This window comes from Mogibacterium kristiansenii, assembly GCF_029224645.1.
Classification (GTDB): Bacteria; Bacillota; Clostridia; order Peptostreptococcales; family Anaerovoracaceae; genus Mogibacterium_A; species Mogibacterium_A kristiansenii.
Map to the genome: position 1 here is coordinate 57672 of NZ_JAQXUZ010000004.1, position 57671 is coordinate 115342.

Annotated in this window: 55 protein-coding genes (2 of these 55 cut by a window edge); 42 read left to right on the plus strand and 13 right to left on the minus strand. The window is 50.9% G+C overall.

Going from position 1 to position 57671, the window contains the following annotated elements:
* The 4 genes in view from PUE40_RS01585 to dinB are tightly spaced (at most 26 nt apart) and all read left to right on the plus strand, a layout consistent with a single transcriptional unit that may run on beyond the window.
* Nucleotides 1–2668: the 3' portion of a DNA polymerase III subunit alpha gene (locus PUE40_RS01585; RefSeq protein WP_418888094.1), read on the plus strand. The gene continues 953 nt to the left of window position 1, outside the view; the window shows 2668 of its 3621 coding nt (coding positions 954–3621); its start codon lies off the left edge, out of view; it ends in the stop codon at nucleotides 2666–2668.
* Nucleotides 2669–2688: 20 nt separating this feature from the next.
* A complete protein-coding gene (pfkA, locus tag PUE40_RS01590; RefSeq protein WP_154553408.1) occupies nucleotides 2689–3651 on the plus strand; it encodes a 6-phosphofructokinase in 963 nt (320 codons plus the stop codon).
* 26 nt (nucleotides 3652–3677) lie between these two features.
* Nucleotides 3678–4223 carry a flavodoxin domain-containing protein gene (locus tag PUE40_RS01595; protein WP_154553409.1) on the plus strand — a complete coding sequence of 182 codons (546 nt, stop codon included), beginning with the start codon at nucleotides 3678–3680 and terminating at the stop codon, nucleotides 4221–4223.
* A 6-nt stretch (nucleotides 4224–4229) separates the two neighbouring features.
* Nucleotides 4230–5498: a DNA polymerase IV gene (gene dinB / locus PUE40_RS01600; protein ID WP_277671686.1), complete on the plus strand. Its 1269-nt coding sequence runs from the start codon at nucleotides 4230–4232 to the stop codon at nucleotides 5496–5498.
* 71 nt (nucleotides 5499–5569) lie between these two features.
* Here the strand turns inward: dinB and nadE are convergent, their stop codons facing one another.
* Nucleotides 5570–6307 (minus strand): NAD(+) synthase, encoded by a 738-nt coding sequence (gene nadE, locus PUE40_RS01605; RefSeq protein ID WP_277671687.1) that lies wholly within the window; start codon nucleotides 6305–6307, stop codon nucleotides 5570–5572.
* Between the two features lie 135 nt (nucleotides 6308–6442).
* On the opposite strand from nadE, the gene PUE40_RS01610 reads away from it, so the two are divergent.
* The 3 genes from PUE40_RS01610 (at nucleotide 6443) to PUE40_RS01620 (ending at nucleotide 10483) form a co-directional block, all read left to right on the plus strand.
* Nucleotides 6443–7402, plus strand: coding sequence for a 3'-5' exoribonuclease YhaM family protein (locus tag PUE40_RS01610; RefSeq protein WP_277671688.1), 960 nt, complete (start codon nucleotides 6443–6445; stop codon nucleotides 7400–7402).
* Between the two features lie 37 nt (nucleotides 7403–7439).
* The gene (gene recD2, locus PUE40_RS01615; RefSeq protein WP_277671689.1) at nucleotides 7440–9662 is read left to right on the plus strand and encodes an SF1B family DNA helicase RecD2; all 2223 of its coding nucleotides are present in this window, start codon (nucleotides 7440–7442) and stop codon (nucleotides 9660–9662) included.
* Nucleotides 9663–9739: 77 nt separating this feature from the next.
* The gene (locus PUE40_RS01620; RefSeq protein WP_277671690.1) at nucleotides 9740–10483 is read left to right on the plus strand and encodes a ComF family protein; all 744 of its coding nucleotides are present in this window, start codon (nucleotides 9740–9742) and stop codon (nucleotides 10481–10483) included.
* Between the two features lie 110 nt (nucleotides 10484–10593).
* Here the strand turns inward: PUE40_RS01620 and PUE40_RS01625 are convergent, their stop codons facing one another.
* From PUE40_RS01625 to PUE40_RS01635, 3 genes are read right to left on the minus strand one after another with little or no spacing between them, the layout of a single operon-like run.
* A complete protein-coding gene (locus PUE40_RS01625) occupies nucleotides 10594–11079 on the minus strand; it encodes a hypothetical protein (protein WP_277671691.1) in 486 nt (161 codons plus the stop codon).
* Between the two features lie 39 nt (nucleotides 11080–11118).
* On the minus strand, nucleotides 11119–11508 hold the full coding sequence (locus tag PUE40_RS01630) for a DUF6120 family protein (RefSeq protein WP_277671692.1): 390 nt from the start codon (nucleotides 11506–11508) through the stop codon (nucleotides 11119–11121).
* A 2-nt stretch (nucleotides 11509–11510) separates the two neighbouring features.
* Nucleotides 11511–11864 (minus strand): PadR family transcriptional regulator, encoded by a 354-nt coding sequence (locus PUE40_RS01635; RefSeq protein ID WP_154553415.1) that lies wholly within the window; start codon nucleotides 11862–11864, stop codon nucleotides 11511–11513.
* 146 nt (nucleotides 11865–12010) lie between these two features.
* On the opposite strand from PUE40_RS01635, the gene PUE40_RS01640 reads away from it, so the two are divergent.
* From PUE40_RS01640 to PUE40_RS01735, 20 genes are all read left to right on the plus strand, one after another.
* Nucleotides 12011–12298, plus strand: a complete 288-nt coding sequence (locus PUE40_RS01640; RefSeq protein ID WP_277671693.1) for a hypothetical protein — start codon at nucleotides 12011–12013, stop codon at nucleotides 12296–12298.
* A 323-nt stretch (nucleotides 12299–12621) separates the two neighbouring features.
* Nucleotides 12622–13803: an NAD(P)-dependent malic enzyme gene (locus PUE40_RS01645; protein WP_277671694.1), complete on the plus strand. Its 1182-nt coding sequence runs from the start codon at nucleotides 12622–12624 to the stop codon at nucleotides 13801–13803.
* A gap of 37 nt (nucleotides 13804–13840) precedes the next feature.
* Complete coding sequence (gene fumC, locus PUE40_RS01650) at nucleotides 13841–15214, plus strand: class II fumarate hydratase (RefSeq protein ID WP_277671695.1); 1374 nt, start codon at nucleotides 13841–13843, stop codon at nucleotides 15212–15214.
* A 10-nt stretch (nucleotides 15215–15224) separates the two neighbouring features.
* Nucleotides 15225–15866 (plus strand): hypothetical protein, encoded by a 642-nt coding sequence (locus PUE40_RS01655; protein ID WP_277671696.1) that lies wholly within the window; start codon nucleotides 15225–15227, stop codon nucleotides 15864–15866.
* A 174-nt stretch (nucleotides 15867–16040) separates the two neighbouring features.
* On the plus strand, nucleotides 16041–16334 hold the full coding sequence (locus PUE40_RS01660) for a YerC/YecD family TrpR-related protein (protein ID WP_154553420.1): 294 nt from the start codon (nucleotides 16041–16043) through the stop codon (nucleotides 16332–16334).
* Nucleotides 16327–17457, plus strand: coding sequence for an ATP phosphoribosyltransferase regulatory subunit (locus PUE40_RS01665; RefSeq protein ID WP_277671697.1), 1131 nt, complete (start codon nucleotides 16327–16329; stop codon nucleotides 17455–17457). Before PUE40_RS01660 ends, PUE40_RS01665 begins: the two co-directional genes overlap by 8 nt.
* Complete coding sequence (hisG, locus tag PUE40_RS01670) at nucleotides 17441–18076, plus strand: ATP phosphoribosyltransferase (protein ID WP_277671698.1); 636 nt, start codon at nucleotides 17441–17443, stop codon at nucleotides 18074–18076. Before PUE40_RS01665 ends, hisG begins: the two co-directional genes overlap by 17 nt.
* Nucleotides 18077–18110: 34 nt before the next feature.
* Nucleotides 18111–19388: a histidinol dehydrogenase gene (gene hisD / locus PUE40_RS01675; protein WP_277671699.1), complete on the plus strand. Its 1278-nt coding sequence runs from the start codon at nucleotides 18111–18113 to the stop codon at nucleotides 19386–19388.
* Nucleotides 19389–19391: 3 nt separating this feature from the next.
* Entirely contained in the window at nucleotides 19392–20456 is a 1065-nt protein-coding gene (gene hisC, locus PUE40_RS01680; RefSeq protein ID WP_277671700.1) for a histidinol-phosphate transaminase, read from the plus strand.
* A gap of 3 nt (nucleotides 20457–20459) precedes the next feature.
* Nucleotides 20460–21245: an imidazoleglycerol-phosphate dehydratase HisB gene (hisB, locus tag PUE40_RS01685; protein WP_330681517.1), complete on the plus strand. Its 786-nt coding sequence runs from the start codon at nucleotides 20460–20462 to the stop codon at nucleotides 21243–21245.
* The gene (gene hisH / locus PUE40_RS01690; protein ID WP_277671701.1) at nucleotides 21245–21853 is read left to right on the plus strand and encodes an imidazole glycerol phosphate synthase subunit HisH; all 609 of its coding nucleotides are present in this window, start codon (nucleotides 21245–21247) and stop codon (nucleotides 21851–21853) included. The genes hisB and hisH overlap by 1 nt, the downstream gene beginning before the upstream one ends.
* Before the next feature lie 11 nt (nucleotides 21854–21864).
* Complete coding sequence (hisA, locus tag PUE40_RS01695) at nucleotides 21865–22578, plus strand: 1-(5-phosphoribosyl)-5-[(5-phosphoribosylamino)methylideneamino]imidazole-4-carboxamide isomerase (RefSeq protein ID WP_277671702.1); 714 nt, start codon at nucleotides 21865–21867, stop codon at nucleotides 22576–22578.
* Entirely contained in the window at nucleotides 22575–23333 is a 759-nt protein-coding gene (gene hisF, locus PUE40_RS01700; RefSeq protein WP_277671703.1) for an imidazole glycerol phosphate synthase subunit HisF, read from the plus strand. The genes hisA and hisF overlap by 4 nt, the downstream gene beginning before the upstream one ends.
* A 27-nt stretch (nucleotides 23334–23360) precedes the next feature.
* Entirely contained in the window at nucleotides 23361–24014 is a 654-nt protein-coding gene (hisIE, locus tag PUE40_RS01705) for a bifunctional phosphoribosyl-AMP cyclohydrolase/phosphoribosyl-ATP diphosphatase HisIE (protein ID WP_154553429.1), read from the plus strand.
* A 3-nt stretch (nucleotides 24015–24017) separates the two neighbouring features.
* Nucleotides 24018–24839 (plus strand): histidinol-phosphatase, encoded by an 822-nt coding sequence (locus PUE40_RS01710; protein WP_277671704.1) that lies wholly within the window; start codon nucleotides 24018–24020, stop codon nucleotides 24837–24839.
* 170 nt (nucleotides 24840–25009) lie between these two features.
* The gene (locus PUE40_RS01715; RefSeq protein WP_277671705.1) at nucleotides 25010–25771 is read left to right on the plus strand and encodes an ABC transporter ATP-binding protein; all 762 of its coding nucleotides are present in this window, start codon (nucleotides 25010–25012) and stop codon (nucleotides 25769–25771) included.
* A complete protein-coding gene (locus tag PUE40_RS01720) occupies nucleotides 25771–27792 on the plus strand; it encodes an FtsX-like permease family protein (protein ID WP_277671706.1) in 2022 nt (673 codons plus the stop codon). Before PUE40_RS01715 ends, PUE40_RS01720 begins: the two co-directional genes overlap by 1 nt.
* 17 nt (nucleotides 27793–27809) lie before the next feature.
* On the plus strand, nucleotides 27810–28481 hold the full coding sequence (locus PUE40_RS01725; RefSeq protein WP_277671707.1) for a response regulator transcription factor: 672 nt from the start codon (nucleotides 27810–27812) through the stop codon (nucleotides 28479–28481).
* A gap of 37 nt (nucleotides 28482–28518) precedes the next feature.
* Entirely contained in the window at nucleotides 28519–29526 is a 1008-nt protein-coding gene (locus tag PUE40_RS01730; RefSeq protein WP_277671708.1) for a sensor histidine kinase, read from the plus strand.
* Between the two features lie 58 nt (nucleotides 29527–29584).
* Entirely contained in the window at nucleotides 29585–30952 is a 1368-nt protein-coding gene (locus tag PUE40_RS01735; protein WP_277671709.1) for an MATE family efflux transporter, read from the plus strand.
* 483 nt (nucleotides 30953–31435) lie between these two features.
* Here PUE40_RS01735 and PUE40_RS01740 read toward each other — a convergent pair whose 3' ends face one another.
* Nucleotides 31436–32839: a sodium-dependent transporter gene (locus PUE40_RS01740; RefSeq protein ID WP_277671710.1), complete on the minus strand. Its 1404-nt coding sequence runs from the start codon at nucleotides 32837–32839 to the stop codon at nucleotides 31436–31438.
* A gap of 245 nt (nucleotides 32840–33084) precedes the next feature.
* Here PUE40_RS01740 and PUE40_RS01745 point away from each other — a divergent pair, with 245 nt between their 5' ends.
* Nucleotides 33085–33399: a hypothetical protein gene (locus PUE40_RS01745; RefSeq protein WP_277671711.1), complete on the plus strand. Its 315-nt coding sequence runs from the start codon at nucleotides 33085–33087 to the stop codon at nucleotides 33397–33399.
* 139 nt (nucleotides 33400–33538) lie between these two features.
* Here PUE40_RS01745 and PUE40_RS01750 read toward each other — a convergent pair whose 3' ends face one another.
* Nucleotides 33539–34435, minus strand: coding sequence for a hypothetical protein (locus tag PUE40_RS01750; protein ID WP_277671712.1), 897 nt, complete (start codon nucleotides 34433–34435; stop codon nucleotides 33539–33541).
* 403 nt (nucleotides 34436–34838) lie between these two features.
* On the opposite strand from PUE40_RS01750, the gene PUE40_RS01755 reads away from it, so the two are divergent.
* Together PUE40_RS01755 and PUE40_RS01760 are read left to right on the plus strand one after the other, a co-directional pair.
* Nucleotides 34839–35807 carry a DMT family transporter gene (locus tag PUE40_RS01755; RefSeq protein WP_277671713.1) on the plus strand — a complete coding sequence of 323 codons (969 nt, stop codon included), beginning with the start codon at nucleotides 34839–34841 and terminating at the stop codon, nucleotides 35805–35807.
* Between the two features lie 113 nt (nucleotides 35808–35920).
* On the plus strand, nucleotides 35921–36688 hold the full coding sequence (locus PUE40_RS01760; protein WP_154553439.1) for a zinc ribbon domain-containing protein: 768 nt from the start codon (nucleotides 35921–35923) through the stop codon (nucleotides 36686–36688).
* 51 nt (nucleotides 36689–36739) lie between these two features.
* On the opposite strand, the gene PUE40_RS01765 is transcribed toward PUE40_RS01760, so the two are convergent.
* Nucleotides 36740–38302, minus strand: a complete 1563-nt coding sequence (locus tag PUE40_RS01765) for an ABC-F family ATP-binding cassette domain-containing protein (RefSeq protein ID WP_154553440.1) — start codon at nucleotides 38300–38302, stop codon at nucleotides 36740–36742.
* Nucleotides 38303–38571: 269 nt separating this feature from the next.
* Here PUE40_RS01765 and PUE40_RS01770 point away from each other — a divergent pair, with 269 nt between their 5' ends.
* A complete protein-coding gene (locus tag PUE40_RS01770) occupies nucleotides 38572–39465 on the plus strand; it encodes a patatin-like phospholipase family protein (RefSeq protein WP_277671714.1) in 894 nt (297 codons plus the stop codon).
* A 99-nt stretch (nucleotides 39466–39564) separates the two neighbouring features.
* Here PUE40_RS01770 and PUE40_RS01775 read toward each other — a convergent pair whose 3' ends face one another.
* Nucleotides 39565–41364 carry a hypothetical protein gene (locus PUE40_RS01775; protein ID WP_277671715.1) on the minus strand — a complete coding sequence of 600 codons (1800 nt, stop codon included), beginning with the start codon at nucleotides 41362–41364 and terminating at the stop codon, nucleotides 39565–39567.
* Nucleotides 41365–41525: 161 nt separating this feature from the next.
* A complete protein-coding gene (locus PUE40_RS01780) occupies nucleotides 41526–42410 on the minus strand; it encodes a YitT family protein (RefSeq protein WP_277671716.1) in 885 nt (294 codons plus the stop codon).
* 327 nt (nucleotides 42411–42737) lie between these two features.
* Here PUE40_RS01780 and PUE40_RS01785 point away from each other — a divergent pair, with 327 nt between their 5' ends.
* On the plus strand, nucleotides 42738–43466 hold the full coding sequence (locus PUE40_RS01785; protein ID WP_277671717.1) for a ZIP family metal transporter: 729 nt from the start codon (nucleotides 42738–42740) through the stop codon (nucleotides 43464–43466).
* 19 nt (nucleotides 43467–43485) lie between these two features.
* Here PUE40_RS01785 and PUE40_RS01790 read toward each other — a convergent pair whose 3' ends face one another.
* Nucleotides 43486–44124 (minus strand): trimeric intracellular cation channel family protein, encoded by a 639-nt coding sequence (locus PUE40_RS01790; protein ID WP_277671718.1) that lies wholly within the window; start codon nucleotides 44122–44124, stop codon nucleotides 43486–43488.
* A 183-nt stretch (nucleotides 44125–44307) separates the two neighbouring features.
* Between PUE40_RS01790 and rarD the strand changes: the two genes are divergently transcribed.
* Nucleotides 44308–45204 (plus strand): EamA family transporter RarD, encoded by an 897-nt coding sequence (rarD, locus tag PUE40_RS01795; RefSeq protein ID WP_277671719.1) that lies wholly within the window; start codon nucleotides 44308–44310, stop codon nucleotides 45202–45204.
* Nucleotides 45205–45272: 68 nt separating this feature from the next.
* On the opposite strand, the gene purF is transcribed toward rarD, so the two are convergent.
* A complete protein-coding gene (gene purF, locus PUE40_RS01800) occupies nucleotides 45273–46754 on the minus strand; it encodes an amidophosphoribosyltransferase (RefSeq protein WP_277671720.1) in 1482 nt (493 codons plus the stop codon).
* 265 nt (nucleotides 46755–47019) lie between these two features.
* Here purF and PUE40_RS01805 point away from each other — a divergent pair, with 265 nt between their 5' ends.
* A complete protein-coding gene (locus tag PUE40_RS01805; protein ID WP_154553447.1) occupies nucleotides 47020–47775 on the plus strand; it encodes an alpha/beta hydrolase family protein in 756 nt (251 codons plus the stop codon).
* Nucleotides 47776–47778: 3 nt separating this feature from the next.
* On the opposite strand, the gene PUE40_RS01810 is transcribed toward PUE40_RS01805, so the two are convergent.
* Complete coding sequence (locus tag PUE40_RS01810) at nucleotides 47779–48132, minus strand: helix-turn-helix domain-containing protein (RefSeq protein WP_277671721.1); 354 nt, start codon at nucleotides 48130–48132, stop codon at nucleotides 47779–47781.
* 332 nt (nucleotides 48133–48464) lie between these two features.
* Here PUE40_RS01810 and PUE40_RS01815 point away from each other — a divergent pair, with 332 nt between their 5' ends.
* The 8 genes from PUE40_RS01815 (at nucleotide 48465) to PUE40_RS01850 (ending at nucleotide 57564) form a co-directional block, all read left to right on the plus strand.
* The gene (locus PUE40_RS01815; protein ID WP_330636947.1) at nucleotides 48465–49439 is read left to right on the plus strand and encodes a PhoH family protein; all 975 of its coding nucleotides are present in this window, start codon (nucleotides 48465–48467) and stop codon (nucleotides 49437–49439) included.
* On the plus strand, nucleotides 49436–49927 hold the full coding sequence (ybeY, locus tag PUE40_RS01820) for an rRNA maturation RNase YbeY (protein ID WP_277671722.1): 492 nt from the start codon (nucleotides 49436–49438) through the stop codon (nucleotides 49925–49927). Before PUE40_RS01815 ends, ybeY begins: the two co-directional genes overlap by 4 nt.
* A 13-nt stretch (nucleotides 49928–49940) precedes the next feature.
* Nucleotides 49941–50840: a GTPase Era gene (era, locus tag PUE40_RS01825; RefSeq protein WP_154553450.1), complete on the plus strand. Its 900-nt coding sequence runs from the start codon at nucleotides 49941–49943 to the stop codon at nucleotides 50838–50840.
* A 3-nt stretch (nucleotides 50841–50843) separates the two neighbouring features.
* Complete coding sequence (gene recO, locus PUE40_RS01830; protein WP_154553451.1) at nucleotides 50844–51599, plus strand: DNA repair protein RecO; 756 nt, start codon at nucleotides 50844–50846, stop codon at nucleotides 51597–51599.
* A gap of 25 nt (nucleotides 51600–51624) precedes the next feature.
* Entirely contained in the window at nucleotides 51625–52509 is an 885-nt protein-coding gene (locus PUE40_RS01835) for a DUF4342 domain-containing protein (RefSeq protein ID WP_277671723.1), read from the plus strand.
* A gap of 32 nt (nucleotides 52510–52541) precedes the next feature.
* A complete protein-coding gene (locus tag PUE40_RS01840) occupies nucleotides 52542–53948 on the plus strand; it encodes a glycine--tRNA ligase (RefSeq protein WP_277671724.1) in 1407 nt (468 codons plus the stop codon).
* Nucleotides 53949–53976: 28 nt separating this feature from the next.
* The gene (gene ppdK / locus PUE40_RS01845; RefSeq protein WP_154553454.1) at nucleotides 53977–56598 is read left to right on the plus strand and encodes a pyruvate, phosphate dikinase; all 2622 of its coding nucleotides are present in this window, start codon (nucleotides 53977–53979) and stop codon (nucleotides 56596–56598) included.
* A gap of 72 nt (nucleotides 56599–56670) precedes the next feature.
* Nucleotides 56671–57564 carry a YitT family protein gene (locus PUE40_RS01850; protein ID WP_154553455.1) on the plus strand — a complete coding sequence of 298 codons (894 nt, stop codon included), beginning with the start codon at nucleotides 56671–56673 and terminating at the stop codon, nucleotides 57562–57564.
* A 38-nt stretch (nucleotides 57565–57602) separates the two neighbouring features.
* Here PUE40_RS01850 and PUE40_RS01855 read toward each other — a convergent pair whose 3' ends face one another.
* Nucleotides 57603–57671, minus strand: the final stretch of a protein-coding gene (locus PUE40_RS01855; RefSeq protein WP_277671725.1) for a S66 family peptidase. It continues 921 nt past the right edge of the window; 69 of the gene's 990 nt are visible here — the last part of the coding sequence; its start codon lies beyond the right edge, outside the window; the stop codon is at nucleotides 57603–57605.

Below are 57671 nucleotides of genomic sequence, written 5' to 3' on the forward strand. Positions count from 1 at the left end.
GGAGGACAACAGCTACCGGATCCGTCTGGAGAGTGAGCTGAATGTCATCGAGACCATGGGGTATGTGGAGTACTTCCTGATTGTGTGGGATTTCATTCACTACGCAAAGACTCACGACATTGCCGTGGGTCCGGGAAGAGGATCCGCCGCCGGAAGTATCGTGGCGTATACTTTGCACATCACGGAAATCGATCCGATTAAATATAATTTGATTTTTGAGCGGTTCCTGAACCCGGAGCGGGTGAGCATGCCGGATATTGACGTGGATTTCTGTATTGAACACCGTCAGGACGTCATCGATTATGTGGTGCGAAAGTACGGGAAGGATAAGGTTTCACAGATTATCACCTTCGGTACGCTAAAAGCAAAAGCGGCGGTGCGGGACGTGGCCAGGGTGCTGGACGCTTCCTATGCCGATGGAGATGCCATCGCCAAGGCCATTCCGAATGAGCTGGGAATGACCATCTCCAAGGCGTTGGAAATCAACCACAGCCTTCGGGAGAGGTACGATACGGAGCCTTTGGTTCGGGATATCTTGGACATGTCCATGGCGGTGGAAGGTCTGCCGAGACATGCGTCCACCCATGCGGCGGGCGTGGTAATCAGTAAGCTTCCACTGGATGAATACGTTCCGCTGTATTCCTCGGATAAGGGACCGGCGACGCAGTTCAACATGACCACGATTGAGGAACTGGGATTGTTAAAAATGGACTTTTTGGGGCTGCGAAATCTTACGCTGCTTCGAAATGCCTTGGACTTGATTCGGGAGAATCAGGGAATCGAAATTGATTTTTCCACGATGGATTACAACGATGCGGCCACCTACGAGATGATTGCAGAAGGCAATACGGAGGGGGTTTTCCAGTTGGAGAGCGGCGGCATGACGGATTTTATGAAGAACCTGAAGCCCACCTGCTTTGAAGATATCGTCGCGGGAATCTCCCTGTATCGGCCGGGTCCGATGGATTCCATCCCGAAATACATTGAGAATAAGAAACATCCGGAGAAGATTCAGTATGTGGATCCGCATTTGGAGCCGATTCTGGGGGTTACCTACGGCTGTCTGGTGTATCAGGAACAGGTAATGCAGATTGTGCGGGACCTGGGCGGGTACTCCTACGGGCGGTCGGACCTGGTGCGCCGTGCCATGAGCAAAAAGAAAATGGCGGTGATGCTGGAAGAGAAGGAATACTTTATCAACGGAAAGAAGGCGGAGGACGGTTCCGTGGAGATTGCCGGCTGTGTGGCCAACGGAATTTCCAAGGAGGCGGCGGAAACCATCTTCGAAGATATGGTCAGCTTCGCCCAGTACGCCTTCAACAAATCCCATGCGGCGGCATATGCCGTGGTTTCTTACGAGACGGCATATCTGAAATGCCACTATCCGAAGGAATTTATGGCGGCGCTGATGTCCAGCGTGATGGGACAGCCGGGACACATTTCCGCATACATTCGAAACTGCAGCGAAATGGGAATTGAGGTGCTTCCGCCATCGGTTCTCCGAAGCGAAGAGAAATTCTCCGTGGAAGGAGATCGGATTCGGTACGGCCTGGCAGGAATAAAGAACGTGGGCACGGGAATCGTAGGGGCGATTATCGATGCTCGAAAGGACAATCCGGAGCCGACGGATATTTACGATTTCGTAGACGGTCTGGATGCCAAGGAGCTGAATCGGAAAGCCGTAGAATCCCTGATTAAAGCCGGTGCCTTGGATGAAATCAATCCGAACCGGGCGGTGATGATTGCGGTGTGCGACGATGCGGTTTCTCGGGCGCAGAAGCGGGCTCGGAATTCCGGGCAGAACCAGATTTCTTTTTTCCAGCTGGACGAAAGCTTAATCGAGGAGGTTCGCACTACGCCGGAGCTGCCGAAAATCGCCAATTTCGAGAAGGACCAGCTGTTGTCCATGGAAAAAGAAATGCTGGGGGTCTACCTTTCCGGCCATCCGTTGGATGATTACCGAGAGCTGATCGAGACGAACACCACCGCTTCCGTGTCGGAGATTCTGGAAGTGTCTTCGATGGATACGGATGGCATGTCCGAGAACATGCCGGGCATGGAGTCCGCCTACGGACGGTATCGGGACGGGGACCGAGTGGTAATGGCGGGAATGTTGGTATCGGTGAAAACCATGATTACGCGGAAAGCCCAGGAGATGGCCAGAATTCAGTTCGAGGATTTCAGCGGCATTATGGATGGAATTATTTTTCCGTCCGCCTACGAAAAATTCCGACATCTGGTGCAGACCGATCAGATTGTGGCGATTTCCGGCAAGCTGTCCATTAAAGAGGATTCCGCACCGGAGGTTCTGGTGGACAACCTGGCGGATATCCATCAAATTCAGGAGTTCCGCCGGCGGGGAAATTTCCGGTCCGGCAGACCGAATCCGGCGGGGAGACAGAATTCGGCGGGGCGACCGACGGAGGATATCGCCAACCTGGTGAAGCTGCGGGTTCCGCCGGAATATGTGGAACGGCTGGGAAGCCGAAATCTGGTGCTGGAAGAAATCATGGGCGTTCTGAAAGAATATCCGGGGAATAGAGACGTAATGGTATTCCTTCCGGGAGGAAGGAATGTGAAAACCAGCAGTCAGTATCGGGTGGATTTTAGCGAGAAGCTGGAGCGCCGTCTGAAGGATCTGCTGGGAAACGATAATGTAAAGGGTTAAAAAACGAAAGGGGACAAAAGATGATGAAAATTGGAGTATTGACCAGCGGCGGAGATTCACCGGGAATGAATGCAGCGGTTCGGGCGGTGGTGCGTTTCGGCATCGCCCGCGGAATGAAGGTCTACGGAATCTATCGAGGGTATGAGGGCCTGATTGACGGCGAACTGGAAGAGCTGGACCGCCGTGCGGTGGGGGACATCCTTCAGCGGGGCGGCACCATGCTGAAAACCGCCCGCAGTGAGCGTTTTATGACGGAGGCGGGACGTCGGAAAGCCGTGACCACCATTGAAACCTTTGGGCTGGACGCCATCGTTGTGATTGGCGGAAACGGTTCTTTTGCCGGCGCCTTGGAGCTGTCACGTCTGGGCGTGAACGTGATGTGCATTCCGGGAACCATCGACAACGATCTGGGATATACGGAAAGCACCATCGGCTTTGACACCGCGGTGAACACGGTGCTGGATGCGATTACCCGAATTCGGGACACTTCTTCGTCCCACGAACGAACCACCGTGGTGGAGGTTATGGGCCGTCACTGCGGCGATATCGCACTGTATGCCGGAATCGCCGGCGGTGCGGAAGCGGTGCTCCTTCCGGAGGTGGATCGGGATGTGAATTCCGTCTGCCGGAAGATCATTGAAGGCTGCAATCAGGGGAAGCAGCACAGCATTATCATCAAGGCAGAGGGATATCCGATGGATTCGCAGGAGCTGGTAAAAGAAATTTCCGAACGTACGGGGCGTTCCGTCCGTCTGGTGGTGCTGTCGTATCTCCAGCGAGGCGGATCGCCGACCCTTCAGGATCGGATGCTGGCCACCCGCTGCGGAGACAAGGCCATCGAGCTTCTGGATGCGGGATTGACGAATAAGGCCATCGGTCTGGTGGACGGAAAAGTGCTGGGCTTTAATTTGAAAGAAGCGTTGGCGGAAACTCAGGAGTTCGACCGTCACCTGTACGAATGCGTGGATGTACTCAGCCGGTAGGTGACATCCGATAGGAGAATACGAGAATGAACAAAAAAGCAATTGTACTATATACCTCCAAGCGGGGAGCGACTCAGCAGTATGCGGAATGGATTGCACAGTCCTTGGAATGCGAATGTGCGGCATTGAAGGATTTCGATAAAGAGACCATTCCGGAATACGATTTGATCATCTACGGTTCCTGGCTGCGGGGCAGCGGCATCGTGGATTTCGATAAGATTGAGCCCTATTTGGAAGGCTCGAAGGATCACACGATTCTATTCGTGACCGGGGTTTCGGAATACAATCCACAGAATTACCTTCAGATCTGTGAAATCAATTTCGACGGTCGGGAGAATATGGACCGGATGCAGCTGTTTTTCTGCCCGGGACGGTACGATCCGGCGCAGGTAAAGGGCTTGGATCGGATGCTGATGGCGGTTGCCAAGAAAGTGTTGAAGTCCGGACAGACGGCAGAGGATGGCGGCGCTGCCATGAAGATGATTCGAAATATCGAAGAAGGGGTGGACCTGGTGGACCGAAAATATATCGACCCGATTCTGAATGCGGCCCATCGGATTCAAAACCGGTAGAGCACAATGGACCGAAAGATTCTCCACTGCGATATGAATAGTTTCTACGCTTCCGTAGAGCTTCTGGAACATCCGGAGCTGCGGGACGTACCGGTGGCGGTAGCGGGAAATCCGGAGAATCGTCACGGTATTGTGCTGGCCAAAAATGAGGCGGCCAAAAAATTCGGCGTCACCACGGCGGAGACGATTCAGCAGGCGCTGCGGAAATGCCCGGAGCTGACCTTTCTGCCGCCGCACCACGAGAAGTATTCTTTTTACAGCAAGAAAATCAATGAGATCTATCGGTCTTATACGGATCTGGTGGAACCTTACAGCATCGACGAATCCTGGCTGGACGTCACCGGCAGCGAGCGGCTGTTCGGACCGGCAGAGGAGATTGCGGATCAGATTCGGAACCGGGTTCGGGAGACGTACGGCCTCACCCTCTCGGTGGGCGTGTCCTATAACAAGATTTTTGCGAAGATGGGATCGGAATACCGAAAGCCGGATGCCACCACGGTGATTTCACGGGAGAACTACCGGGAGATTCTGTGGCCACAGCCGGTAGGTAATTTTTTCTATGTGGGAAGAGCCACCGCAGAGAAGTTGAAGAAGCTTCATATCTACACCATTGGAGAGCTGGCCCGGGCGGATGTGGGTTTTCTGAAGCGAAGTTTCGGCGTGCACGGAGAGGATCTTCACCGTTCGGCCAACGGCGAGGATACATCGCCGGTTCGTCGCTGGGGCGATTGGGATGATGTGAAATCTGTGGGTCACGGAGTGACCTTTCGGCGTAATATTCGAGGCGAGGATGATGTGTCTTTGGCGGTAACGGAGCTTGCCGATTGGGTGAGCACGCGCCTTCGACTGTATGAGATGAAGGCGTACGGGGTGAAAGTGGAAATTACCACGCCGGAGTTTCGGCGAATCTCCCGGCAGCGGCGGGTGGAGCGGTCTTTCGTCACGGCGCAGACCATTCGCCGAATTGCTCTGAAGCTGATTCAGGAAGCGGGGTTCATGGACCGGGAAATCCGGCTTCTGACGGTGACCGCAATTTATTTGGCAAAGGAAGATGCCCCGGAGCAAGTGTCGATTTTCGACATGGCGGAGATGTTTTCGCCGGAGCCGAAGAACAATTCAAATTCGGTGAATTCGAATTCGGTGCAGGAAGAGAAGATTGAACGCACTATGGATGCGATTCGAAAGAAATACGGAACCAAATCCATCGGGTACGCCCACAGCCTGGGAAATGACCTGGGATTGAGCCGGCGGAGCGAAGAAGAATCGGAAAAGTGAGGACCCCAAAATAAAAATCGGAGGATGCACCGTAACCCGTGCCGCCTCCGATTTATTTTTACCGCAATCTATTAACCTTCATATACGAAGCTGTCCATATATCTCAGCTTAAAGAGATTTCGCTCGTGCAGGGTGTCGATGCGTTCCTTGGTCTTCGGATCGTCGATCTCGCCGGTGCGGATGTATCGATCCAATACCTCATAGGTGAATCCCAGTTTGTCCTCGTCGGTCTTGCCGCTGAGTCCGTCGGACGGAACCTTCTCGATGAGCACTTCCGGAACGCCCAGTTCGCGGCCCATGGCCCGAATCTCGGCGGTGGTGAAACTGGAAATTGGACTGAAATCGCCGGCTGCATCCCCGTAACGCGTGGAATATCCCACCCAGTCCTCGGAAAGGTTGCAAGTGTTGGCAACCCGGCCGTTCATGGATTGTCCGATGGCGTAAAGGGTGGACATCCGAAGTCTCGGCGGGAGATTAATCTCGCTGTCCCGGCTCACTTCACCGATGGAATTCCGAATTTCCTCCATGAGTGCGTCGTAGCAGCTGCCGATATTTACGGTGTAATGGCGGATTCCAAGATGGTCTACCAGAAGCTGCGCCATGTCAATGTCTGACTGGGAGGTGTTCGGCATCAACACGCCGATGACCCGATCTTTGCCCAGCGCTTCCACCAGCAGGGCGGCGGTGATGGAACTGTCTTTTCCACCGCTGATTCCGATAATTGCGTTGCAGTCGGGACCGTTCGTCCGAAACCAGTCGCGGATCCACTGAATCGTGGCTTGCGTTGCTTTCTTTGCATCAAATTCCATAAAGCTACCTCCTTACAATACATTTCATCATAGCACATCCCGGGTAAAAATAAAACTCGCTATGCCATAGTTTCTTGAAGGGGATTCCGGGATAATGTATAATAAACGAATGTATGAAGTGTAAAGGAGAAGCGAATGAAGCAGAATTATGTTCTTCAATTGAAGGCGGATATGGAATTTATGGATTTTTTCATGGTGAAGACCATTGCCATTCGGGTGGGATCCAATCGGAAAAAATATCTGGACATGACATTGGCGGACTGCACCGGAGAGATTTCGGCGAAGAAATGGGATATTTCCGATGAAGAGCTGGATGGCATTAATCGAATCCAGGTGGGCGATATCATCAAGGTGAAAGCCGGAGTGACGGAGTGGAAGGGAACGAAGCAGCTGCGCGTTACCCGGATTCGCCACGCCAACCGGGACGACGGTCTGGTGCCTGCCGATTTCTACAAGTCGGCGCCGGAAGATTCGGAAAGCATGTATAACTATATTGTAGGAAAGATTCGGGAATTTCAGGATGAGGAGCTGAAGCAGCTCTGCCTGACAATCTACGAAGAGAACCGGGAGAAGCTGATGTACTACCCGGCGGCCATGAGCAATCACCATGCGGAATACGGCGGACTGTTGTACCACGTGAAGCGGATGATGATGATGGGAGAGCAAGCTTGTACAGTGTATACCAACCTCTCCAAGGATCTGCTTTTGGCGGGAGTAGTGCTCCACGATATCGAGAAATTGAATGAGATTCTGTCGGATACCCATGGTGTGTCGCCGGGGTATTCCTTTGAAGGTCAGATGCTGGGGCACTTGGTGCAGGGCGTGACACTGATTCACGATCGGTGCCGGAAACTGGGAATCGGAACGGAGAAGACCATTCTTCTGGAGCATATGATTCTCAGCCACCACTACGAGCCGGAATTCGGCAGCCCGAGAAAGCCTCTTTTTCCGGAAGCGGAAATGCTCCACTACTTGGATATTGTGGATGCAAAGATGTTCGATATGGAAGAGAGCTTATCCAAGGTAGAGCCGGGAGAATTCGGCGAACGGGTATGGACTCTGGATAATCGGAAACTGTACCGACGGAAATTTTAGGGTGAGAGAAAAATAGACATAACAGAAGTGGAGAGTCATGGAAAAAATCGGGAAACTGGAGCGGGTAATTTTTCATAATAAAGAAAATGGATACACGGTGGGCGTCTTTGAAACGGAAGACGAACAGTTTACGGTGACCGGAAGTTTTCATGATCCGAATCCCGGCGTGAAATACCGTATCGTTGGGGAATTTAAAATGCACCGAAAATACGGCGAGCAGTTCAATGCGGAATCCTACGAAGAGGTGATTCCGGACGACGCCGATGGAATCCGCGCTTTTCTGGCGGCGGGAAACGTGAAGGGCATTGGTCCGAAGATGGCCAATTTGATTGTGGATCGCTTCGGGAAATCCACCTTGGATGTGCTGGAGCAGAATCCGGAGAAGCTGCTGGCAATTCGGGGGATCGGACCGAAATCCCTGAAGGTGATCACGGAATCCTTCGGCGAGACTATTGAATTTACGAAAATTTCTTTTTCCCTGAGAGAACTGGGAATTACCATGGCTCAGGCGGTTCGCATCTATAAGCTGTACGGCGGCGAATCCCTGGAAGTGGTGAAAGACAATCCGTACTGCTTGGTGGAGGATATTTACGGCATCAGCTTTCGGAAGGCCGATGAGATTGCCATGAAGTTGGGGTTTGAGGAAGACAGCGAATTCCGGCTGGAGAGCGGCGTGGCCTATGTGCTGGAAAATTTTGCTCAGAGCGGAAGCACCTACATGCCCAAGGAACAGCTGCTGGAATCCACGGTGAAGCTTCTGGACGTGGGGTCGGAACAGGTGGAGGAATGCCTGGTCCAGATGATTTTCCAGGGGAAGCTTCAGACGGATACGATTGAGGAGACGCCGGTGGTGTACCTTTATGGGTATTATCTGGCGGAGCAGAGCGTGGCGTGGCATCTGGCTCAGATTAAAGAGGCGCACATCGACCCCCTGCCGGCAGACCTGGACAATCTGATTCAGGACGCGGAAAAAAACAGATCCGGCGGAATTCACCTTTCCGAAGAGCAGCGGGGCGCGGTCCGTCAGGCGCTGACGGAAAATGTCTGCATTATCACCGGCGGTCCGGGAACGGGAAAAACCACGATTATCAATACCATTGTCTACATACTGGAACAGTTGGATATCAAAGTGGCGCTGGCTGCGCCTACCGGTCGGGCGGCAAAGCGAATTACGGAGACCTCCGGCGTGGAGGCCATGACCATTCACCGAATGCTGGAATACGTCTATTCGGAGGATGAGCACGAGATGAATTTCGGTCGCAATGAGGAGAACCCTCTGGAAGAAAAGGCGGTAATCATCGACGAAGCCTCCATGGTGGATTTGATGCTGATGGAAGGATTGCTGAAGGCTGTCAAGCCGGGAACGCGCCTGATTATCGTGGGCGATGCGGATCAGCTGCCTTCGGTGGGCGCAGGCAACGTGCTCCGAGATATGCTGCGCAGCGAATACATTCCTGCGGTGCGGCTTCACGAGATTTTCCGCCAGGCGGGCGAGAGCTTAATCGTGGTGAATGCCCATATGATTCAGCGGGGCGAGTATCCGTATGCCAATGAGAGCAACAAGGATTTCTTCGTAATGAGACGATCGCGGGAAGAGGATATCCTGAATACCGTGGAGGATCTCTTTCGGGGGCGTTTGCAGAATTATTATGATTTTATTCACAGCGGCTACGACATCCAGGTGCTGACCCCTACCAAAAAAGGCTTGCTGGGAACCATTCATCTGAACGAGGTTCTCCAGGGCGTGTTGAATCCGCCGTCCGAAGAGAAGAGGGAAAAGAAATCCGGAAGCCGGATTTTCCGGGAAGGGGATAAGGTGATGCAGCTCCGGAACAACTACATGATGGAGTGGAAGCGAGACGGTGAGACCGAGAAGGGAAAGGGCGTCTTTAACGGCGATATGGGCCGAATTGAGGGCATCAATCCGGAATCCGGACGGGTTTCCGTTCGCTACGATGATCGAGTGGTGGTGTACGAGAACGAAGACCTGATGGAGTTAGAGCTGGCCTATGCCATCACGGTGCACAAGAGCCAGGGAAGCGAATTCCCGGCGGTGGTGATACCCATGACCTGGTTCCCGCCGATGCTCATGACCCGGAACCTGCTGTACACCGCCGTGACCCGAGGCAAAAACCTGGTAGTGGTGGTGGGCTCCGAGGATCGGATGCACGCCATGGTGGACAACAACCGAATCGATGAGCGATATACCGGACTGGAATATCGCCTTCGCCAGATCGACTTCGGAAATACCATCGGCTAGCTGCATCGGAAAGCGGCGGCCGGAAAAAATATATTTTTACCCAGATGCATTCGGAAAGGATGTTTATGAATTTTCGAATGCTGAAAGAACAAGTATTGGATTTGGTCTACCCGGACGCTCTGTACTGCATCTGCTGCGGCAAGGTGATTGACAGCACCCGGCCCTATCGCTTGTGCAACGAATGCCGACGGGAGATTCGCTGGGCGACGGGGAGGACCTGCCGGAAATGCGGAAAAATCTTATCAGAGAACAATCCGGGAGACATCTGTTTCAGTTGCCGGGAACATGCTCATATCTTCGATATGGGGTTCACCTGCTGCGAGTACGGGCAGCTTCCCCGGTCCATTGTTTTTGCGCTGAAATATCATGGGCGGACGGATATCGGCCGCACTGTTGGTACGGTGATGCACGACCGGATGGAGGCCCTTCGCCGGGAAACCGGACTGATGTACGATTTGATTTTGCCCGTGCCCATGCATCCGGAGAAGGAGCGGATTCGGGGATATAACCAGGCGAGCGTAATCGGAAAGCACTTCGCCCGGCTGGAGGATATGCCTTTTTGCCCGGATGTGCTGCTGCGCAGTCGGAACACAGCGCCGCTTCGGGGAATGACTCCGGAGGAACGGCGGCAGATTCTTTCCGGCGTAATGACTCTGCGGAATGCAGAGGCCATTCGGAATCGAGACGTGCTTCTCATCGATGATATCTATACCACCGGCGCGACGGTGGACGGGGCGGCGGAAGTGCTGCTGGCCGGCGGAGCACGGCAGGTGTACGTGCTGACCTTTGCGGCAGGCGCAGATGTGGTGAAAAGTGAATAGGTCCGAGCGAATTAGGATGAAGATAGCAGAAAAAGAACCGGCGTTTACCCGATTGTAGGGTTGTGCCGGTTCTTTTGGCTGTTCTCACACTCTCGTGAAGCGTCTAAAGGTTAAGAAATTTTTCCCTTCGCACTGCAAGCGATTGTTACGGTGCGTGAAAAAGATTCTTTTGGTATTCCATTGAAATAATGTGTACCTGTTGCTTTAGCAAAAGCTTTATTGCTTTTTTTCCAAGATGATTTATTAGATATTTTCCAACCACTATCTTTTGATTCTGCAGTCACTGATGCTTTGGTACATTTTGAAGTCCCACCGCCATATGTGAATGTTCCGGACACCTTGACATACCATATAACCTTTCCGGAAGAGTTTTTATAGTATGTTGTTTTGGAGCCTGCTGTAGTTTTTGAATTAGATAATGTTGATATTGTGTCAGTAATAATTGAGTTATTATTTTGGATTAGTACAGTTTCGTAATAACTACCATCCCCTAGATATTCCGTTTGCACTTTAAAATCGGAGGAATCTGCAAAGGCGGTGAGTGAAGTGCAGCAAAAAAGAATACACAGTGTGGTAATGACCAAGATTCGTTTCATGAAGTTTAACTCCTTCCTTGAGCTTTTGTGTTAGTTCTCTTATTCTTCGATAGTAGTTTCAGTTGTAATTTCAGTAATAATGGTATTCTTATAATGGAGATAGGCCTTATATGTGCAAGCACTAAAAAAACCGAGTCCTAGGATAAAAGATATTGAGATAATGATAAAAAGACGACGCAAAAGTTGTCTTGCAGAGATTCGCTTAAACAACTCTTCCGTATCCAGGGAAGAAATATAGCTTTGGGATATTTCCAGAGGGGTACCAAATTGATTTTCGATATCCTTCATCTTAGCACCCGGATTATCATCTAGGTAATCATATATTCGATCAGATAGTGTTGATAAAAATATTCTTTCAGATTTGTTGAAAGCAGGAAGAAGAGCACGTATTTGTTTTATGTACTTTTTTACTTCTGTGTTGTTATTCATTCCTAATTCTCCTTATCATCGGATAGTTTTGCCGACAATATCGATTCGATGCTATCAGCAATTACGCGGTAATCAGACAAAAGTTGGTCAAGTCTCTCTAGCCCGGTAGCTTCAATATGATAATATTTACGTACACGACGTTTTCCGGTTTGAATAGCATGCGAAGTGATAAGCTTTTTATCTTCTAATTTGTACAAAACCGGATAAAGACTTCCTTCCGGCACAACGTATGATCCTTCCGATAAATCTTTGAGCAGCAAGCTGATTTCATAGCCATATAGGTCTTTCTGTGATAATAGGGACAGGACCAGCATTTCGACTGTTCCCATTTTAAAATTGTTTCGTTCGTGTATCATAATATCCTCCCTATGTTAAAGCTATTTTATTATAGTTAAAAGGTAAAATCAATATATAGGAGAAATAAATATTGATTGACGAAGTAGTGCTGTTGTTTTAAAATAAAAACACAGAAAAAAGTCTTAGTATTGACGGAGGTGAAAATATGAAGAAAAGAAAAAAGACAAGAGCTGTGGCGGCGATTGTCGTACTGGCGATTTTGCTTGCGATGTGCTCCACCGATATCATGCTGCGTCTTGCGGTATTCACATATTCACCGAAGAGTGCAGTCACGATGAAGTACAAAAAGACCGACGACAGAAGTGCGGGCAAAGATTTATATGTTATTACCGAAAACGTGCCGGTTGAGAAGGCGACCCAGGGAATGCTGGAAACGTGGGAGGTATATCATTTTGGACCGCTGAAATTTGCTCACTATTACGGAGAGTGTTGATATAAGCCTTCATAATATGGTATACTACAAAACATAATGTTGCATAGAAATTCATCTCCACGGTATGTTTGTGGTTGAAAGTCCAAGCCAGCTGCGGGCAAAGGGATCCACGTAAGCCGTCAGCAGGAAGCGGCGGTGATCATGGCGTAGTTTAGAAGTAAGTCCTCCGGGAAACTCGGGTCAAGGCAAGTGTGGGGTCAAAGACCAGGTCAAGTGCCGAGGGGATGGATTTTCTATATATGGTAAACGAAAAGCGACGCGGTCGCGTCTATTCGTTTTTTTTGAATTATTGATTGGAACCCGGGACAGGAGGAAAAAGGAACATGGACAACAGAACAGTGGCACTGCAGAAGCATAGTGAGTGGAGAGGAAAGCTGGATATCACGCTGAGAGCGCCGATTGAGAACGATGAGGATCTGGCGATTGCTTACACACCGGGGGTTGCGGAGCCTTGCCTGGAAATCCGGAAAGACGAAGACCTGGCCTATGAATACACCGGAAAGGGTAATCTGGTAGCGGTAATCACCGACGGTACCGCCGTTCTGGGACTGGGGGATATCGGTCCCAGCGCCGCAATGCCGGTAATGGAAGGAAAATGTGCGCTGTTCAAGCGTTTCGGAAACGTGAATGCCATCCCGCTGTGCGTGGATACCAAAGATGTGGACGAAATCGTGGAGACCGTCTATCGGATTTCCAAGAGTTTTGGCGGCATCAATCTGGAGGACATCGGCGCACCGAGATGCTTTGAAATCGAGCGGAAGCTGGTGGAGAAGTGTGATATTCCGATCTTCCACGACGATCAGCACGGAACCGCCATCATCACCTGTGCGGCAATTCTGAATGCCCTGAAGGTGGTAGGAAAGAAACGGGGAGATCTGAAGATCGTGGTGAACGGCGCCGGTGCGGCAGGAATCGCCATTACGGAGCTGATTCTGGACCTTCATCTGGGAAGCGTCATCCTCTGCGACAGCAAGGGTATCGTCATGGAAGGAAATCCGAGAAACAATGCGGTAAAAGAAGAAATTGCTCATCGCACCAATCCGATTCACCAGAGCGGAACATTGAAAGATGCCATTCACAATGCGGACGTATTCGTGGGCGTATCCCAGGCGAATACGGTGACACCGGAAATGGTTCGCTCCATGGACCGGGATCCGATTATCTTCGCCATGGCAAATCCGGTGCCGGAAATCATGCCGGACGTGGCAAAGGAAGCCGGCGCTGTGGTTGTGGGAACCGGTCGTTCCGATTTCCCGAACCAGGTGAACAACGTATTGGTGTTCCCGGGATTCTTTAAGGGGCTGCTGCGAGTAGGCGCTACCAAGGTAACTCAGGAAATGAAGATTCGGGCAGCCGAGGCACTGGCATCGGTAATCACCGACGAAGAGCTAAATGCGGACTACGTACTTCCGGATGCGTTTGACGAGCGGGTGGCAGATGCCATTGCGGATGCCGTATCGGCGGAAGCGGTTGCTTCCGGCGTGTGCCGTCCGATTCACCGTTAATTGTTGATAGAATCCTCAGAGGGAAAGGCAAGGAAAGATGGAATACAGAATCGAAAAGGATACGATGGGAGAAATGAAGGTGCCGGCAGATCGGTACTGGGGTGCACAGACGCAGCGGAGTTTTCAGAACTTCAAGGTGGGCGGAAAGATGCCGGTGGAAATCATTCACGCATTTGCCTATCTGAAGAATGCAGCGGCTTGCGCCAACATGGACTTGAAGGTGCTGCCGCCGGAGAAGGCGTCCTACATTTTTATCGTGTGCGATGAAATTCTCCAGGGTAAACTGGACGATCATTTTCCGTTGGTGGTCTATCAGACCGGAAGCGGTACCCAGACCAATATGAACGTGAACGAGGTCATTGCCGGCCGTGCAGCGGATCTGGCAGGAAGTCGGGTGCTCCATCCCAACGATGATGTGAACAAATCCCAGAGCTCCAACGATACCTTTCCGACGGCCATGAGCATTGCATCGGTGTTCGCCATTGAGGAGAAGTTGATTCCGGCGGTGAACTGCATGATTCAGACCCTGGATCAACTGGAAAAGAAATACATGAAGACCATCAAGACCGGAAGAACCCATCTTCAGGATGCAGTTCCGCTTACATTCGGTCAGGAGGTCAGCGGCTGGAAATCCATGATGGAGCACAGTCTGGAAAACGTAAAGAGAACCTTGCCATCCCTGAAGGAAATCGCGCTGGGAGGTACGGCAGTGGGCACCGGCCTGAATGCGCCGAAGGGATTCGCGGAGCAGGCCGTGGTGAACCTGAACCGTTTGACGGGAAAAGATTTCGTCACCGCACCGAATAAATTCCATGCCCTGTCTTCGAAGGATGCTTACGTGGCGGCTCACGGCGCACTGAAGGGATTGGCGGCCGATTTGATGAAGATGGCCAATGACATTCGCTGGCTGGCCAGCGGCCCGAGATGCGGAATGGGTGAGATTACCATTCCATCCAACGAGCCGGGTAGTTCCATCATGCCGGGGAAGGTGAACCCGACTCAGACAGAATCCGCCACCATGGTAGCGGTGCGCGTGATGGGCAATGATACCGTAGTCGGCGTGGCCGCATCTCAGGGAAATTTTGAATTGAACGTGTACATGCCGGTAATGGCAGAGGCGTTCCTGGAATCGGTTAATCTGCTGGCAGAGTCCCTCACTTCTTTGGAAAAGAACTGCGTTCGGGGCATCGAGGTAAACGAAGAAAAGATGACGGAAAATGCGGAGAAGTCGCTGATGGTGGCAACCGCATTGAATACGCATATCGGATATGAGAAGGCGGCGCAGATTGCGAAGAAGGCTCACCGGGAGAACAGCACTCTGCGGGAAGCGGGAATCGATTTGGAAATGTACACCGGCGAGGAATACGATCAGTGGGTCAATCTCTTGCAGATGACCGGAGTGGAAGAATAACGAGGAATCAATGAGCGAACAGAACAAGAAAGAATTATACGTAGATCGAAATAACGATAAGTATCTGGGAGATTTAAATCTGCTGAACCGGAGGAAGAACGAATGGTATGCGGCGCATCCGAAGTATAAGCTGTACCGCCTCCTGACGTTCCTGGTATTCGGACTCGGGTGTTTTGGCATTTACAAGGCCTATCTCTTTACTCAAGGAGGAAGCACTGCCAAGGAGATGCTGCCGCTGCACGCATCCATCTGGGTAACCGGTTTGGTAACCCTTCTGGTGAACCGCTTGGGGAAGAAAGTGTACGAGAAGCCCTTCGGTGCGATTCATTCTGCCCGAATTGAGGCGGCGCCAAAGGGCCTGTACTACATCTATCAGCAGGGAATGATGATGATTACCTATTATATTAAGGATAAGGATCTCAAGGAAATCATTCGGGACGATGAAGTCAATTGCCTGTATTTCAAGGGGAAGGGCATGCTGGAAGTGAAGACCCCGAAAGAGGTTCGGCAGCATTCCATCAACGGAATATATGCGCTGATCGGATTTGACGAATACGATTTGGATGATTTGCTGGAACCGTACGGAGAATTGGTTCGCGTGCAGCCGGGAACCCTTCGCCGGAAATATCTGGAAGAAGGCTCGGAACAGTAGGCCTTGCCGGAAACGAAAGAATAACGAAATTGTGCTAAGAATTAATATTTTTAGCACAATTTTTTTATGTTTTTTTATAAAAACTAACCAAGAAAATTGACTTACAAAAAGCTGCGTGTTACAATGTTAGCGTGCTAAAGCATGAACACAACCGAAGAGGAGGGGATGGTTGGAATGAACGAAAAGGAAAAGAAGTATTACGATAATTTTGTTCGGGCCGTGTTATCTCTTCAGAATGAAGAGGAAGTGAAGGAATTCTTCGAGGATATCTGTACGATTAAGGAGATTCAGGATATTTGCCGTCGGCTGGAGGTGGCGAAGCTGCTGTCGGAGGGCATGGTGTTCAACGAAATCAGCAAGGAAACGGGAAGCAGTTCGGCGACCATCGGGCGGGTGAACAAATGCTTGATGTACGGACCCGGCGGATACAAAGCGGTATTGGAAAGGCTAAAGGAAGAGGATGATTGATTACGACAGAATTTTGAGGAATGACGAGAAGGCAGTGTATCGGCTTCGGGAGCTTTTCGGGAACTACGGATACCGGCGCTTTAAGACCGGAAAGTTCGAAGAGTACGAGCTGTACGCTGAGAATAAGGATTTTCTGGGGGAGGATGGAATTCTCACCTTTACGGATGCCCGGGGAAAGCTGATGGCGTTGAAGCCGGACGTGACGTTGTCCATCGCCAAGATGGCGGAACCCTTGCCGGGAGAGGTGCAGAAATTCTGCTACGATGATGAGGTCTATCGACTTTCCGGAGAATATGGGGATTTCCGGGAAATCACCCAGACCGGCATCGAATGCATCGGGGACATCGGATCCTACGATGTGTGCGAGGTGATTCTTTTGGCGGTGCGAAGTCTGGCACTGATCGATGAGAATTACGTGATGGATCTTTCCCATATGGGAATCGTTCGGGCACTGGCTTCTCTGCTGAATCTGCCCAAGGAGGCGGAACGAAAGGTGCTGCAGTGCATCGGAGAGAAAAACTTCCACGGCGCAGCGGAAATCTGCCGGAAACAGGGCGTTCCGGAGAAAATGATTCGGCGTCTTCGAAAGCTGATTACCACCTACGGTCCCATTGACGAAGTGGTGGGCGAGCTGGATCAGCTGGCGGTGAACAACACCATGCGTCGTGCTGTGGGAGAACTGAAAGTGCTGGTATCCGTATTGAAGGCACAGAAGCTGGAGAAGAACGTGCGCTTCGACTTCTCCGCGGTAAACGACATGGGCTATTATAACGGCGTGACTTTCCAGGGATTCATCAAGGGCATTGCTCGCCCGATTCTGGCAGGGGGTCGGTACGACAACCTGATGGAAGTGATGGGAAAGGAAAGTGCCGGCGCCATCGGTTTTTCCATTTCCATGGATTCCCTGGAAGAGCTGAACCGCGTTCGCCGTGACATCGATGTGGATGTGGTGATTCTGGATCAGCCGTGGGAAGATTTGAATCAGCTAAATCAGGTGGTTCGAGATTACACGGACCGGGGACTCAGCGTCTCCGTGCAAAAACGAGTTCCGAAGAAGCTCCGTTATCGCGAGCTGGTGCGAATTGAAAACGGGGAGGTGAAGACGGTTGAAAGAGACGATTAACGTAGCGCTTCCCAAAGGGCGACTGGGACGGAAGGTGTATCAGATGTTCGCCGATGCGGGTTTTGAATGCCCGGAGCTCCTGGAGGAAAGCCGCAAGCTTATTTTTGAAAATGAAGAAAAGGGCATTCGATATTTCTGGGTGAAGCCTTCGGATGTGGCAATCTACGTGGAACGCGGGGCTGCAGATGTGGGAGTTGTGGGGAAGGACATCCTCCTGGAAAGCAAGCCGGACGTATACGAGCTGCTGGACCTGAAGTGCGGCAAGTGTCGGATGATGGTCGCGGCGCCAAAGGATTGGCGGGACGACACGGGGCATACCCTTCGGGTCGCCACCAAATTTCCGGAAATCGCCCGGAAGTTCTACGGGGGTAAAAGCAGAGATATCGATATCATCAAGTTGAACGGATCCATCGAGATTGCGCCGATTCTGGGGCTGTCCGATGTGATTGTGGATATTGTGGAGACCGGGAACACCCTTCGGGCCAACAACCTGGAGATTCAGGAGACCATCGTGGACATCAGCGCCCGGTTTATTTCCAATAAGTCCGCATTCAAATTCAAGACTCGGGAAATCGAGGCGGTGCTGGAAGGACTGGCATCGGAAGTTTCCGAGAAGTAATGAAGCAGGGAAAGAAGGGTAGAGATTGCATACTATGATTAGAACTTACAAATACGGGGAAGTGGCCCCGGAAGATATTTTTGCCCGCACGGAGATGCCGGCAAATGTGGAGAACATTGTATCGGAAATTATTGATACGGTTCGGAGGGACGGGGACGAAGCCCTTCGTCAGTACAATCTGGAATTCGATCGCTCCCGAGAACCCCTGGAAGTGACGCCGGAGGAAATCGACGAGGCGTACCGTTCCGTGGATCCGGAGCTGATTGAAATACTGGAAGAGGCGGCGGCAAACATTCGGGAATTTCACAGCCGCCAGAAGAGGAACAGCTTTATCTTGAACGAGAAACCGGGAATTGTCATGGGACAGAAGGTGGTGCCGATTGAGAGAGCCGGTCTGTACGTGCCGGGGGGAACCGCGGCATATCCGTCCACGGTATTGATGAACTGCATTCCGGCGCACATCGCCGGAGTGTCGGAAATCATCATCACCACACCGGCCACGGATGGAAAAATCAGCCCGGTGCTGCTGGCAGCGGCAAAGATCGGCGGCGCAAATCGAATTTTTCGGGTGGGCGGAGCCCAAGCCGTTGCGGCGCTGGCATACGGAACGGAAACCATTCCGGCGGTGGACAAAATCGTAGGGCCGGGAAATGCCTTTGTGGCAGAGGCAAAAAAACAGGTCTACGGCATAGTTTCCATCGATATGATTGCCGGTCCCAGCGAGATTCTCATCGTAGCGGACGGAACCTGCGTTCCGGAAGTGGTGGCGGCGGATATGCTGTCCCAGGCGGAACACGACCGCTTTGCAACCGCGGTGCTGGTGACGGACAGCCCGGAATTGGCGGAAGCGGTACCGCAGGAATTGGAAAAGCAATTAAAGGTATTGCCGCGGGAGGAGATTGCCCGGGCATCCATTGACCATAACGGAAAAATTATTTTAACGGAAGATATCGAAACCGCAATCGATATCGCCAACGAGATTGCGCCGGAGCACTTTGAGCTCTGCGTGGACAATCCCTTTGATTATCTGGATCGAATCCGCAATGCCGGATCCGTCTTCCTGGGAAAGAACTGCCCGGAAGCGCTGGGGGATTATTTTGCGGGACCGAACCACACCCTGCCTACCGGCGGGACGGCGCGATTCAACAGCCCGCTGTCGGTGGACGATTTCACCAAGAAGATGCAGTATTCCTATTACACGGAGGATGCACTGGCAAAGATTGCGGATAAGGTGGCGCGCTTCGCGGCGGAAGAGGGCTTGGATGCTCACGGAAGAAGCGTTCTGGTGAGAAAAAACAGGAAGGAGCGGTAAGCCATGAGTCGATATATCAGAGAACGGTATAAAGGGTTTCAATCATATACACCGGGGGAACAGCCGAAGGAAATGGAGTACATTAAGCTAAACACCAATGAATCTCCGTTTCCGCCGGCTCCGGAGGTTTGCCGGAGGCTGAAAGAGGCGGACATGGAGCGGCTTCGGCTGTATCCGGATCCCACGGGACGCCGATTGAAGGCGATGCTGGCGGATCGGTTCCGGGTGGAGCCGGAGAACGTGTTCCTGGCCAACGGTTCGGACGACATCCTGAACTTCGCTATGATGGCCTTTAATGACGATGAAGACACGCTGCTGTTTCCGGATATTTCCTACAGTTTCTACGAAGTCATCGCCAACCTTCACGGGGTGAATTTCCGAAAGGTGCCCCTGCAGGAGGACATGACCATCGATTACAGGGATTACTGCCGGAACGACTGCAACGTCATTATTCCAAACCCTAACGCACCGACGGGAATCGCCCTGTCATTAGAGGTCATCGAAGAGATTGTAAAAGCAAATCCGAATCACGTCGTGCTGATCGATGAGGCATACGTGGATTTCGGAGCGGAGTCTGCCGTACCTCTTACCAAGAAATACGACAATATTCTCATCTCTCAGACATTCTCCAAATCCCGAAGCTTTGCCGGAGGGAGATTGGGATTTGCCATCGGAAATCAGGAGCTGATTCGAGATTTGATTACCCTTCAGTACTCTACCAATCCGTACAGCGTAAATACCCTGTCTTTGATTCTGGGAAGCGCAGCGATGGAGGAAGAGGCGTATTACCGAAAGAACGCCGAAATCATTCAGGAAAACCGGAAGTATACGGCAGAAACGCTGACGTCCATGGGCTTCGAGGTACTTCCGTCCAAAGCGAATTTTGTTTTTGCCCGTCGTCCCGGAATGGATGGCGACAAGCTTTATCGGAAATTAAAAGAGAAAGGGGTTCTGGTTCGTCATTTCACCACAGAACGGATTCAGGATTATGTTAGAATTACTATAGGTACGAAAGAGCAGATGGATGTGCTCTTTGAAAAGCTGAGAGAAATTCTGCAGGAGGAATAGAAGATGAGAAAAGCCGAAGTGAACCGTTCCACGGGAGAAACGCAGGTGCAGCTTTATCTGGATCTGGACGGCAGCGGTTGGAGTGAAATCGATACGGGGATTGGATTCATGGATCATATGCTGGTGCTGCTGGCGAAGCATGCCGGGTTTGACCTGAAGGTGAAGTGTCAGGGGGATGTGTACGTGGACGATCACCATTCGGTGGAAGATATCGGAATCAGCCTGGGACTGGCCTTTGCAAAGGCGCTGGGGGATAAACAGGGCATCTGTCGCTACGGAGATACGACTTTGTCCATGGATGAAGCCTTGATTCTCACCTCTCTGGATATTTCCGGCCGATCATATTTGGATTACCGAATGGAAATTCCAACGGAGAAGGTGGGGACCTTCGATACGGAGCTTGCAGAGGAGTTCGTGATGGGGTTCGTTCGAAATGCCGGCGTGACCCTTCATATCCGGCAGCTGGCGGGAACAAACAGTCACCATATCATTGAGGGAATGTTCAAATCTCTGGCCCACACCTTGCGAAAAGCGGTGGCGGTGGATGAGCGCTTCCGCAATGAAATTCCTTCCACCAAAGGGCGACTGACGGAGACGGAAGAGGATGTGATTCCCATAGAGGATGAATACGATGATGTTCCCCGGGGGCTGGGCAGCGACACCTATTCCAAGGGCATCGCGAAGGGAATGACCCAGCAGGTTTCTCGGGAGCCGGCAGCCCCGGTTCGGAAGGAACTGTCCTCCACGGAGGAGCTGGAGAAAGAGCTTCTGAAGAAAGGACTACTGTAATGATTAGAATTATCGATTACGGGGTAGGGAACCTGTTTTCCCTGAAATCCTCGTTGAGAGCGATTGGAATCGATGCGGATTACACCGGAAATCCGGCGGAAATTCGGAAAGCGGATAAATTAATTCTTCCGGGCGTAGGCGCGTTCCGGGATGCCCGGGAAGCCCTTCGAAGCACCGGCCTGGACCGAGTGGTACAGGAAGAAGCCGGAAAGGGAAAGCCCTTGATGGGTATCTGCCTGGGAATGCAGATGCTCTTCGATCGGAGCTATGAGTACGGCGAATACGAAGGCCTGGGATTGATTCCGGGAGAAATTGTTCCCATGGAGGGACGAATCCCAAAGGATCTGCCCATCCCTCATATCGGATGGAACGAGCTGATGCTGAAGCAGCCCAGCCCGCTGATGAAAAACACCGCCAATGGGGACTACGTCTACTTCGTGCATTCTTATTATGCGGAGACGCCGGCGGAGTACGTCATCGCCACCACGGATTACGGGGTGGAAATGACCGCGGCGGTTCAGAAAGATAACGTGTACGGATGCCAATTTCATCCGGAGAAAAGCAGTGAGGTGGGACTTTCGATTCTGAAAGCTTTCTGTGAACTATAGGAGGTATGCCAATGAAAATTTTACCAGCCATCGATCTCTATGAAGGAAAAGCCGTTCGACTGTTCCGGGGAGATTACGACCAGATGACCGTCTACGATGAAAACCCGGTGAACACGGCGCTGAAATTTAAAGAAGCCGGTGCTCGCTGGATTCACGTGGTGGATTTGGAAGGTGCCCGGGATGGGGGAACACCGAATATGGGGGTGATTAAAGAGATTATCGATGCCACCGGTCTGAAGGTGGAAATCGGTGGCGGCATTCGAAATATGGAAACCATTGAAAAGTATATCGATATGGGAGCGTCCCGGATTATCCTGGGCACGTCGGCCATTACCAACGAAAACCTGGTGGTGGAGGCGACGCGTTTGCATGGAAATCGGATTGCGGTAGGTGCCGATGTAAAGGACGGCTATGTGGCAATTCGGGGATGGACCCAGAAATCCATGTACACGCTTCACGATTTCTGCGAGAACATGCAGATGAAGGGCGTGAAATATATCATCTGCACCGATATTTCCAAGGACGGTGCGCTGGAGGGAACCAACCGGGCCATGTACGAAAAGCTGACTGCGAAGTACAAGATGCGCTTCATCGCTTCCGGCGGAATTTCGTCCATCGAGGACATTCGGGCCTTAAAGGACATCGGCCTCTACGGTGCGATTATCGGAAAAGCGTATTATCAGGGCGTGATTGATCTGAAGAGCGCAATACAGGAGGCAGAATGATTACGAAAAGAATCATCCCCTGCCTGGATGTAAAAGATGGCAGAGTCGTGAAGGGCGTGAATTTTCAGGGCCTCAGCGACGTAAATTCCCCGGTGGAACTGGCGGAATACTACACGAAAAACGGTGCGGACGAAATGGTATTCTACGATATCACCGCATCCGCAGAGGGACGGAAGCTGTTCACCGAAGTGCTGACCGAAGTGGCCTCCAAGGTATTTATCCCGCTCACCGTGGGCGGCGGCATCAACAGCCTGGAGGATTTCGACCGGGTGCTGAAGTGCGGTGCCGACAAGGTCAGCGTGAATTCCGGTGCCATCCGGAATCCGGAGCTGATCCGGCAGGCGGCGGAAAAATATGGAAACCAGTGCGTGGTCCTGTCCGTGGATGCAGCTCGGGTGGATGGAACCTATCGGGTTTTCGCCAAGGGCGGCCGAGAGAACACGGGCATGGATGCGGTGGAATGGATTCGAGAAGGTGTGGAGAGAGGCGCCGGCGAAGTGGTGCTCAACTCCATCGATACCGACGGCGTGAAACAGGGATTTGACCTACCGATGCTGAAGGCGGTGTGCGAAGTGGTGGATGTACCGGTCATCGCTTCCGGCGGTGCGGGCTGCATTCAGGATTTCGTCACCCTCTTCCAAGAGATTCCGACGGTAAGCGCCGGTCTGGCGGCGTCCATTTTCCATTTCGGAGAAGTGGCGATTCCGGATTTGAAAAAAGCACTAAAGAAAAACGATATTTCCGTTCGGCTGTAGAAATCGAAGGGACAAAGGGGAGAGACGATGACAGAGATTGATCAGTTGAAATTTGATGAAAAAGGATTGATTCCGGCAGTAATTGTGGAAGCCGGAACCCACCGGCTTCTCATGGTGGCGTACATGAATCGGGAAAGCCTGAAGATTTCCATGGAAACGGGGAAAACCTGTTTCTGGAGCCGGTCCCGCCAAGAGCTGTGGACCAAAGGGGAGACCAGCGGCAATTACCAGCACATCGTGAGCATCACGGCGGACTGCGACCTGGACACCCTGAAGGTAGTGGTGGAAAAGGACGGCCCGGCGTGCCATACCGGGGCGGAAACCTGTTTTTTCAACCCGGTATACCAAAGCGAGGAGAAGTCTGATTTTACCATGGATGCCCTGATGGAGCTCATTCGGGGGCGGAAGACGAATCCTCAGGAAGGATCCTACACCACCTACCTGTTCCGGAAGGGACTGGACAAAATCCTGAAGAAAATCGGGGAGGAGTCCACGGAGGTCATTATTGCGGCGAAGGACAACGACCCGAAGGAGACCATTTACGAGATTTCGGATCTAGTGTACCACGTGATGGTGATGATGATCGAGCAGGGGATTTCGCTGGAGGACATTCGCCGGGAGCTGGCTTCCCGCCACGTAATCGATCACAAGGTAAAGCAGGAGAAGAGCAGAGCGGAGTAACCCATGGACTGGAAAAGAAATTATCACACCCATACCGATTTTTGCGACGGGCAGAACACACCGGAAGAGATGGCCGAGGCGGCGGCAAAAAAAGGATTCACCGCGCTGGGTTTTTCCGGGCATTCCTATACGGATTTCGACACCTTCTATTGCATGACGCCGGAGACTTTTCCGGAGTACTGCCGGCAGGTGCGGGCCCTTCGGGAAAAATATGAGGGGCAGATGGAAATCCTGCTGGGGGTGGAACGGGACTTCTATTCGGATCTCGATTGCCGAGATTTGGATTATTCCATCGGATCGGTGCACTACATCCGGTGGGAGGGAGAGTACATTCCGGTGGACGAGAGCGAGGAAGTGGTTCGAAAGACCATCGAGAAGTTCGGAAACGACCCATACGCCTATGCGGAGACGTACTTCGATACAGTGGCCCGGGTGCTGGAACAGACAGGTTGTGATTTCATCGGTCACTTTGATTTAATCAAAAAGTTCAACCGAAACGGGACAGTGCTGGTGGACGAGCATCATCCGCGGTATGTGACGGCCTGGAAGAAGGCGCTGGAGCGGCTGGTGCCTCAGGGACGGCCTTTTGAAATCAACACCACGCCCCTGAGCTGGCGAGAGGATGGAGAATGCTATCCGTCCCGGGAAATTCTGAAGGAAATCTGTCGGCTGGGCGGACGGATTACCATTTCCAGCGATGCTCACAGCGTGGACCATTTGAATCGAGGGTTTGATCAAGCTCTTGCCATTGCAAAGGAAGCCGGATTCCGGACGGTGACGGTGTTCCACGGCGGCGGCGTGACGGAGGAAATTCCGATTGAATAGTTTACGAATGCCGGGGATGGAGATTCCGTCCCCGGTTTTTGTGAGGTAACGAGGTGACGGAAATGTCACATGAAGCGGCGATTTTGTCACGAGGTTCGATGTTTCGGAAAAAGACATTGAAGTATCATAGATTCAACAGATGAATGATAAACCAAAAGGAGGATACAGAAATGTCAATTCTGGAAGTGAAGAAAATACGGAAAACTTATCAAAGCCGATTCGGCGGAAACCGGGTGGAAGCATTGAGGGATGTGACCTTCTCGGTGGAACCGGGAGAATATGTGGCAATTATGGGAGAATCCGGATCCGGCAAGACCACTCTGCTGAATATTCTGGCGGCACTGGATCAGCCGACCGGCGGAGAGGTGGTACTGGATGGGATTCCGCTGAATTCCGTTTCCGATGCCGAACTGGCCAAGTTCCGACGAGAGAATTTGGGATTCGTATTCCAGGAATATAATCTGCTGGACACATTGAATCTGAGAGATAACATTCTCCTGCCACTGGTGCTGGACGGACAAGAGGTGAGTACGCTGAAGGAGAAACTCGAAGAAGTGGTTTCGGTCATCGGTATTCAGGACCTGATGCTGAAATATCCCTTTGAGGTTTCCGGCGGACAGAAGCAGCGGGCGGCAGTGGCGCGGGCATTGATTACCCATCCGTCTCTCATTCTGGCGGATGAACCGACGGGGGCGCTGGATTCCCAGTCCACATCGGATCTTCTGGGTGTTTTTCGGCGAATCAATCAGAAAGGGCAAACCATTCTGATGGTCACTCATTCCGTGAATGCGGCAGCCCATGCGGATCGAGTGATGTTCATCAAAGACGGAGTGGTATTCCATCAGCTGTACCGGGGGAAGAGCGACGACCAGGAATTGTATCAGAAAATTACGGACACCCTCTCCATGTTGCGGAGAGGAGGTGAGCGGTAATGTTCTCTTCATTGTATAGACGAATTGCCCAAAACAATCTGCAGAAGAATTATCGTTATTACGTTCCCCGGATTCTTACGGAAGCCGGATTGACCGCCTGCTTCTACATCATGCTGACCTTGGCGCTGGAACCCAAGATGAAGAACATTTACGGCGGGGAATACCTTCCCACCTTTATGATGCTGGGAACCTTTATCCTGGCGATTCTTTCCGTCGTGCTGTTGATGTACACGGCCAAATTCCTGATGAAACAGCGGATGCAGGAATACGGTCTGTACTACGCACTGGGGATGGAAAAAAAGCACGTCGCAAGGGTTTTTGGTTACGAAAGCGGAATAAGCAGTGCCGCGGGCATCGGCATTGGCATCGGTTCCGGGATTCTGTTCTATAAGCTGAGTCTGTTGATTCTGACGAAGATGATGGGGACCGAAACCATCCCAAAGGTGAGTCTGATTCTTCCGGCTGCATTGGGCGGTACCGTTCTGTTTTTCGCCGCAGTAGATATAATGACCTATCTGGCGAATCGAATTCGTCTGTCCCGAATGAATACCACGGAATTGCTGCACAGCAAGGAAATGGGCGAACGGGAACCGAAGACGAAAATTCTCCTGCTGCTGGCGGGAATTGCTGCGTTGGCGGCAGGATACTACATTGCCCTCACCACGGATAGACCGCTGGATGCTTTGAATCTGTTTTTCATTGCGGCATTTCTGGTCATCTCGGGCACATATTTGCTGTTCGGAGCGGGAAGTATTTTTATCCTGAAGGCATTGAAGAAAAACGAGAAATTCTATTATAATAAAAACCATATGATTGGAATCTCCGGAATGCTGCACCGGATGAAACGAAATTCGGTGGGGTTGGCGTCCATTGCGATTCTGTCCACTTGCGTTCTGGTGATGGTGTCCACTTCTCTGAGCCTGTACAGCGGAATGGACGACGTGGTGGAAAGTCGCTATCCGAAGCCGCTGTACGTATCGGAGCAGGGCGTGACAAAAGAAGATACGGTGGTATCCCTGCCGGTGCCGGCACTGCGAAGAGCTCTTCAGGACGCATCGGAAAAAACCGGAATGAAAATAACCGAAATCGACGATATTCACTCGCTGGATGGAATGGTCCTTCCGAAAGACGGGGCATGGAATCCCGTGAATTCGGAAGGAACCGATTTGACTCGATGCATTTCCGTCGGCATTATCACGCAGCGGATGTATGAGGCGATGGGCGGCGAGAAGCTGAATTTGAAGGGAAATGAAATCGCCCTTTGCTCGCTTCGAACTTCGGTAGATTATTCCATGAAGATCTTGAATTTGAACCATCAAAAGCTGAAGGTTCGGAAGTGGATCAATTACTTCCCGGTAAAGGAGAACAGAAGCAGTCTGTCCAATACCAAACGATACGGAATCGTTGTGGCAGAGGAAAGCGTCGCCCGACGCCTCAATCAAAATCACGCCTTCAGCACGGTAAACTGTCTGGGAGTGGGATTTAAGAATCCGGCACAGACGTATCGAGAGGGGGAGGAATTTACGCGAATTTTTCGTCAGCGGGTTACATCCATTCTGGCAGAGGATTACGGCATCCGTGGTGTTGTCCCGGCGGTGGATTCCGCATGGGATGTGAAGGGTGCATTGAAATCCATGTACGGATCCTTTCTGTTTCTGGGAATCCTCTTGGGAATGGTGTTCCTCTTTGCTACGGTGTTGATTATCTATTACAAGCAGATTTCGGAAGGATATGAAGACCGGAAACGGTTTCAGATTATGGAAAAAGTGGGTATGAGTTCCGGAGAGGTGAAAAAGACCATTCAATCCCAAGTTCGGATGGTATTCTTCTTACCGGTGATGGTCGCCGGCGTTCATACTGCGGTGGCATTTCCGATTCTCATTGAATTGCTGAAAGTCCTGATGCTTACCAACAAAGCCCTGTTTATCGGATGCGGCTTGGGGGCATACGGGATGTATGTGCTGGGATATGGGATTATTTACCGTCTCACGTCCCGAATCTATTATCGTATTGTGCGGTAGAAGGATGGGTGAATTGTATGTATCGAATTTTTATCGTAGAGGACGATAAAAACCTGGCGGAGTTAATCGAGAACCAGTTGACGGGTTTTGGAAATGACGTTCGAACCGTTTCGAATTTTCGAAACGTAATGGAAGAATTTCAGGATTACGATCCCCATCTGGTATTGATGGACATCGGATTGCCCTATCTGAACGGATTCCATTGGTGTGAAAAAATCCGGGAGATTTCGGGCGTTCCGGTACTCTTCCTGTCTTCCGCATCCGACAACATGAATATCGTGATGGCCATCAATATGGGTGGAGATGATTTTGTCGCAAAACCCGTGGATCCTCTGGTGCTTTCCGCAAAGGTAAAAGCAATCCTTCGAAGGAGCTATGAGATTGAGGGAAATCCGAACATTATCGATTTCGAGGGTGCCCGGCTGAACTTGAATGACGGGATGCTGTCGGTAAACGGTACATCGGTGGAATTGACCCGGAATGAATTTCGAATTCTTCGAACCCTGCTGGAGAACAAGGGTCGAATCGTCAGCCGCCAGGATTTGATGCTGGCCTTATGGCAGGATGACTGCTATGTAGAAGAAAATACGCTGACGGTGAATGTGGGAAGGCTTCGGAAGAAACTAGAGGAAGCCGGACTCCGAGATGTAATTGTTACAAAACCCGGACGAGGGTATCTCATTTCTTAAATCCGTGGAGTAAACGTTGGAAGGAGGTGAACGCCCTTTGCTGAAAACATTTCTGAAAGAGAATCGGAGCTGGATTCTGCTGCCGGCAGCGGTGATTCTGTTGAATTTTGGGACCTTCTGGTTGTACCGGATGGAGATGGAACCGTTTATTTACGGAACGGTTCTTTCCGGTGTTGTGTGTGTGTTAGTGATTGGACTTCGTTTTCGAAAATTCGTTAACGGATGCAGAAAACGGGAACAGGTGATTTCGTCCGTGAAGCCGGACGCGCCGGACGTCTTTGGCCTCAATCCCGAAGTATTTTTGGGAGAAGAGGAGAGCCGCACGGAGAGGGACTACCGAGAAATGCTTCGATGCCTTCGAAATCGAGCGCTTCAGCAGGAACAGCAGTTCCTGGAGGAGCGGGAGGACATGGAGGATTATTACACGAAATGGGTCCATCAGATTAAAACCCCGATTTCGGTCATGCGGCTGGCGCTTCGGGAGGAGGATACGCCGGAGAATCGTCGGCTTCTCAGTGAACTCTTTCAAATCGAACAGTATGTGGAAATGGTGTTGCACTATATCCGGTTGGATTCTTCCGGCAACGATTTGATGATTCAGGAATACGCGTTAGATGATTTGATCCGGGAATCCATTCGGAAGTTTTCTTCCCTGTTCATCAACCGAAATGTGCGGCTGGAGTACCGTAAGGTGGAGGGCGTTCGAGTGACGGATAAGAAATACTTTGCCTGCGTTTTGGAACAGATTCTATCCAATGCGATTAAATATACCGATACGTATGTGCGAATTGAGGCCGATGACCGGGGAAGAATTCGAATCGAGGACGATGGACCGGGCATTGAGGCATCCGATATTCCGCGAATTTTCGAAAAGGGATACACCGGCTGCAACGGAAGACAGGAGATGAAATCCAGCGGGCTGGGGCTGTATCTATGCAGCCGGGCGGCGAAAAAGATTTCTGTGGAAATCGACGTGGATAGTGAACCGGGTCGGGGAACTGTTTTCTCTTTAAAGCTTCCGGAGCAAATAAAAATACTTGACTGAGTTCCTCGGTGTGGTAAAATATGCTTCATTGTATCGATTTTACCGGGAGGAAAAAGGATTGAATCAGGATAAAGAGTTTCTGGGCACGGAACCGGTGGGAAAGCTTCTTCGGAAGCTGGCGATTCCGACGGTTGCCGCACAGCTGATTAACATGCTGTACAATATTGTGGATCGAATCTATATCGGACATATACCGGGAGATGGAAATCTGGCGCTGACCGGCGTGGGAGTCTGTCTTCCGGTTATTATGATTGTGTCGGCCTTCGCGGCGCTGATCAGTTCCGGCGGAGCACCGAGGGCTTCCATTAACATGGGAAAGGGAGATTACGACACGGCGGAAGGGATTTTGGGCGGATGTTTTCTGCTGCAGGTTCTGATATCTCTGGTGCTGACAGCAGTACTGCTTCTCTTCGGTCGGGAGATGCTCCTTTCCTTTGGGGCCAGCGGAAACACCATCGATTACGCAGATTCGTACCTGAAAATCTATGCGCTGGGAACCATCTTTGTGCAGCTGACACTGGGAATGAATTCCTTCATCACCGCCCAGGGCTTTGCCCAAATCGGAATGCGCACGGTGCTCATCGGGGCGGTGTGCAATATCTTGCTGGATCCGGTGTTCATCTTCCTCTGCGGCATGGGTGTCCGGGGAGCGGCGCTTGCCACGGTGATTTCCCAGGGAATTTCCGCAATCTGGTGCGTGCGGTTCCTTGCCGGAAAGAAAACTCACCTGCGGTTGAAGAAAGATAAAATAAGACTTCATGCGGCCATCCTGCTTCCGTGTGTGGCGTTGGGACTTTCGCCTTTCGTGATGCAGGCCAGCGAAAGCATTATCTCGGTATGCTTTAATTCCTCCTTGCTGAAATACGGAGGAGATGTGGCGGTGGGAGCCATGACCATCTGCACCAGCGTGATGCAGTTCGCCATGCTGCCGCTGCAGGGAATCGCCCAGGGGGCTCAGCCGATTTCCAGTTACAATTTCGGCGCCCGGAATGCCCCTCGAGTGCGGGAGACCTTCCGGTATCTCCTTCGAATCAGCGTGATGTATTCCGTGGGATTATGGCTGTTCATCATGGTGGTGCCGGGAGCATTCGGCAGCATGTTTACCTCTAATCCGGAACTGTTGATGTTTGCCGAGAAGGCGCTTCGCATCTACTGCGGCGCCATGTTCATCTTCGGCATTCAGATTGCCTGCCAGATGACCTTTATATCCACCGGAAATGCGGTGTGTTCCATCATCGTGGCGGTGGTACGAAAGTTCGTGCTGCTGCTACCGCTAATTTACATCGTGCCGCATCTGGTATCCCATCCGGTGTGGGGAGTCTATCTGGCGGAGCCGGTGGCGGATATTATTGCGGTGACGTTTACGGCAGTGCTGTTCGGAAATCGGTTCCGGAAAGCGCTGGAACGGCTGTCACAGGAGGCATAGCCGGTAGCTGCGGCATGGTCTAATCCGGCTTGTCGGTGCAAATTCAGGAAATTGATGTAGGAACGCTAAAAATAGATGTTCCTGCATCAATAGGGGTGTAGCCGCCGAACGATTGGAGGGACGGTGTCCGGCGGAAATGATAGGATGTGATGCAGAAAAGCAGAAAACCGCTGCTTCTGCATCACTTTTTTTATGGAATGAAAGTAAAGTGGAATGAAAACAATATAAAAATGATTGGAGTTGATGCATGAGCTGAAAATAATGGTGCTCGTACATCAAATCTGAAAATGGAGTTGATGTACGAGTCGGAAAAACAAGTGGTCATGCATCACTTTGCAGCAGAGATATCGACATACAAAGTAACCGCCCTTCGTTGCTTGTTGTTGGATTATAAAGTGAAGAACCATAAAAAAGCGGGATAGTTATTAAGAACTATCCCACAATTATTCGTAAAGTACCTGTTTTTATGGAAATAATATTATTCTAGCTAAACCAGCCGAAGCCGAAGAAGGAGTCCAGCTGTCCCAGAAGTACGAAGAAGGTGAATACCGGTGCAATCCAACGGATGCAGAAGCGGTAGAATTTCTCCGTCTTAAAGTTGGAGCTCTGATGGATTTCCTTCGGGAGGATTTCCCGATCAATCCAGCCGAAGAAGAAGGTGGCGAACAGGGAACCCAGCGGCATCATGATGCCTTCCGCCAGAAGGTCGAAACCGTCTACCCAGCAGAATTTGCCGAACATAGCAGGGAGGTTCTGTCCCAGACCGTCGTAGGCAATCAGTGAGCCCAGAACGGCGGAGAGGATTCCGAAGAACCAGCAATAGAATTTTCGCTTGTCGCCCTTGCCCTTGTTCATGGCGTCGTCGATAAAGGAACCGGCAATGGCTTCCAGAATCGCAACGGAGGAGGTCAGCGCCGCGATGACAACCAGTCCGTAGAAGATAAATCCGATGAACGGACCGATACCGCCCATTCCGTTGAATACGGTCTGCAGGGTCATGTACAGAAGTCCTACGCCGCCCTGCGGAGACTGACCGCTGGCAAATACAGCCGGCATGATTGCCAGACCTGCCAAAACGGCGATAACGGTGTCGGCCAGCGGGATAATCAAACTGCTTCGTTCAATATTGGCATCTTTGGCGAGATGAGAACCGTAGGTAATGGTAATGCCCATTCCGATGGAAAGGGACAGGAACATCTGGCCGCCGGCAGCAGAAAGTACGGAAATCCAGCCGGTTCCGTGGAACACTTCAAAGTTCGGTTTGAACAGGAATGCAATTCCGGCGGAAGCGCCCGGCAGGGTAACGCTTCGTGCGATTACCAGGAGGAGCATCACGAACAGTGCCGGCATGGCGATTTTGCTGAACCGCTCGATGCCTTCCTCGATACCATAGCTTACGATGACGATGGTGATCAGAAGAAATACCAGTGTATAGATGATGGACTGGGTGGTGTCCGCTGTCAGGTTGGAGAAGTAGGCAGCACCATCTACGCCGCCAACGCCCCAGCTTGCACCGAACACATCTCCCAGATTGGCCAGCATGTACTTGATGCAATAGCCGCCCAGATAGGAGTAGAATCCCAGAATCAGGAACGGCGAGAGCATGCCCAGCCATCCGACAAATGCATACTGTTTGCGAATGGATTTGTATGCCAGAACGGTGGACTGGCCGGTATAACGGCCCAAAGCCAGCTCGGTCATGGTGAGAATGTATCCGGCGAATACCGCCAAAAGCAGATACAGGATAAGGAAGGCAAAGCCGCCGTTCATTCCCAACTTATAGGGAAACCCCCACATGTTTCCCAGGCCTACCGCAGAACCGATGGCGGCCATCAAAAAGCCGAAATTGCTGCTCCAGGTTCCTCTCTTTTGTTGATGTTCTTTCATTGTTTAATCTCCTGTGATGTTCTTAATTGATGGTATTTCTTGCGCTTTCATTCGAAAGCTCGATTTTGTATGCTTATTATAACCATCGGGAATTTACTTGTCAAGAAAAACAATAAATTATAGAAAATTGATGTGAATATACAATATTTGTGCAATAGAGTCAAATTTTCAGGTTAATTTTTGATGTATTTTTATATAAAGTCAATTCTCTTATATAAAGATCAAGTTTGCGGTTTAAAAGTGCTGTGGACAGGAATGGGCGGAGTGGGGGACTTGGTGCAAAGGCGACGGAAGAACAAGGGCTGGAAGGGATTCGTGCACCAAGTCAAAGCGCCCGGATTTGGGAAAAGGTGGGGGGACTTGGTGCAAAGGCGACGGAGGAACAAGGGCTGGAGGGGATTCGTGCACCAAGTCAGAGCGCCCGGATTTGGGAAAAGGTGGGGGGACTTGGTGCAAAGGCGACGGAAGAACAAGGGCTGGAGCGGATTCATGCACCAAGTAAAAGCGCCCGGATTTGGGAAAAGGTGGAGGGACTTGGTGCAAAGGCGACGGAGGAATAAGGGCTGGAACGGATTCATGCACCAAGTCAAGTATGTGGAGATGGAGAATGGTATATAGATTTGGTACAAGCTCTTGATTGAGGAAAGTCTTTCTTGTGCCGGACGTGCATGACGGTCGCGAACTTGTTTTTACCGGGGATTATCTCAAGAAATCACGAATAAATTTGTCATCCAGAATGGGTCCTTGACGTTGTACGGCAGAGCTTGGAGGGGATGACATAATCATGGTGCACATACGTTCCAATGTTTCAAGGTCGATGCCGCCGTCTGGAAGTTCTTTGGTGGTGAACAGATTGACGCCTTCGGTAAAACCAAGGGTTCGGTAGGCCTCTTCCTTTAGCAAATAGTTTTTGCGGTAGTTGTCCTTCATTTCCGGGTGAAACCACAAGCCGAGATGTTCCACGATATATAAATAAGGAATCTGAGGATGAATCAAGAGAAAGTCCGGAAATAAAAACTTGCCGTTGGCTAAGCGAAACGGAAATTCGTACAGAGGATGATACCCTCTTTGCCAAAAGCGATCGTACATTATCACTTCTCCTCGTGAACGTATCAGTGTACCGTCGATGGCTTGGAATTTCAAGGATTCGGGATTCCGCGGAGGAATGCTGTTCTTAAAGCCAACTAATTCGTCGAAATACTTGTTTATATCATATCCGGCAAATTGCGGAAATCCTTTTGCGGGGACGTATGTTTTTGGAAGTCCGCTCAATATGGAGTCGTACTCGGGAGCGCGGTAATTCGCTAACAAGTTTTCCTCCAATGCAATGTTGTTTTTGAGCAGAGAAATGGCTTTGTTGCAATAGCGTAATTCTTGGATGGAACGAACGTCCGGGTGGTCTTCGTTTCCAAGATAGAGCCAGGGGTGAGCAGGATTTTCCCGGCAATGGTAATAAGTGGTGCCGCCTGAATTTTTTATCTTAAGTGTGCAGCCATCGAATTGAATCAGTTGGCTCTTTCTAGATTCCAGTTGCTGAAGCATGTCGGATTGTTCTTGAAGATCGGCTTTTACCGATTCGATGCAATTGTATTTCATAAGATCTCCTTTCTAATAGTGTGTTTTGGATGTCTTTCTATTATGCCAGAAAAATAATTCCCCTTCAGTACACATTTTTGCTCTATGGTATAGGGTGTCGGGGTACGGGTCGGGAAAAAGGCAGGGAGACTTGGTGCAAAGGCGACGGAAGGTCAAGGGTTTGAGGGGATTCATGCACCAAGTCAAAGCACCCGAATCTGGAAAAAGGCGTGGAGACTTGGTGCAAAGGCGACGGAAGAACAAGGGTTTGAGGGGATTCGTGCACCAAGTCCCCGTTCGTGGCGAACGAAAGAAGCCAAAGGAACCGTTCTGTGCCTGCAATCCCCTTTCATATATTGAGAATTATCCCGGGAAATGCTATACTAGTACGAAATTTTGTAAAGAATAAAGGAAATGATGCGAAGTGAGTAAGAGAACGAAAGGGAATCTACTGTTATTGTTAACGTCCTTCATCTGGGGAAGCGCCTTCGTGGCGCAGAGTTCCGGGATGGATTACGTGGGACCCTACACCTACAACATGGCCCGGAATGTCCTGGCCTTTCTCTTTCTGATTCCGGTAATTTACGTAATCGGGAAGAAGAAAGGGGTGACGGACAACGCGGGCTCCGGAACGGGAATCGATGATGTAGCGTCCGGGGAAGCAAATTGGAAATCCATCCTGCTCCCGGACAGGACCACTTTGGTGGGCGGAATTTACTGCGGCCTAGTAATGGCGGTAGCCAGTTCCTTGCAGCAAATTGGAATCACCATGACGACAGCGGGAAAAGCCGGATTCATTACGGCGCTGTATATTATCCTGGTGCCGCTGATGGGTGTTTTCATCGGAAAGAAAATTCCGCGAATCATCTGGTTCTGCGTGGTGTTGGCCATGGCAGGATTCTATTTACTGTGCGTAAAAGAAGGTTTTAGCATATCTAAAGGGGACATTTTGGTACTCTTCTGTTCCGTGGGCTTTTCGGTGCACATTATGACAATCGATCATTTTACCTCGAAAGGGGTGGATGGCGTTAAGATGGCGTGCATCCAATTTGCGGTGGCAGCGATTGTGATGACGCCGGTGATGTTTTTGCTGGAGAACCCGTCCGTGAGCGGACTCCTTTCGGCATGGATGACCATCGCTTACGCGGGAATCCTGTCCAGCGGCGTGGGATTCACCCTTCAGATTGTAGCTCAGAAGGACACGGATCCGACCACCGCCACCCTGATTATGAGTTTGGAATCGGTATTTGCCGCAGTGTCCGGCTGCCTGTTCCTGAACGAGGTGCTTCTCCCGAAAGAAATTCTGGGGTGCATCCTGGTGTTCGTGGCGGTAATTCTGGCTCAGGTTCCGCTGCCGGTGAAAAGCAAAGAAAAGAGAACCGTCGCCGAATAGACTCCGCATATCGTACAAGCAAACACCACCGGGACATTCCGCAGGGGAAACAGCAAGTTGCTTTTCCAAAGTCCCATCGGTCTGTTATCATATCCGTAACGGAGGTGGAATGAATGGAAACGAAAGATATAATTTTGGAACTTCGTACCCGGCAAGGGTTGTCCCAGGATGAGCTTGCGGAGAAGGTGATGGCGACCCGGCAGGCGGTATCTCGTTGGGAGACCGGCAGAACCGTTCCCAATACGGAAACGCTGAAATTGCTGTCCAAGGTGTTGGACGTATCAATCAATGCGTTGCTGGGCGAACCTCGTCCGCTGATCTGTCAGTGCTGCGGGATGCCTTTGGAAGATGATGAGATTATCAGCCGGAACAGCGATGGAACCAAGAATGAAGATTACTGCAAATGGTGCTATGCGGACGGAACTTATACGTACAGCAATATGGATGAGCTAATTGACGTTTGCGTGACTCATATGGTAAAAGAAGATTTTACGGAGGCGCAGGCGCGAGCGTACATGCAGGAATTGCTTCCGACGCTGGATTATTGGAAGAAATACGAATCGCTCAGCGATGGCGGGCAGTTTGAGGAGTTTAAAAAACAGCTTATAAAAGAAATCAACGACCTTCATGTCGAAGGCCTTCCAAAGGTCGAGAAACTTAATGCACTCGTGGGCAAATATGTGAATCTGGAATATCCGCTGCCGAACGGCCAAAGCGTGAAGCTCCTGGATGACCGGACGACCTATTTGGGAAATCAGCTGGATTCGGAGTTTGGCGGAGACCGATGCTTTGGAGTACTTGCCGGCATGGATTTCATCATGGTGTCCACTTTCGGGGCAGAGGGAGAGAATCCGGAGCTGGTTCTTTATAAAAAAAGATAAGCAAAAGAGCGTGAACCGAGGGAACATACCCGAGCGTTCACGCTCTTTATATTACACCAGTTTCGTGGTCCACCGGGAGCAGTCGATCACCCGGGTGGCCAGGCCTTCATAGAATTCCGGCTCGTGGCACACCATGAGAATGCTGCCGTTGTACTCCATCAGCGCCCGTTTCAGCTCGTCTTTGGCATCCACGTCCAGGTGGTTGGTCGGCTCGTCCAGAACCAGAATATTGGAATCCCGATTCATCAGCTTGCACAGGCGCACCTTGGCCTGTTCGCCACCGGAAAGCACCCGAATTCGGCTTTCAATGTGCTTTGAGGTGAGACCGCAGCGAGCCAGCGCCGCTCGCACTTCCCGCTGGTCCCAGGATGGGAATTCGTTCCAAATCTCCTCGATGCAGGTGGTATCCACATCCTGACTCATTTCCTGCTCGAAGTAACCAATCTGCATATACGGATCCTTCTCAATCTGACCTTCCAACGGCGGGATCAGTCCCAGCAAGCTCTTCAGCAGAGTGGTTTTCCCGATTCCGTTGGCACCTGTGAGAAGCACCTTCTCCTTTCGCTCCATGACGAAATCCAGCGGCTTGGAAAGCGGCGTATCGTATCCGATGACCAGCCCTTTCGTCTCGAAAAGGAACCGTCCCGGCGTGCGCCCCAGGTGGAAGTCGAATTCCGGTTTCACCCGTTCCACCTGCTTCTCAATCAGCTCCATATTATCCAGCTTCTTCTGGCGGGACATGGCCATGTTTCGGGTGGAAATTCGAGCCTTGTTCCGGGCCACGAAATCCTTCAGCTGAGCGATTTCCTGCTGCTGCTTCTGGTAGGCCGCTTCGTGCTGCGCCTTCCGCATCTCGTACACCTTTATGAAATCGTCGTAATCCCCCACATACCGGTCCAGCTTGTGATTTTCCATGTGATAAATCAGGTTGATTACGCTGTTCAGGAACGGAATATCATGGGAAATCAGGATAAAAGCATTTTCGTAATTCTGCAGATACCGCTGCAGCCATACGATATGTTCCCGATCCAGGTAGTTGGTCGGCTCGTCCAGCAAGAGGATTTCCGGCTTCTCCAACAGAAGCTTGGCCAACAGCACTTTGGTTCGCTGTCCGCCGGACAGCTCCGTAACATCCCGGTCCAGTCCCAGGTCTGTCAAGCCCAGCGCCCGGGCTACTTCATCAATCTTCGCGTCAATCATATAGAAATCATGAGCGGTGAGAAGGTCCTGCAGGGTGCCGGCTTCCTCCATCCGCGCGTTCATGGTATTTTCATCCACATCCGGATCTCCCATGGACATGTACAGGTCGTTCATCTCCTGTTCCATCTCAAAGAGGTAGTCAAAAGCGGTCTTCAGCACGTCCCGTACGGTCTGCCCCTTGGTGAGGACGGTGTGCTGGTCCAGATAGCCCGCACGAACGCGCTTCGACCATTCCACCTTTCCTTCATCCGGCGAAAGCTTACCGGTGATGATATTCATAAAAGTAGACTTGCCTTCTCCGTTGGCGCCCACCAGTCCGATGTGTTCACCGGACAGAAGTCGGAAGGATACATCATCGAAAATCTGGCGGTCTCCAAATCCGTGGGTCAGGTGTTCCACGTTTAAGATGCTCATAAATATATATTCCTTTCATTTTTGAAATCACAATCCTCTACATTATATATGAAACGAAGGAGGAAAAACAAGACCGGGAGAAAAAAGGGATTGCGAGGATGTTCCCCGCAATCCCTTTTCAATTCCTTGTTCTCTCGTATACGGGTATACTATGTATGTCGACAAAATTCACACAAAAAACTTATAAATTTAGTTTCATTTCATAAAAACTATGTTATAATACTGACTAAATTGTTTGAGAGCAGAATTCTAGGGGAATAACAGTGAATATGTATACAAAAGAAACGATTTCGAAAAAAGAGAATAACGGCAAGCATCGAACCGCGTTGGTTCTGGAGGGCGGTGCCATGCGAGGCATTTTCAGCGCGGGAGTTATCGACGTGCTGATGGAAAACAACATTCATTTTGATGCGGTCATCGGCGTCTCCGCCGGTGCGGCATTCGGCTGCAACTACAAGTCCCATCAGCCGGGACGAGTTATCCGTTATAACCGGCGATTCGCAAAGGATTGGCGGTATTGCAGCTTGCGCTCTCTGATGAAGACCGGAAATCTGTACGGGGCAGAGTTCTGCTACCATACTTTGCCGAAGGAACTGGACGTGATGGATAAGGAAACCTATGATAGCGATCCCAGCCGGTTCGTCGTAGTGTGTACCGATACCCGAACCGGGAAGCCGGTATATAAGGAGCTGCCGGAACTGAACGATGCCGCGCTGGAGTGGGTGAGAGCCAGCGCATCCATGCCGGTGGTATCCCGTGCGGTGCATATCGATGGATACAGCTTGCTGGATGGCGGCATCAGTGATTCCATTCCGGTGCAGTACGCACGGAACCAGGGGTACGACCGGATTGTCACAGTGCTGACTCGGCCGAAGGATTACGTCAAGGCGCCCACCGGGCACGATCACCTTTACGGATTGCTCCTCCACAAATATCCGCAGGTTGCGGCCAGCCTTCGGAACCGTCATGTGGTGTACAATCGGTCTAAGAAAATGGTCCATCAGCTGGGATCCAAAGGGGAACTCTGTGTCATCTATCCGGAAAAAGAACTGGACATCAGCCGGACGGAGCACGATGTGGCGCGCATGGACCGCACCTATAAAGAGGGGCGGAAGCGGGCACAGGCGATGATGCCGAAGATTCGGAAGTATCTGGAACAGTAGAAATGAAATATACGCAAATGAAGAGGCTGCTCCCCCGGAAGGGAACAGCCTCTTCATTTCGTTTATTCCGTTAGTGGGTTCCATCTTGCTTTTGCCGAACTACCATCCCCATTTGGTTGATACGTTGGATGTACCCCAGCCGGTGGAGTAGTTGACGAAATCCGGTTTCTTCTTGGTCTTGATGGTGATGGTGACCTTTTTCTTCGCATACTTCTTGATGTTCTTGTACGTCACGGTCTTTGTGGCAATTTTCTTGTTGTTGTTGTACACGTAGACCTTGAATTTGTACTTCTTCATCTTGAACATCCGGTTATTCACGATGTAGCCCGTCACCTTGATTTTCTTATCGTAGTAAGAAAACTGCCATGGGACGAATTTCGCCGTTGCGTACGGTGTAATCTGATTGATATTGCTGTTCAGGCGTCCCGGTCTCTTGTAAGTATTGCTCTTCGGCTTCTTTGCGGAAGTGGACTTGGTAATGCTGGTCTTCTTCGCGCATACCGCTTTCACCTTGTACTTGTAGGAATTGGCCTTTTTCGCGCTGTAGGTGAAGGTGATGGTCGCCTTACCGTTGCTCTTGATGGTCTTAATCTTCTTGCTGCCCCGGTATACGTACATGGTGGACAATCCCTTTGCCCGCTGATCTGCCGGAACCTTTATCAGCATCTTTACCTGCTTCGGTCCCATCTTTACTGCAGAGAAGCCCGGTGCTTTGAAATTCTCGGTGCGTACGGTGTAGTAATATCCGTCCCAGTAATTGTATTCCAAGCCATTATTGTATCGAATGGTGTGAACGGTGTAGTACCGGGTGGTTCCCGGAAGCAGTCCGGTGAGAGTGAATTTGCCGTGGTCTTTCCCCGAATCGAAGCTGAACTCTTGGTAAAGATCCGCTTCGCCCTCTCCCTTCACGTAGTTATAGATTTCCACTCCGTCCGCATAGCCGGTATTGTGGTTTCTGTCCTTGTATACGGTAACCGCCGCTTGGTCGTAGCGAGCAGAGGTGCTGGAGAAGCGGTAGATATCCTCCATCTCTGATTTGATATTGGCCGGAGAGTCAAAGGCCAGCGATGTTGCTTTGGCGGCATTTTCTTCCGCAATGCCGGCTGCCGTATTCGGATCCTTTGCGGAAACCAGCATCCAGCGACGCGGACTCTGATCCGCAATATTAAACGGCTTGATCTTATTCCGGTAGATCCATACCTTTACGGTTCTGCTGTTGGACGATCCGTAAATGCTCTTGTCGTCCAGGTTGTACGCATAGAGCGTTTCGCCGGCATTCGGGCCCTGCGTGCCGCGGAAGGTGGCATACACTTCCGTGAATTCGGTACCGTCCGAAGCCATCTTTTCCACCTGACCGTATCCGGTCATGCCTTCCAGAAGGTTTGGATTCGGTGCTTCCGGTTTTTTCGGTGCCTGCACCGTTCGCGGCTGGAAGTTGTTGCCGTAGTTCGCATATTGATCGTTGTTGTAGTCACTATAGAATTTAAAGCTGATGGAAAGCTCTTCTTCCGGCCGGACGATCGGGACCTTCTGTGCATTCTTGAAATCATAGACGAGCTTTCCGTTCAATTTTCGAATGTCCGGAGCATTGATAATCTGGGATCCGATGAGCTGGTTGTTCTGGGAAACCTCGAGGACATAGTCCCGGGCATTATCCACATGATACACAGCGTATTTCGCTGCAAAAATATCGAAGGTAAGGACCATATCGAATTTTCCGTCGCTTCGATAGGTGTATTCGATTTTTGACAACGGATTTTGTTTATTCGGTGTGTACTCTTGTGTAATCTTTTTCCCCACAACATCTGCGGAAACCGATGCCGGAATCATCAGGAGCGCAAACGCGGTGGCGATCAGCAGACGACGAATCGTCCTTCGTTTCTTTGTGTTCTTTTTCATATCGGTTCCTCCTGCAGGTGCTTGAACCTGCCGTTCTTCCTTGAGAAGGGAGATGTACTTCTTAACCGGATTGTATCAATATAAGAACAATGTAACAACACTCGAAAGAGTACTGTCAGTTGAAAAAGAACTTTTTTTCGGTGCTACTATGCCGGAAGGACCTAGGAGTTCTTCGGGATGTATTTTTTCTCCTTCGTAAAGCCCCGGCCGGTGACGCTGCTCACCTTGCTCAGCACGATGAAGGCGTTGGGATCCACCTCGTGAACCACTTTCTCCGTGCGGTACAGCTCTCGAGGGGAGATGACGCAGGAAAGCACATCGGTTTCAATGCCCAGGTAACCGGTCTTTCCGTGCAGCAGGGTGACGCCCCGGTCGATGTCTGCCAGAATGGCATCCTTCATCTCCTCGGAATGTTTGGTGACGATTTCCAATTTGGTTTTGGCGGTGCCCAGCGCCAGCAGTTTGTCCAGGGTCATGGTGTACACGATAACCAAAATGATGCCGTAGAGGCTGGTGTCCTTGTCGGAGAAGAGCATCTGGCCAATCAGGATGATAAAATCAAATACGTACAGGCTGACGGATACCGGAATCCGGAAGAGTTTCTGCAGGACCAGAGGTGGAATATCCATGCCGCCGGTGCTGGCCCCCAGCCGGATGATCATCGCCAGGGAAATGCCGATGCACAGGCCGCCGAAGAGGGCGCTAAGGAACAGATCCCGTGTCAGCACGAAGCCGCCCACGGCCCGCTGCAGGATCCCCAGGAGCAGGGGGTAGAAAATGGTGCTCACCAGTGTGGTGAGGGCGAATTCCTTTCCCAGGATGAGGGCGCCCAGCAAGAACATGGCCACGTTAAAGATGCCCACGAAGATGGAAATATCCATGCCGGTGAAGTGGTTCATAATCAGGCCGATACCGGTGGTGCCGCCGGTAATCAGGCCGGATGGAAGAATAAAGAAAACGACGCCCACGGCGTAGATGAAGTTTCCTAAGATGATAATCAGTACATTTCGGAGAAATCGAAGACTGAAAAGGGATGATGACTTCATGAGATGACCTCCTTAATCTCGTATCGCATTTCTTGCGAAAAAAAAGACCACGCATCAGGAATTTTCCCTGACAGACGTGGATCGAAGCAAAAGCTTAATACATTTTCCATATTGATTTTGCCAAGAAATTATATAATAGGAGTCGGACTTGCGTCAAGAGCGGAAAAAAAATTTTTTGGAAGGAAATAAACGGACTCCTCTGAAGCCCGAAACTTGACAGATGGACGATGGATACATATAATAACCTAGTTGATAGGTAGGATTTTTGTCCCGTCCGCAGAATATCGACACGGTAACACTTGATGATAAGATAAAAGGAAGTAACGAATGGAATTGATGATTACCGCGATTGCCGGGTTCTCCATTTTGTTGGGAGCCTTGGCAACGCATTTGATTAAAGATACGGAAAAGATGGAGCACCTGTCCATGGCTTTGGCGCTGGGTGCGCTGGCGGCACTGCTGCTCTTCGACCTGTTCCCGGAGGTGCACGAACTGGTGGAGGCACAGGGCTGGGGATACAGCCTGGGCATGCTGGTGGTGGGCATCGCCATGCTGAAGGTGCTGGATCTGTTCATTCCGGATCACCACGATACGGAAGAGACCCACGATCATGAGAATGCCGCCCATATCGGAATCATTTCGGCGATGGCGGTAATCCTCCATAATATAGTGGAAGGAATGTCGGTGTACAGCATCGCCATGAATTCCATGTCCGACGGAATTATTTTTGCCCTGGGCATCGCCATGCACAACATCCCGATGGGGATGCTGATTGATTCCACCATGGAGGAGCGGAAGCGCAGCGAGCGGTACGTCCTTTTGGCGGCGGTGACCCTCTCCACCCTCTTCGGCGGCATGCTGATGAATATGATTGAGGTGCATCTGTCGGAGGTTCTGACCCTGACTATGGTGAGCATCGCCACGGGCATGATTCTATATATCGTGTTCTCCGAGCTGACGCCTCATGTGTTTCGTACCCGGGAACATTTGCGGGAGTCCGTGGTCAGTGTGATTATCGGTTTCGCGCTGGTGTGGGTCAGCACCATGGTGGCGTAATCCGTCGGAAGCGAGAAATCTATTCTTCCGGAAGGTCTGCTTTCGGAAGGCTCCAGTGATTTCGGGCGGCCAGCAGCCGGAGAACCACAATCAATGTGGCGCCCAGCAGCATGGCTCCGCCGTAGCCGATTCGGTTCCAGAGAAGGATGCATGCCAATGCTCCCAGCAGAGAGGCGCTGGCGTAGAAATGCTTGACGAAGATGTACGGCCGGTCGCCGGCCATCATATCCCGCAGTACGCCGCCGCCGCATCCGGTAATAACGCCCACGAAGGCCAGCAGGATGATGCCGTGGATATTGGTGGATTGGTAAGCAGTTTGAATGCCGTTCACGGTAAAAATACCCAGACCGATGGAGTCGAACAGCAGCATCAGCGCTTCGTAGAACCGAGTTTCCCGAAAAATCCACGTCCGGATGACCGGCAGGAACACGATGATGGAAGTGATGATGGATACCACCAGATACACCGGATCCTGAAAGGTGAGGGGCGGATTGTTCCCCACAATCAGATCCCGGATGATTCCGCCGCCCACGCCGGTGGTGAGCCCCAGAATGGATACGCCGAAAATATCCATTCGCTTTCGGATGCCCAGAACGGCACCGGAAATGGCGAAGGCAACGGTCCCCATAATCTCCAGAAAAAACAAAATATCTTCCACGGCAAAACACCCCCACAATTTAATGATTTATTTACTTTCAAACCATCGCTTGTATGGTTTGTTTTTTTGAATACGATTCTGTCAAACAGCCTAACAAGGATACCATTGCAATATTCAAAAGTCCAGCATATAATGGAACGCATGGGACTCGTACAGAGAAAAAAACAAAGGGGGAAATTTAAAATGACGAAAGAACAATCGCAATATCGGAAGGGGGTGTTCCAGGTGGTCTTCTGCATGGTCATCTGGGGCGTGCTGCCCATCTATTGGAAGGCCCTGATTCCCATCAGTTCATCGGTAATCATGCTGTACCGGGTGCTGATGTCTTTTCTAACGGCGCTGCTTCTGGCACATCGAAATTATACCTGGCAGGAAATCTGGGCTCCGCTGAAGGAAGATCGAAAGACCATCCGAACTCTGGCCGTCGCCGGCGTCATCATCACCATCAACTGGTCCACCTACATCTGGGCGGTGAATGCGGGATTTATTATCCAGACCAGTCTGGGGTATTATATCGAACCGCTGGTAGTCTGCCTGCTGGGAATTATCCTATTTCATGAACGGGTGACGAAATACAAGGTCGTCGCCATGATTTTCGCCTTGGTGGCGGTGCTGGTGCTGCTGTTTCATTTCCACCAAATTCCGTTCATCGCTCTGGGACTGGCGCTGACATTCTCCGTCTACGCCGCCATTAAGCGTTCCGTGACCGTGGATCCGGTGCTGTCCATGATTTACGAGACCATGTTCCTGGCGCCCATCGCCCTGGCAATCATCCTGTATCAGGAAATCAGCGGCAACGGCGCCGTTGCGGCGGGCGCACCGTATCAGGTGGGTTTGCTGCTGCTCTGCGGATTCTGCACCGCGGTTCCCCTGATGCTCTTCAGCGCCGGCGCCCAGAAAACATCCATGTTCATCCTGGGCCTGGTGGAGTACATCAGCCCCACCATGCAGATGATTCTCGGCATCTTGCTGTACCACGAGCATGCCGACAGCGTTCAGTTCATGGCCTTTGGAATTATATGGATCGGATTGGTGTTCTTCACCATTGGAGAATTCAAGGATACTCGTCCGAATGCGTAAAGCTTCTTCATAAAAAAACAAAATCCGCTTCATCGGAAACGTCCGGTGAGGCGGATTGTTTTTATGCGCTATTCAACCCGAAGGAATTTATCGTAGGACTCTTCGGATCCCTTTTCCGGTGCATCGCCACCGATTTTCTCTTCGAAGCGGTCCTTTTGACCTGTCGGAATCGGAGTCGGGTATCCGGTTCCGAAGCAGGCGCTGCAGAAGCCTTCTCCCGGATGATTCCCGATAATCAGGTGCAGGGTGTTTACGTCCAGGTAGCCCATGCTGTCGGCACCGATTTTCCGGGCAATCTTGTCCTGATCGTAGCCGCACTGGCAGGCGATGAGGTTTTCCTTGGTGTCCACATCCACGCCGTAGTAGCAGGCATCGGTAAAGGCCGGTGCGGAGGACATGACGTGAACTTCCGTGGCGCCGGCGGAGCGAACCAGCTGAATGATTCGGGTGATGGTGGTTCCCCGAACCACGGAGTCGTCCACCAATACCACCCGCTTCCCCGCAACGCTGTTGCGGATGACGTTCAGCTTGATGCGAACCTTATCCTCCCGATTCTTCTGACCAGGAGCGATGAAGGTTCGGCCGATGTACTTGTTCTTGACAAAACCCATTCCGTACGGAATTCCGGATTGCTCCGCGTAGCCGATGGCCGCATCCAGACCGGAATCCGGAACGCCGATGACGATATCCGCATCCACCGGATACTGCATGGCCAGCAGGGCGCCGGCTTTTCGCCGTGCTTCGTGAACGCTCTTTCCCTCAATCTGAGAATCCGGACGGGCGAAGTAGAGGTACTCGAAAATGCAGATTTTATGCTCCTTTTCTCCGCAGTGATCTCGGATGGACCGGATGCCGTCCTTGCTGAATACCAGGATTTCACCCGGCTCCAGGTCCCGGATATATTCCGCGCCCACCGCGTCCAGGGCGCAGGTCTCGGATGCCACGATGTAGGTACCGTCTTCCCGCTTGCCGTAGCACAGCGGGCGGAAACCGTACGGGTCCCGACAGGCAATCATCTTCTGCGGGGACATGATCAGCAGGGAATAGGCTCCGTCAATGCGTCCCATGGCTTTGTTCACGGCCTCTTCAATGGATTCGCTTTGAATCCGTTCCTTTGTAATTACGTAGGCGATGACCTCCGAATCGTTGGTGGTGTGGAAGATGGAGCCCTGCAGTTCCAATTCCTGACGCAGTTCGAAAGCGTTGACGATGTTTCCGTTGTGAGCCAGCGCCATGCGTCCCTTGTGGTGGTTGACCACAATCGGCTGGGCGTTGATTCGTTCATTGGCACCGGTAGTGCTGTAGCGGTCGTGTCCGATGGCCATATTTCCCGGTCCCAGGTTTTCCAGCACGTGCCGGGTGAAGACCTCGTGGGCAAGGCCGTTGTCCTTGTAGTCCCGGAAGATTCCGTCATCGTTTACCACGATGCCGCAGCTTTCCTGTCCCCGGTGCTGCAGTGCGAAAAGCCCGTAGTAAACCGTCTCCGCAACATTCTGTCGGTTTTCGCTGAAAATGCCGAAGATGCCGCATTCCTCATGAAGATTGCTCATTCGTCCTTCTCCTTTTTACGATTAAAAATATCAATAGATGGTGTAATATCTGACGATAAAATTAAATAACAAAATATATTATACAACGATGGAATTTAAAGTGGTATATTAAATTTTTTTTGAGTGCATCGGGGCGAAATGGGGCAAAAACGCAATCTTTTCTGGCGGAAAAGTCAGTGAATTAACAATTATTGACGGCGAATAGATTGTTTGATAGATTGTGTTAGAAAGTGAAAGATAATTTACATAAAAGGAAGTGAGGATTATGCGACTGAATCCGGTAGGTACACATCTGTATATCGATTTGAAGTTTCCCTGCCAGCAGAAGGGAGAGAAGAGTCCGGTGGTGATTTTCAGTCATACCTTCGGAGGAAATGCTACAGACAACCGGCGGATGCAGCGCATCCTGATCGCCGGCGGAATTGCAGTGTGTTCTTTTGATTTTCGCGGAGGGAGCGGATACAAAAGCGGCCGCAGCCGGGGGGATATGCGGGCCATGTCTATTTTTACCCAGAAAGATGATTTGGACTCGGTGATCGATCTGGTGAAGGAACAGGATGGAATCGATCCGCAGCGGATTTATCTGCTGGGTGCCAGTCAGGGGGGATTGGTATCGGCACTGGTGGCCGGCAATCGGCCGGAGGAAATTCGAGGGCTCTTTCTGGCCTATCCGGCGATGTGCATTCCGGACGATGCAAAGCGGCGGTATGCCAGCCTGGAAGAGGTGCCGGATGAAGTGGAAATCATGGGCCTTACGGTGGGAAAGACGTATTACCAGTATTTGCTGGATTACAATTTTCAGAAGGAAATTCGGAAATATAAAGGAAAAGTATTCATCTTCCACGGAGATAATGATGAAATCGTGGATGCCTCCTATTCGGAACGGGCGGCGACCATGTACGATAATGCGAAGCTGTACATCCTTCACGGGGAGGGGCACGGGTTTTCCAAGAAAATCCAGCGGCTTCTGGCCCGGTTCATCATCAATGAAATCCTGGGCGCAGCGAAAGCTTCCTCTTAGATATTAGCCCTTTCGACAACGCTTTAGCTCCAGTTCCAGCATCCCGTTCAGCAGTTCCTGACCGTGCTCGTCCAGACCGCGAATTCGCTCCAACAGGCGAAGCTCTTCGCTGGAAGGAACGGTCACCGCATAATCGCAATCGGCAAATTCCTTCAGGATATTATCGCACCGGTAAATCATGCACAGCGCCAGAAAAATGGGTGCTTCCACGGAGCGGGTGCCGGTTTCGTAGCTGTAGAGCGCCTTTGTGCTGATGTATATTCCGTATTTGTGAAGCAGTACAGTCACGTCCTGCACAGACAGGTTGTTTTGATTCCGAAGTTTTCGTAATTTATTGCCGATGCTTTGCTGATCCATTATGCAGTCCTTTCTTTTCTACAAAATATAGGGGAGCGGAAAAAATCCGTCAACGGAATTCCACAATATGAAGAAAAAGTATTTGACAATTCTACAGATTGTAGATAGAATCACCATATCGGCGGGAAATCGCCGATATAACACAGAGCAATCCGGAACCGGCAGAATTTCATCCGCGGAATCTGTCGGTTTTGGATTTTTTGATTTCTATAACGGCACACCGGTAATCTCAGATGCAGAAACGACCCTTCTGTTCTGTTTGAGGTTGTATTGCAAAAACAAAAAGGCTATAATCAATCTGTAAAAAAATACTTTTATGAGGATAAAAAGACTTGAAGAACGAAAAAACAATTACTTTTCCGATTGACGGTACCGTGGATTCCGCTGCGCTGTTCGGCAGCATGGATCGGAACGTGAAGGCGGTGGAGCGGGCCACCGGAACAACGATTATTCAGCGAAACAGCGAGCTCCTGATTCAGGGAGAGGAGGGCAATCGGGCCCGGGACATGCTGACGAAGATGGCGGGAGAACTGAAGGCCACCGGCAAGCTGGATTCCCAGAAGGCGGATTACATTATCGAGGCGCTGACTCGGGAGATTCCATACGACGAACAGGAGAACGCCCGGGATATCATCTGCTATACCCATTACGGGAAACCCCTTCGTCCGAAGACGTTCGGACAGAAGGAATATGTGGATGCCATTCGCCGGAACAACATGGTGTTCGGCGTGGGACCGGCGGGAACGGGAAAGACGTACCTGGCCTGTGCCATGGCGGTGAACGCTCTAAAGAATAAAGAAATCGAACGAATCATCCTGGCGCGGCCGGCGGTGGAAGCCGGAGAGAGCCTGGGATTCCTTCCGGGAGACCTTCAGGAGAAGGTGGATCCGTACCTTCGCCCGCTGTACGATGCCCTCTATGAAATCATGGGACAGGAAGCAGCGGCCAGAATGAAGGAAAAGGGCGCCATTGAGGTGGTTCCGCTGGCATACATGAGAGGTCGGACGCTGGACAATTCTTTCATCATTTTGGACGAGGCGCAGAACACCACGCGGGAGCAGATGAAGATGTTCCTCACCCGAATGGGATTCCATTCCAAAGTGGTGGTGACGGGGGATATCACCCAGATTGACCTGCCCAAAGGGAAGGGTTCCGGACTGCTGGAGGCCACCCGGGTGCTGAAGCATGTGGAAGGCATCCGATTCTGTTATTTGACCGATGTGGATGTGGTTCGCCACGAACTGGTAAAAAGAATTATCAAAGCCTATAACGAATACGAGAAGAAAAGCGGAGACAAAAGAAAATGAGAATCGATTGCGTAGACGAGAACGGCAGACTGCAGGAAGCTGCTTTTACAAAGATTCTGGAGGCGGCGTCGGAAGTGTTCCGTCAGGAATTCGATTTGCCGGCAGAGGAAGAAGAGCGACTGGAGGTATCCCTCACCATCACGGATGAGGAGACCATTCGGCAGATTAATCGGGAGTATCGAGACATTGACCGGGTAACGGATGTGCTGTCCTTCCCGCAGTATGAATCGGCAGAAGCGGTTGCGGAAGAGTTGAAATCCCTGGATGAGGAGATTTCGGTGTTGCTGGGAGACGTGGTAATCTGTTATAAGCGGGCCTGCGAACAGGCGATGGAATATGGAAATACGGAGGAACGGGAACTGACCTACCTGTTCGTTCATAGCATGATGCATCTGCTGGGGTATGATCACATGGAAGAGGAAGAGAAGAAAGTCATGCGGCTTCACGAAGAAAACGTGATGTCGGCGGTGGACCTGAAGAGAGAATAGAAATGGAGAGAGTATGAAATCAGGGTTTATTGGTATTATCGGAAGACCGAATGTAGGAAAGTCTACGCTGCTGAATCAGATTCTGGGAGAGAAGATTGCAATTACATCCAGCAAGCCGCAGACTACCCGAAACCGAATTACCGGAATTTACACGGATATGGAATACGATAACGGGAACGGCCGCCAGCTGATTTTTCTGGATACCCCGGGAATTCACAAGCCGAAGAACAAGCTGGGTGCCACCATCAACGAGACGGCGGTGAACACCTATAAAGGTGTGGACCTCATCGTATTCATCATCGACGGAAGCCGCAAATTCGGATCCGGCGACCAGTATTTGCTGGATATGATTCAGGAAGTGGATACGCCGAAAATTCTGGCCATCAACAAGATGGACTTGATGAAGCCGGAAGATTATCTGGAGCTGTACAATCGGTATTCCGAGATGAATATCTTTGACGACATCTACGGCGTGTCGGCACTGAACGGAACCAACGTGGAGGAGCTGATTGAGCGCCTCACCGGATACATGGAGGAAGGTCCGATGTATTATCCGGAGGATATGGCGACGGATCATCCGGAGCGCTTCATCGTCAGCGAGATTATTCGGGAGAAGCTGCTGGAATACCTGAACGAAGAAGTGCCTCACGGTGTTTTTGTGGAAATTGAGTCCTATGAGGAGAAACCGAACATCACGGATATCGGTGCGGTGATTTACTGCGAACGAAAATCCCATAAAAGCATTATCATCGGCAAAGGCGGCCGGAAGCTGAAGGGTGTGGGCAAGAGTGCCCGGATGGAAATCGAAGCCCTGTTGGGTACCAAGGTGTTCCTGTCCCTTTGGGTGAAGGTGAAAGAGAATTGGCGGGATTCGGATCGTACCATTCGCAATTTTGGTTATAAAGACGAGTAAAGAATGCTGATTACAACAGAAGGAATCGTACTGAAACAGAATAAAATCGCCAACAACCGGCGGATGATTGTGGTGTTCACGAAGGATTATGGAAAGATTTCCGCGGGCACCGGACTGTCGGAGCGAGGCCGGAATCGTTCGGCCTTGGCGCTGCGTCCTTTTACCTACTCGGAATACGAAATCTTCAAAAATCGGGACTATTACAACATCAACGGAGCGGGAATTAAGCGCAGCTTCTATTCCATCGGCGAAGATATCGATCGATTCCTGGTGGCATCCCGAGTGATTGAATACTTGAACGAGACGCTGGAGGAGGGAAAGCCGCAGCCGCGAACCTTCGAATTGACCATCGAGTTCATGGAGGCCATTACCCAAGCAAAGGGAAATTATGAGACCATGCTCTATGCGTATTTGGTAAAAAATCTTGGAATGCAGGGGGTTATGCCGGAGCTGAATCAGTGCGTGGATTGCGGAAAGAAGCGAGAGGACTTCGAAATGCCGGCGTATTTCTCGATTTCCGGGGGCGGAATCCTGTGTGGAGATTGTATGGAGAGAGAGAAAAGCGACGGGGATACATTGATTTTCAAGCCTCATTTTGATATAGTGGAGGTATTGAAATATATGGTAAGACATTCTCTTGCCACTTTTTCCAGAATTCAGTTGAAGCCGGAAATTCAGCGGGAATTGAAAAAAATTCTGTCAGAATATTTGGAATACTACCTGAATACTGATCTTTTGAAAGGGGATTTCGACGCATAAGCGAAGTCCCGGCAAGGAGGAAGATATGGAAATTACATTGGAAAAAATCGAATTAGTCAAGGATCGTACCGGTGTCAGCTATCGGGAAGCAAAGGAAGCGTTGGAAGAAGCCAACGGAAGCGTGGTGGATGCCATCATCAATATTGAGGAGTCCATGGACTATATCAATGCCCATGAAGAGGATGAAGAGAGCAAAGAGGGCATTCTGAAGCGTCAGCTGAAGAAGACCATTGCCAAGGGAAATATGTCTCGGATTATCGTTCGCAAAGGCGATACCATTCTCTTGAATCTGCCGCTGACAGCAGGATTGCTGGGTGCGGTGGTGGCTCCTTGGGGCGTTATTTTCGGTGTTATCAGTGCCGCCGGATTTAATTGCAAGATTGAGTTTGTGAATGATCAGGGACAGATTACCGACATTAACGGCAAGGTGAAGAGCCAGTACCGGAAGGCCAGAGCCCAGGGTCAGATTTACTACGACAAGGGTATGGAGAAGGTGGATAAGATCAAGGACAGCGAATTCTACGAAGACCTGAAAGAAAAGGGAGCGGATATGTACAACGAGCTTCGGGATCGGGGTCAGGATGTGCTGGAAGACTTCCGGGAGAAGACGGCGGAGGGCATCGATTCCGACCGCGTTCGGGAAGGATTCGAAGAGCTGAAGCGGAAGGGATCGGACCTCTTCCGGAAGAAGACAGAGGATGAGGACGACGATTTCTTTGAAGAGTTTGATCTGGATGTCGACGACGAGCCGGTGGTAGTGGATGCAGACGATGCGACAGAGGACGCAGCATCCGTAGAAGAAGCGGCTCCGGCAGAAGCGGAAGCACCGATTGGTGAAGAGACCAAAGAAGATCTGACAAAGATTCTAGAGGAAGTGGCGCAGGAAAGCGGCATCCATCCGGAAAACTAAAAAATAATTTAAAAGTTTGGAGTAGAGAAAGAATGGCAGATAACAACAAAGCAACAATGGAAAAAATCAAAGCTCTATGCAGCAACAGAGGATTTATTTTCCCGGGTTCCGATATTTACGGCGGCCTGGCAAACACATGGGATTACGGTCCTCTGGGCGTGTTGTTCAAGAACAACGTGAAGCAGGCATGGTGGAAGAAGTTCGTGCAGGAATCCAAGTACAACGTGGGACTGGATGCGGCGATTCTGATGAACCCGGAAACATGGGTAGCCAGCGGACACGTGGGTGGATTCTCGGACCCGCTGATTGACTGCAAGAACTGCAAATCCAGACACAGAGCGGACCAGCTGGTGGAAGAGTACATGCGGGCAAAGGGCGAAACCGTCGCTTGTGACGGCTGGAGCAATGAGCAGCTGGAATCCTTCATTCAGGAGAACCGGGTACCTTGTCCGGAATGCGGAAAGACGGATTTCACGCCGATTCGGAAGTTTAACCTGATGTTCAAGACCTTCCAGGGCGTTACCGAAGATTCCAAATCGGAAATCTTCCTGCGTCCGGAAACGGCACAGGGCATCTTCGTAAACTTTAAGAATGTTCAGCGCAGCGCCAGAAAGAAAGTGCCATTCGGTATTGCGCAGATTGGTAAATCCTTCCGGAATGAGATTACTCCGGGCAACTTTACCTTCCGTACCCGTGAATTTGAGCAGATGGAGCTGGAATTCTTCTGCAAGCCGGGAACGGATATGGAATGGTTCGAGTACTGGAAGCAGTATGCACAGGATTTCCTGAAGAACTTGGGTATGAACATGGAGAACATCCGCATTCGCGATCACGAGAAGGAAGAACTGTCTCACTACAGCAACGCCACTTCCGATCTGGAATACCTGTTCCCATTCGGCTGGGGTGAGCTGTGGGGAATTGCAGATCGTACGGATTTCGATTTGATGCAGCACCAGAACCACTCCGGACAGGATATGAGCTATATGGATCCGGAAACCCATGAGAAATACGTGCCGTACTGCATCGAGCCGTCTCTGGGTGCCGATCGTGTGGCACTGGCATTCCTGATTGATGCATATGACGAAGAAACCCTGACGGATGCGAAGGGCAAGGAAGATACCCGTATCGTCCTGAGACTTCATCCGGCACTGGCACCGTATAAGGTTGCCGTTCTGCCTCTGTCCAACAAGCTCAAGGAGCAGGCAGAGCCGATTTACGAAGAATTGAGCAAATATTTTAGCACCGATTATGATACCTCCGGCTCCATCGGTAAGAGATACCGCCGTCAGGATGAGATCGGTACTCCGTTCTGCGTCTGTGTTGATTTTGACACGGCAGAAGATCACTGTGTCACCATACGGGACAGAGACACGATGGAACAGATTCGTCTGCCATTGTCCGACGTACGTGAATATATTAATAGCAAGCTAGAATTCTAGGCGAAATTTTTAAACAAGGAGAAAGCTTATGGGCAAGTTTGTGTATTCATTCAATGAAGGCTCCAAGGACATGAGAGACCTTCTGGGAGGTAAAGGTGCCAATCTGGCAGAGATGACAAAAATCGGTCTGCCGGTACCTTTCGGATTTACTATTTCTACCGATGCCTGCAAGGATTATCTGAACAAGGGCGGCATGCTGGACGATGAAATCGTTCGGGAAGTGTATGAACACCTGGATGAACTGGAGCAGGTAATGGGAAAGAAGTTCGGAGACATCGAGAATCCGCTTCTAGTTTCCGTTCGTTCCGGCGCACCGGTTTCCATGCCGGGAATGATGGACACGATTCTGAACCTGGGACTGAATGACGATTCCGTAAAGGGCCTGGCTGCCAAGACCGGCAACGAGCGTTTTGCTTACGACAGCTACAGACGTTTCATTCAGATGTTCGGTGACGTTGTAATGGAAATCCCGAAGTCCAAATTCGATCAGATCTTTGACGGCCGCAAGAAGGAAGTGGGCGCTGAGTATGACGTTGATTTGAAGACAGAGGATTTGAAAGTCATCATTGAAGGATACAAGGAACTGGTAAAAGCAGAACTGGGCAGAGAGTTCCCACAGAATCCGAAGGATCAGCTGATGGAGGCGATTCAGGCGGTATTCCGTTCCTGGAACAACGAAAGAGCAATTCTGTACAGAAAGCTGAATAACATTTCCGCATCCCTGGGAACGGCAGTAAACGTCCAGTCCATGGTATTCGGAAATACCGGTGAGAATTCCGGCACCGGTGTTGCCTTTACAAGAAGCCCGGTGAACGGTGAGAACAAGATCTTCGGTGAGTTCTTGGTAAACGCACAGGGTGAAGACGTTGTAGCGGGTATCCGTACACCGCAGCCAATCGATCAGATGAAGGAATCTTTCCCGGATGTATACGGAAAATTCGAGGACATTGCCAGAATCCTGGAAGACCACTATAAGGATATGCAGGATATGGAGTTCACGGTTGAAGAGGGCAAGCTCTTCATGCTGCAGACCAGAAACGGTAAGAGAACGGCAGAAGCTGCGGTAAAGGTTGCCGTAGATATGGTGAACGAAGAGAAAATCGATAAAGAGACCGCAATCATGAGAATTGCACCGGAGCAGATTGACCAGCTTCTCCACCCGGCATTTGATGCAGAGGAACTGAAGAAGCACACCCCGATTGGAAAAGGTCTTCCGGCATCTCCGGGTGCGGCATGCGGCGAGATCGTATTCAGTGCCGATGATGCAGCCGTTGCAAAGGAAGCCGGCAAGAAGGTTGTTCTGGTTCGTGAAGAGACTTCTCCGGAAGACTTGGCTGGTATGGTTGCAGCGGAAGGTATCCTCACCGCAAGAGGCGGCATGACTTCCCACGCAGCAGTAGTTGCCCGTGGTATGGGTAAGTGCTGCGTAGCCGGATGCCACGACATCACGGTATACGAAGAAGAGAAGTACATGGAAATCCACGGCGTGAAGTACCACGAAGGCGATATGATTTCCATCAACGGTACCGACGGCAGCGTATATGCGGCAGAAATCGCAACCAAGGCACCGGAACTGTCCGGCAACTTCGGAACCATCATGAAGTGGGCGGATGAAATCCGCACCATCGGCGTTCGTACCAATGCGGACAATCCGAGAGATGCAAAGCAGGCGGTTCAGTTCGGTGCAGAGGGAATCGGCCTTTGCAGAACCGAGCACATGTTCTTTGAAGAAGAGAGAATTCCAAAGATTCGCCGTATGATTTTGGCAGATACCGAGGAAGAGAGAAGAGAGGCACTGGCAGGTCTCCTTCCGTATCAGAAGGGCGACTTCAAAGGCCTGTATGAAACCATGGCAGGAAAGCCGGTCACCATCCGTCTCCTGGATCCGCCGCTGCACGAATTCCTCCCAAAGAACGAAGAGGATATGAAGGAACTGTCTGAGCAGTTTGGCATTCCGCTGGAGAAAATTAAGACCAAGACCATCGAACTGCACGAGTTTAACCCGATGCTGGGACACAGAGGCTGCCGTCTGGCAGTAACCTATCCGGAAATTGCTGAGATGCAGACAGAGGCAATCATTACCGCTGCACTGGAAGTGAAGAAGGAAACTGGCATCGATATCAAACCGGAAATCATGGTACCTCTGGTAGGCATTCCGAACGAGTTGAAGAATGTAAAGAAGACCATCGACGAGACTGCAGAAAGATGCTTCGAGCAGGCCGGTGAGAGACTGAACTACATGGTGGGAACCATGATTGAGATTCCGAGAGCCGCTCTAGTTGCCGATGAAATCGCAGAAGATGCAGAATTCTTCTCCTTCGGTACCAACGACATGACTCAGATGGGATTCGGCTTCTCCAGAGACGATACCGGAAAGATTATTCGCGAGTACGTGGAGAAGGGTGTTCTGGAAGAAGATCCGTTCCAGGTTCTGGATCAGCGCGGCGTTGGAAAGCTGGTAAAGATGGCTGCAGAAGAAGGCCGGAAGACCCGTCCGAACATCAAGCTGGGAATTTGCGGTGAGCATGGCGGAAACCCGAAGACCATCGATTTCTGCCACAGACTGGGATTGAATTACGTATCCTGCTCGCCATTCCGGGTGCCGATTGCTCGTTTGGCTGCGGCACAGGCTGCCATCCGTAACAAATAAAACTAAGAGTTAAAAAAAGGAGAGTTAAGGGTAGGGTGAAACAGAAATACTGTTTCACCCTATGCTGATGTTATGAATTGGTTAGATCAATTTGAAGACAAGTTTTCTGCCTTCGCAAATATCTGTTACATCATATTAGGAAATATTATCTATGCGGTGAGCATCAACGTGCTGATTACCCCGATGAGCCTGTATAACGGCGGATTCCTGGGAATGGCACAGCTGCTTCGTCTGTTTTTCGTTAAGGTCCTGCATTTCTCCGGACCTCCGGGAATGGACCTCACCGGTATTATCTACTTTCTTATGAACGTTCCGCTGTTCTACTACGCGTATCGGGCGGTGGGAATTAAGTTCTCGATTAAATCTCTGATTTCCATTGGAATGTCGTCCCTCTGTCTGACACTGGTTCCGGTACCGGCTAAGCCGCTGTTTAACGATTACCTGTCTGCGTGTGTAGTGGCAGGCGTCATTGGCGGCGTGGGTTCCGGAATGATTCTGAGAGGCGGAAGCTCTACCGGCGGTTCGGATATCATCGGTGTATGCATGTCCAAGACCCACCCGAATACCAGTGTGGGAAAAATCAACGTGCTGTTCAACGTGGCGGTATACGGAATTTGTCTGTTGGTGTTCAATATTCAGATTGCCATCTATTCCTTTATCTATACCACTATTCGCTCCAGTTTCATGGATCGGATGCATACTCAGAACATCAATACTGAGGTGCTGATTTTTACGAAAATAGATGGAATCGATAAGCTCATTACCACGGATATGGGACGCGGTGTTACCAAATGGGAAGGAACCGGATCCTTTACCGAGGAAAATGTGCACATTATGGTGGTTGCCATCACAAAGTACGAAGTCTATCACCTGCAAACTCTGGTGCTGGAAAAAGATCCCCACGCCTTCATCATGCTGAACGATGGCGAACGGGTTGTGGGCAACTTCAAAAAACATTTGGAGTAACAATCCAAGAAATAGATGCAAAACAAAATGAGACTGGATTATTCCAGTCTCATTTCTATTGTACCGATTCCATCTCCGCATTGAACCGTTGCGAACGAACCGTTTAT

Excerpts from the sequence above, each read along its gene's own strand:
- ppdK (WP_154553454.1), top strand. The coding sequence starts at position 53,977 with ATGGGCAAGTTTGTGTATTCATTCAATGAAGGCTCCAAGGACATGAGA.
- PUE40_RS01595 (WP_154553409.1), top strand. The coding sequence starts at position 3,678 with ATGAACAAAAAAGCAATTGTACTATATACCTCCAAGCGGGGAGCGACT.
- hisC (WP_277671700.1), top strand. The coding sequence starts at position 19,392 with ATGAGTCGATATATCAGAGAACGGTATAAAGGGTTTCAATCATATACA.
- fumC (WP_277671695.1), top strand. The coding sequence starts at position 13,841 with ATGGAATACAGAATCGAAAAGGATACGATGGGAGAAATGAAGGTGCCG.
- dinB (WP_277671686.1), top strand. The coding sequence starts at position 4,230 with ATGGACCGAAAGATTCTCCACTGCGATATGAATAGTTTCTACGCTTCC.
- PUE40_RS01765 (WP_154553440.1), bottom strand. The coding sequence starts at position 38,302 with ATGAGCATCTTAAACGTGGAACACCTGACCCACGGATTTGGAGACCGC.
- PUE40_RS01645 (WP_277671694.1), top strand. The coding sequence starts at position 12,622 with ATGGACAACAGAACAGTGGCACTGCAGAAGCATAGTGAGTGGAGAGGA.
- recD2 (WP_277671689.1), top strand. The coding sequence starts at position 7,440 with ATGGAAAAAATCGGGAAACTGGAGCGGGTAATTTTTCATAATAAAGAA.
- PUE40_RS01715 (WP_277671705.1), top strand. The coding sequence starts at position 25,010 with ATGTCAATTCTGGAAGTGAAGAAAATACGGAAAACTTATCAAAGCCGA.
- hisA (WP_277671702.1), top strand. The coding sequence starts at position 21,865 with ATGAAAATTTTACCAGCCATCGATCTCTATGAAGGAAAAGCCGTTCGA.
- PUE40_RS01725 (WP_277671707.1), top strand. The coding sequence starts at position 27,810 with ATGTATCGAATTTTTATCGTAGAGGACGATAAAAACCTGGCGGAGTTA.
- PUE40_RS01710 (WP_277671704.1), top strand. The coding sequence starts at position 24,018 with ATGGACTGGAAAAGAAATTATCACACCCATACCGATTTTTGCGACGGG.
- PUE40_RS01785 (WP_277671717.1), top strand. The coding sequence starts at position 42,738 with ATGGAATTGATGATTACCGCGATTGCCGGGTTCTCCATTTTGTTGGGA.
- PUE40_RS01655 (WP_277671696.1), top strand. The coding sequence starts at position 15,225 with ATGAGCGAACAGAACAAGAAAGAATTATACGTAGATCGAAATAACGAT.
- PUE40_RS01840 (WP_277671724.1), top strand. The coding sequence starts at position 52,542 with ATGGCAGATAACAACAAAGCAACAATGGAAAAAATCAAAGCTCTATGC.
- PUE40_RS01760 (WP_154553439.1), top strand. The coding sequence starts at position 35,921 with ATGGAAACGAAAGATATAATTTTGGAACTTCGTACCCGGCAAGGGTTG.
- PUE40_RS01635 (WP_154553415.1), bottom strand. The coding sequence starts at position 11,864 with ATGATACACGAACGAAACAATTTTAAAATGGGAACAGTCGAAATGCTG.
- purF (WP_277671720.1), bottom strand. The coding sequence starts at position 46,754 with ATGAGCAATCTTCATGAGGAATGCGGCATCTTCGGCATTTTCAGCGAA.
- nadE (WP_277671687.1), bottom strand. The coding sequence starts at position 6,307 with ATGGAATTTGATGCAAAGAAAGCAACGCAAGCCACGATTCAGTGGATC.
- PUE40_RS01805 (WP_154553447.1), top strand. The coding sequence starts at position 47,020 with ATGCGACTGAATCCGGTAGGTACACATCTGTATATCGATTTGAAGTTT.
- PUE40_RS01770 (WP_277671714.1), top strand. The coding sequence starts at position 38,572 with ATGTATACAAAAGAAACGATTTCGAAAAAAGAGAATAACGGCAAGCAT.
- PUE40_RS01625 (WP_277671691.1), bottom strand. The coding sequence starts at position 11,079 with ATGAAACGAATCTTGGTCATTACCACACTGTGTATTCTTTTTTGCTGC.
- PUE40_RS01750 (WP_277671712.1), bottom strand. The coding sequence starts at position 34,435 with ATGAAATACAATTGCATCGAATCGGTAAAAGCCGATCTTCAAGAACAA.
- hisB (WP_330681517.1), top strand. The coding sequence starts at position 20,460 with ATGAGAAAAGCCGAAGTGAACCGTTCCACGGGAGAAACGCAGGTGCAG.
- PUE40_RS01720 (WP_277671706.1), top strand. The coding sequence starts at position 25,771 with ATGTTCTCTTCATTGTATAGACGAATTGCCCAAAACAATCTGCAGAAG.
- PUE40_RS01780 (WP_277671716.1), bottom strand. The coding sequence starts at position 42,410 with ATGAAGTCATCATCCCTTTTCAGTCTTCGATTTCTCCGAAATGTACTG.
- PUE40_RS01740 (WP_277671710.1), bottom strand. The coding sequence starts at position 32,839 with ATGAAAGAACATCAACAAAAGAGAGGAACCTGGAGCAGCAATTTCGGC.
- era (WP_154553450.1), top strand. The coding sequence starts at position 49,941 with ATGAAATCAGGGTTTATTGGTATTATCGGAAGACCGAATGTAGGAAAG.
- hisIE (WP_154553429.1), top strand. The coding sequence starts at position 23,361 with ATGACAGAGATTGATCAGTTGAAATTTGATGAAAAAGGATTGATTCCG.
- pfkA (WP_154553408.1), top strand. The coding sequence starts at position 2,689 with ATGATGAAAATTGGAGTATTGACCAGCGGCGGAGATTCACCGGGAATG.
- PUE40_RS01850 (WP_154553455.1), top strand. The coding sequence starts at position 56,671 with ATGAATTGGTTAGATCAATTTGAAGACAAGTTTTCTGCCTTCGCAAAT.
- recO (WP_154553451.1), top strand. The coding sequence starts at position 50,844 with ATGCTGATTACAACAGAAGGAATCGTACTGAAACAGAATAAAATCGCC.
- PUE40_RS01620 (WP_277671690.1), top strand. The coding sequence starts at position 9,740 with ATGCTGAAAGAACAAGTATTGGATTTGGTCTACCCGGACGCTCTGTAC.
- hisF (WP_277671703.1), top strand. The coding sequence starts at position 22,575 with ATGATTACGAAAAGAATCATCCCCTGCCTGGATGTAAAAGATGGCAGA.
- PUE40_RS01630 (WP_277671692.1), bottom strand. The coding sequence starts at position 11,508 with ATGAATAACAACACAGAAGTAAAAAAGTACATAAAACAAATACGTGCT.
- PUE40_RS01640 (WP_277671693.1), top strand. The coding sequence starts at position 12,011 with ATGAAGAAAAGAAAAAAGACAAGAGCTGTGGCGGCGATTGTCGTACTG.
- rarD (WP_277671719.1), top strand. The coding sequence starts at position 44,308 with ATGACGAAAGAACAATCGCAATATCGGAAGGGGGTGTTCCAGGTGGTC.
- PUE40_RS01775 (WP_277671715.1), bottom strand. The coding sequence starts at position 41,364 with ATGAAAAAGAACACAAAGAAACGAAGGACGATTCGTCGTCTGCTGATC.
- hisH (WP_277671701.1), top strand. The coding sequence starts at position 21,245 with ATGATTAGAATTATCGATTACGGGGTAGGGAACCTGTTTTCCCTGAAA.
- PUE40_RS01665 (WP_277671697.1), top strand. The coding sequence starts at position 16,327 with ATGATTGATTACGACAGAATTTTGAGGAATGACGAGAAGGCAGTGTAT.
- ybeY (WP_277671722.1), top strand. The coding sequence starts at position 49,436 with ATGAGAATCGATTGCGTAGACGAGAACGGCAGACTGCAGGAAGCTGCT.
- PUE40_RS01810 (WP_277671721.1), bottom strand. The coding sequence starts at position 48,132 with ATGGATCAGCAAAGCATCGGCAATAAATTACGAAAACTTCGGAATCAA.
- PUE40_RS01610 (WP_277671688.1), top strand. The coding sequence starts at position 6,443 with ATGAAGCAGAATTATGTTCTTCAATTGAAGGCGGATATGGAATTTATG.
- PUE40_RS01835 (WP_277671723.1), top strand. The coding sequence starts at position 51,625 with ATGGAAATTACATTGGAAAAAATCGAATTAGTCAAGGATCGTACCGGT.
- hisD (WP_277671699.1), top strand. The coding sequence starts at position 18,111 with ATGATTAGAACTTACAAATACGGGGAAGTGGCCCCGGAAGATATTTTT.
- PUE40_RS01660 (WP_154553420.1), top strand. The coding sequence starts at position 16,041 with ATGAACGAAAAGGAAAAGAAGTATTACGATAATTTTGTTCGGGCCGTG.